Genomic DNA, 54,111 nt, shown 5'->3' with positions numbered 1-54,111 from the left:
CGATCTGTTTCAGCTGCACCAAGACGCTGATGGTGAAGCCGCCGTGCTCGACACGCTGGGACTCATCGCCCACCGATCCGGCGATCAGGCCAATGCGCTTAAGCACTATCACGCCGCATTGACTCTGTTCCGTCAGCTGGGAAACACCTACCTCGAAGCCGACACATTGGTGAACATCGCCTACGCCCACGCGGTACAAGGTGACACACAACATTCTCGCGACAGTGGGGAACGGGCCCTACAGCTATACCGGATCCAGGGTCGCCGCGACGAGGCGGCGCAGATACAGCGACACTTCTACCGACCTATCCGCCCCAGCGGTGACGAACCCGCCGAATCCGCAGCATTAAGTCCATCGTCGCGGTGCGAGGTGTTCCGCGAGAATGCTCGCGGCACAACCGGCGGTTCAGTCGGCGGAGCGGAGGTCTTTCGCGAACAAGTAGATGCAGATATCGTGCCGATCCAAACAGTGTGAAAACGGTTCATATTAGGCGGGTGGAATCTCGTTCGCGTGAACCAGGATCGGATCTCGCGTGATCGGCCATCATGTGGCATAGCGTCACGCAGGTTCAACACCTCGTGAAGGGCAAAGTATGAAGAAGATAGTCTGCACCGCCGCTGCCGCCGTGTTTCCCGCCATCGCAGCTCTGTCACTCATGGGCAGCGCCGTGAAATCCAGTGAAGCCGTCGACAGCGTCATCGCCACCTCTCCCCTTGAGGCGCTCAACGCCGAGGAGGTGGCCATCGCGGGAAGTGCGACGGTGGCGCTTATCGCTTAGCGTTCTCTCACGATGAACCTGTGCCTTCCGGCGCATATGCCCAGGGCGCAGCGTTCAGTATCGTCGGGAACAGGTGTCGATCCTGGGGCGTCAGTGGACGAGGATGGCCACCCTGGAGCCACAGCCGCTCCACAACGCCACCGCGAACCGGCGAACTGGTGCGGTCACTGTTCATACCCAGACAGTCCCGGTGCCGCCAGAACTGCGCGGTTAGTGAAACGGCTCCGGCGTGGTGCGTCGGCCAAGTTATGTGCCAGTGACCACGGAGACTATTTCTCCTCCACCCCTTGCTGCGCAACCAGGACCGGTCTGGCGTTGGACGAGTTCGGCGCCCAGCGCCACTAGCGGCGAATCACGACCGGCGTGCTGGCCACGATGTACTGGTGGATTCCATCGTCCATGATGAGCACCCGGAACATCGTCAGGAAGCCGTTCCTGGTCCGATGTTCCGGGTGCTGGGAAATTACGCCTTGGCGCAGGCGACGAGGACACCGATGGTCGCGGTGGCGGCTGTGGCGTGCGCGGCGGCGCTCGCCGCGGCGGCCGTGGCGGCAGCGGTGCTGAACGCGCCCAGGTTGGCGGCGGCGTCGTTGATCGCGGCGGGCGTCCCGGTGAGCACACCCTGGGCGAACGCCTTGGCCGCGGCCGCGGCGGCGGCTGAGTCGGCGACGTTGACCGCGGCGGCGGTGGCCGAGTTCGCGGTGTCGACCGCGGCGGCGATAGCGCTGGCACAGCTTGCGGGAGGGGCGTTCGCCGGTGCCAGATTCGTAGTGGACGCGGCGGCACTGGCCGGTGCCATGGTCAGCATCGTGAGGGCGCCGACGGCGAAGGACGAGGCCGCGATACGGCGAAGGTTCGTATTCATCAGCGGAACTCCTGAATCAGGAATGGAGAGCGAGTCCCGGCCGAGCCGGTGAAAAACCGAACCACCGGAACAAAGTCGGCTGAAAGTGAACCCGGCTCATACAAGAAGTGGAGCACCGAACGAATATCAAATACGAAAAGGCACCCGTACGTGTCCGCGTGGCGAGAATACTCGGCGCCGGTATTCACCGACCGAGCTGCCGTCTAGTGGCACGACGAGTTCAACTCGTCTCCGCGCTGGCGTCTCGAGTCGCATGAGCCCGGCGAACTGGCGAGGAAAGGATCACCGAGCTCGCTGGACAGGTTGCCGTTTCCCGGGAATTCCGTCGGGCCCGCTGGGGCGAACGCGAGGCCGTCGCCGAGAAGCTCCTGATGCTGGCCGCCTTGGGTGTCATCGGTGATCCGGAAAGTCCACGATCTGCTCGGGCTCCAAGCCGACACGTGTGCCGTGGCGCTGGAGGCCCGCAAAGACGACAACCGGGAATTCCCGTATAGCGCGGTCAGGCGCGTCCTCATGCCGATGTGCGGATGGTCTCCCGGCACCGGTTCAGACCACTGTCACACCGGATCCAGGTACCAGCGGCGGTGGACGACCGGCTCGACGGCCAGCACGCCGGTCGCGGCCGCGATCGCGACCGCCCACGCAAGCCAATCGCTCGATCCCGCCACCGACCACACCGTGGCGCCGAGCACGACCGTGGGCCGTATCAGGGTGAACGGCCCGAGACCGACCAGGATCACGAATGTGCTCTCCCGCATCGGCAACAGCCAGTACGCCGCCAGCGATGCCACCACGAGAGCCGCGAACGGCACCAGCACCTGGAGCATGCGTGTGCCCGCGCGGACCAGTTCGCCGTAACGAGCGGCTGGATCCGCCGAGCAGCCCAGAGTGGCCACGATCAGCAGTGCTACCAGCCCGAGACCGATCGCCCCGCCCACGAGTCCACGGCGTGCTGCCAGCAGATGGTAGGAGCGCTTGCGGATCAGGGCATTGCGGCCGACCGCGGCCCGAAATCCCGCGAAGCCCGCGTCGACGAGTGCGAGCAGGCCCAGCACGACCGGAACCACCGTCGCCATCAGCCCGCGACCAGCCCCCGTGCCCGGCGTCCCAGGGCACGGCGGAAATCGGCGATCAACGCAGGACGGATACCGACGACCGCCCTCATCGCCGCGCAGAACGGATTGGTATGCCTGAACGGTTCGAACAGGAACGTATTCATCCCCGCCGCCGCTGCGGCGGCGGACATCACCACCTCGTCGCCGTGAGCGCGCCGCGCGGACACGACACCGTCGTGGCGGCCCAGCGGCTCTCGCATTCTGGCGCGGTGGAACAGCCAAGCGCCCAGCGGGGCCAGCCGGGTCGCGGCGATGTCGTAGTGGATGAACGCCAATGTGCCCGCGCGGTCCTGGGCGCGGAAGAACTCGGGCAGCTTGTCTGCCGCGAAATGGTGCAGCACCCCACTCGACAGATAGACAGTGGCCTCTTCGGCCAGCGCGAACGCGTCCGCGCATACGAAGGTGCACGAGAGTCGCTCCGCCTCGGCCAGTCTGGTCGCTTCGGCCACCAGAGCGCGATTGAAGTCCACACCCACCAACTCGACATCCGGCCCCAGCACGCCGGAAGCGGCCAGGTTTCGCACCATGAACCCCAACCCGCATCCGACGTCCACCACCCGCAGGCGGCTCCCACTCGCCCGGACGGCGGTGAGCATCGGCACCAGCAACTCGGCGAACCGCTGCGCCATATGCAGTTCTTCGTTCAGCCGTTGTAATTCGGTGTGCACCCGGACCAGAAGCCGGTCCACCGCAACGGGCTCCAGGAACTCGCCCGTCACGGGCATCCGTCGCACCATCCGGGCGGCCCGCCGATCCCCTGCCGCGCGCAGACGGGCAACCACCTCCGCCCTGCGGACCGCAATGCGCTCGCCGGTGTGCGCATCCCACTCCACCACCAGATCAGAGATCTCCAACATGGCCATGGGTGGACTTTAGCGATCAAACTCGCGATGAGCCCACGTCACGCCCTCCTCGACGTCCGGCCGGAGCAGGGCCCCAGCCGATCATTGAACTGAATCACCGCGCAAGCCGTGACACAGTGGGCCCGTGCGAGGCGCCCGGAGGACGTGCCGTCGGCGGCAAGCGGTTAGGCTACGGCCAGTACGCGGTGCACCGTGGGCATGACTGCTGAACTCAGGCCTCGCCACGAGTATCGCGTGGATGACTTTCTTTTTGTAGCTGGGCCGCGCGTTGGCGGACGTCGGCGGCTTTGCGGGGGCGGCCTATGTTGTCGTAGAGGCTGGCGGGCAGTTGTCGCGGCACCACCCTGGGCGGCCCGGTGCCGGATCCCCCGACACCGGGCATCCCGCTGCCCACTGACACCGACTCGGGCGGGTATGGGTGGTCGGGAAGCGCGATCCAGCCGGTTGTGTCGGCCTCCTTCACGGCAATGGTGACCGGGCGCCACGTAGCGGGTGCCGCGGCGGGCATGTGGCGGACTACTTCGTCGAAGAGCCAGGCGGACGTGATCACCGCCAGCACTCCAGGCGAGGTGGCGAGCGCGGCCTTCAAGGGAGGCGCGTCGCAGAGCCGGAACGCCAGCGTCAGCGACGACGAGGTGACGCCGTGGTCGTCATACACGACCTCGCCGGCATGCAGCGCCACCCGTAGTCGGATGCGTTGCATCTCAGGGCGTGAGTCATTGTGTACCCGTAACCGCATCACTAGCGCCGGAAGTACGGCTTCGACGAACGCCGCCTTGTCCGTGTCCGGTGGTACCAGCACGAATACCGCGTCTCCGCGGTCTTCCTGATAGCAGTCTTCCCACGCCAGCCCGCCTGCGACGAACGCCGCGGCCATGACCTCGTACAAGCCCTCGCGTACCGCCTGCTGATGTGGTCCCGTCCGCCTCGGATCTCCGAACCCCTCCACGTCGGCCACTACGATCAGGTGATGTCTCGACCCTTGGCCCGCCACCATCCCCGCCCTCCCCGCCCTGCCCACTGACCGGCCAGCCTCCTCCAAAGTGTCGGCATCAGGTCACACGCCGCACCATCCTTCATGCGGGGAGCCGCCCGAGGAATTGCGCCCGGCAAGCACTTGCGCTCTCGCACACTACCAAGGCAACGGCGTGAATATCCTCATAATAGTAGTCTGCAAATCTTTGACGGATCATGATTCGAAATGGTCCGGCGTCAGTGCGACAACGTGGTCGACGTTCGTGCACCTGGTCGGTCAGATTGCTCTGAGAGATTCGGCAACCATCAAATTGTGTCATCTTCGCTCAGTTGTGTGCATTCTTCGTCAGGCATGCGCCTGGGGAGGCGAATCGGGTGTTGCAGTATCTTCGAGAATCCTTGGGTCGTGTCCGGGAACGGCCGAGCGCTGCCTAGCCTGGCCGGCCTCTCATGCCTCTGCCGCTCGGCCTCGCCACACCGGACCTGGAAGCCCGAGGTGGTAGCCGTGTTCGCTCTTTCAGCGGATGCGCTACAATTAGTGACGTATCGTGAGGTCGTTCAGGCTGTGTGGAACCTGTCGGAATGTGGCCTTGGGCGGGCCACCCGAGAATGAGGCGAGCCGAGCACCTGCCAGCGGGCATGACGGACCCCTCTGCGGGGGTAAATTGCTCCTGAGCTCGCCGGTGGCTGAATTTCGCCAACGCGGGTTGAGGAATTCGCTCGACGGGTGACTCCGATGTACGACACGGAACGCTGTTTTGTTGCCGCCCAGGCGGGGCCTGAGGTTGCAGGCCTCGTGGCGAGGGGTGATGACCTTGAGGCCATCTTGGCTCGCCTGCGCCGCGCGGCCGCGGACGGTCAGCATCTCGGCGCCACTGCTTCGCTGCGCATCGCCGTGCTTCTCGGCCTGGACGTCCTCACCATCGACCTGATCACCGCCGGTGCGGGGACCCTGGAACTGGTGTGGTGTGACCCCGCCGATGGGCTGGGGCCCGAGCTGGGCAATCTGCAGTACACGCTCGGTGACGGTCCCACCGTGGAAGCCGCCCAGGAGGGCTATACGGTGTCCGAACCCGATCTGGCCACCACCGATCAGGCCCGCTGGCCGCTGTTCTTGCCTGCCGCGATGCGGTTCCCGGCGCGAGCCGTCATCGCCGCTCCGCTACGAGTCCGCGGCGGTATTGTCGGAGTCCTCACCGGGTACCGGGCCACGCCCGGCGCCATGACCGCATCACAGTCTCGGGATTTCCGTCGTGTCCGGCACGGGCTTCTGCCCTTGCTGGTGCGGAGCGCGCACAGTTTGTCGACCAGCGGCTCCGGTCGCGGTGAAGGCCTCCGCTGTTACCGGGAAGAAGTCCAGCAAGCCGCCGGTTTCCTCGCCGTCACCCTCGCCATCCCGCCGGATCAGGCCCTCGCCCGGCTGCGCGCACACGCCTTCCACCACAACCGCTCGTTGACCGACCTCGCCCGCGACGCCCTCAATCGTCGCCTACGACTGGACGACCACACCTTGTAGGCAACTAGACAGGGGCGAGATGCGGCGGTAACCCTGACCTGACGGCTTATTCGGCGGCGCGGAGTTCGGTGTTCTGGCGTTGGGACTCGTGGAGCTGGTCTTCGAGGGAGACGATGCGGCAGGCGGCATCGACAGCCGTGCCTTGGTCGACCAGTTCCCGTACTCGTGCGGCGATGCGCAGCTGGTGCCGGGAGTAGCGGCGGTGCCCGCCTGCCGAGCGCTGCGGTGTGATCAGCCCCGCTTCGTCGAGGCTGCGCAGGAAGTTCTGGGTGGCGCCCAGCATGTCCGCGGCGCGGCCCATGGTGTAGGCGGGGTAGTGGTCGTCGTCGAACTTGTCGGCCCCGCTGGAAACGGGGGTGTCGCGTTGGTCAGGAATCATTCCACCTCCACATCACAAGGGACCCCGGGAGCCACTTGCGGCGCCCGGGGTCCCAGAGGTTGGGTTTCACCATTGTCAACCGGCCGTGAGGCCGATGTCTTGCATCCGCGGTGTCCGTCCGAGAGGCGGACGATGCGGAGATCGCTTATTCGTAACCGAGAACCACCTTCCAATCCGATGACCCTGCGGTACCCGCGCGGCACTACTGCCCAGCCGCTGCGGGCGATCCAATGATGTTCCCTTTCCCTTCTTTCCTGTGTTTCTCTCTTACTGAGTACTGCCTGTACTGCGATTTTCGCGGACGTCACCGGCTGGAACCCTTCCGCTGATCGGCCCCAGCACGCGTCACGCCTCTGGTCACTGCCCGGAGCCCCGTCGAAGATCGGCTCCGGCCACCTGACCAGTCCTGCACTTACTGACTTGCAACTTCGTACTGCTCTTGCAACTTCGTACTGCGTTTGCTGCTTACTGCACTGCTTCGCCGGGATCGGCCTTGCTGTTCACGTCTTCACTTCTCGATCCCGGTACTTCTCCGGCCACCAGCCGAAACCTGTTCCTTGATTGGCTTCGTCCTGCCTGACCGTCTTGTCTCACTTCGCGGGTAGTTCCGTCATCTCCCGCGCCTGCTTGACGTTGTCTCTCTCGGTACGAGGAGAACACTACACACACCCGAGGCTGAATGTCTACCCCAGCCACCATAGATTTCTTCCTGCGGCGGCGTGGAGGAACGTAGGCACCGCAGATCCGCAGGTCAACCCGGGTTCTGTGGCGGACGACATCACTCGAAAGGGCAGGCCGGATGACCGACTCGACCGCGCGGCAGGACCCGTTCGGCCTGACCGGGGTGCGCGACCACCACGAATACGCTCGCGTCCTCAGACGGCTACAGGAGCAGCCTTGTCCTGCTCAGTGAATCGTGTACGACGTCCTCGCCTGTCAGCGCTCTGACCGAGGAGGTCGGTTTGAGGCGTGGAGTGCGTCGTCGACGGTGTGGTAGAGCTTCAGCACGATGTCGAGGCCGGTGATTTCGATGGGCCGGATCACGGGGCTGTTGGAGTCCACGGCGATACGCAGCGATTTTCCGTGTGTTTCCGCGTAAGCGTCGGCGGTGATCAGGGTGGCGAGGCCCGCGGAGTCGAGGAAGTCCACTGTGGTCAGATCCAGAACGCAGGCACTGCCGGTGTCGTCGATCGCCGTGGTGACGACCGCGTGAAGTTTCGGCGCGGCCTCGGTGTCGACTTCACCGGTCACCGAGACCACGATGTTCCCGGTCACGACACGGCTGACGATGTCCAGGTCGGGTGGCGGTGGCTCGGCCTGGAACGGTTGGCTCACAAGGGTCGACGGTACCGGACCAGCGACACCCTGGATTGTGTCGCTGGTCCGGTACCCGCCTGTTCCGGTGCGGGACACGGCTAGTCCTCGCTGTGCCAGTCGCCGGCCGCGGCCAGATGCGGTGCGTGACCGCTGCTTCCCTCGCGGTCCAGCGCGAGTTCGACCCACACGGTCTTGTGATCGGCATGGTTCTGGATGCCCCAAGCGGAGGAGAGCCGGTCGATCAGCATCAATCCACGCCCGCCGGAACCATCCGGAGTCCGTCGCCGCGGTTGACGCGGCGAAGAGTCGTCGACCTCGATCCGAAGGTACCGGCCCTGATGCGTGACCCCCAGGCGGCAGGCGCGTGGCGCCTCGCCGTGCCGGTGGGCGTTGCTGATCAGTTCGTCGGCCACCAGGACCGCGTCGTCGACGGTGAGCCCCCGGTAGCGGCCCAGCATCTCGCGAACACCGTGCCGGACGTCCCTGGTGGCGGTCGCGTCCAGGTCGTAGGCCACGTCACCCGGATTCAGCTCGTCGCGCTCGGCAATCCCCGGCTGTGTCGACATCCGTCCCACCCGCCTCGCTTTAGACGCTTTCTGGAAACATCGCGCACTGAATCCAGTACCCCGCGCTGAACAAAAGCAAACTCCATGGTCGACGTTCAAGGTTCACCTCCAGGAGCAGTTGGGCGATAGTTCTTGCCTGCCAAAGGGTTTCGTTTGGGGTCACGGTCTGCGCCGGATCGCGATGACGACGGTGTCGTCGGCGTGCAGGACCACGTCGTGCATCTCGGCGGCGAGTGCGCTGGGGATCGTCGCTGTGGGTTCTCCGGCGTGGCGCGGTGCTGTGGCCAGTAGCCGGGCCTCGCCTTCCTGGTGGTTCTTGCGGCTCTCGGTCAAACCGTCGGTGTACAGGAGGATCAGATCGCCCGGCCCGAGAGTGCGGCGGACCAGGCTGCCGTTGCCGGGGTCCGGGAAGCCGACGCCTCTTCCGACGAGGGAGGGCACCAGGAGCTCGGTGTCGCCGGCGGAGGTGACGAGGACCGGACGGGGATGGCTGCCGTTGGCGATGGTGATGTCGCCGGTCGCCGGGTCGAGCCTGGCCAGCAGCACGGTCGCCATCAAGCCGGGCTCGATGGTCGCCAGTGCGGTGGCGGCGCGGGCGATCAGGTCGTGGAGGGCGTGGCCTTCGAGGGCGAGGGTTCGAATGGCGTGGGTGACGGTCAGGGCGTGCCGGGTCGAGGTGACACCGTGGCCGACGGCGTCGACGAGGGTGATGTGCACTTTCCCGTCGGGCAGCACGAACCAGTCGTAGAGATCGCCACCGGTCGGGGAGTCCGGTTCGCTGGGTGCGTAATGCACAGCCAGTTCGAAAGCGTCCACGTGTGGTGGTGGCGGCCGCAGCGCGTCTTCGAGTTCGCGGAAGATCACCGCGTGGGCTTGGCGGAGTTGCTCGTCTCGTTCCTCGAGTTCGACGAACATGGCGAGCACGCCGCTGTTGGTTTCGGCGAGTTCGTGTTTGAGTTCGCGCTGCTCCTGGGTCACCGTGTCGGCGCGGGCGATCAGGGCCAGCATTTCCTCGCGGGTGGCCAGTTCGTCGTCTACGGGAACGGGCGCCGTGTCGTGGACGGCGGGGAGGTACCAGGTCAGGGTCGCGCTGTCCCCGGCGTCGGGCAGCAGGGGCAGGGCGTTGCGTTGCCGTTGACCGACCGGATCGGGCAACCGGAGGGTGGCGGCCAGCCGGCCGTCGCCCGCGGAGATCGAGAGTTCGGGTGGCCTGCCTGTCTTGGACGCGGGTTCGGCGAGCAGGGTCACCGCGAGGACGAGCTTGGCGCGCTCGTCGGCGGCGACACCCGCGGCGGCGCAGGCCTCACGGAGGCGTCGGCGTAGCCGGTCGACGGGGGAGCGCGTCATGGCGTGCCCGTTCCGGATCCGACCACGAGCAGCGTGGCGTCGTCGAAGGGGTCGCGGTGCCGATGGGCGAGGTCGGCGGCGAGGAGTGCCGGGGCCGGAAGAGGGCCGAGGGGTGCGGCGCCGCGCCAGCCGTTGCCGATGCCGTCGGTGTGCAGCACGACGAGGTGGTGTTCCGGCAGGTTCACGGTCCGGACGTGCGCGTCCGGCAAGGTGAATCCGACGATGCCGGGCATGCTGAGCAGCGGCCGGGTTTCGCCGGGCATCAACACCAGGCCGCCGATGTTCCCGACACCGCAGAATTCGAGCAGGCCACCGGAGATCCGGGCCAGCGCGACGGCGGCGCCGCGGGTTTGCCGCAGCGTCCGGTGCATGGCGGTGAGGTGGTCGCGGAGCGGACGGCCGGGGTGGCGGCGGAAGACGTCGATCGCGGCCACCGCCGCGTCGCCTGCCGCGGGGCCGTGGCCGAGACCGTCCACGACGGCGATGGTCCGGACACCGGGCACGCAGGCCAGTGCCAGGCCGTCACCACACCGGTCTTCACCGTCGCGGGCCAGGTGGACGTGAGCAACGGCCGCGGCGTTCGTGCCGGTGACCAGTGTGCGTGCCGCCGCGATGGTGCCCGAGCCCTCCGCTGACCGGATCCGGAACTCGGTGGCCAGCCTGCAGACGGCGCCGAGACCCGTGCCGAGCGTCGCGGTGGTGCTGTGACCGTCGATGCGCCAGTAGTCCAGATCGGCCATGCCCGGCCCGGAATCCGCGGCGTAGATGTCCACGCCGGCCCCGGCGAGCGAGCGTTGGATGAAGACCTCGCCGTCGGTGGCGTGTTTGTCGATGTTGCCCGCCAGTTCCGAGGCGATGACGGCCGCGCGTTCGGCCAGCACCTCGGGCAGCCCCGCCTCCGCGGCGATCTCGCGAGCGACGCGCGCCGCCGTGTAGACCGCACTGACGTGGTCGATCCGGATCTGGCGGGTGGGTTCCGCGACGGTGACGGTCATGGTTTCCAGCGCACGATGGTGACCGCGGTGCCGCGGCCGGGAGTGGTGTCGATGGTGAACTCGTCGACGAGTCGCCGGGTTCCGCCGAGGCCGTGTCCGAGGCCGGCGCCGGTACTGAAGCCGTCGGTCATGGCCTGTTCGACGTCGGCGATTCCGGGGCCCTCGTCGCGCACGGTCAGTCCCAGGCCCACTCGTCCCCGCCCGTCTCGCGCGACGGTGATCGTCATCGTGCCGCCGCCACCGTGGATGTAGGCGTTGCGGACCAGTTCGCTGGCCGCGGTGACGATTTTGGTCTGGTCGACGATGGTGAAGCCCACGGCGACCGCACTGGCCCGCACGGCGTGGCGGGCGGTGAGGAGGTCTTCCTCGGCGCGGACGGCGTGTTCCCGTGCGGGGATGTCCTGCCCGGGGCCGGTGAGTTCGTCAGGAAGCATGAGGCGCCTCTTCGGCGGCCTCGGCGGGGCGGCGCCACCCCAGCAGTTCCATGGCTTGTTCTGCGTTGAGCGCGGTCTGGACGCCGGTGAGGCGCAGGCCGAGTTCGGACAGCGTGATCGCGACCGCCGGGCGCATGCCGGTGACGATCATCCGCGCCCCGAGCAGGCGCCCGGTGGCGGCCAGTTGCATCAGCACCCGTGCGACGAAGGAGTCGATGATCTCCAGCCGGGAGATGTCGAGGATGACCCCGCGGATTCCTTCGTCGGAGATCCGGGTGGTGAGCTCGTCGGTGAACCGCAACGCGGTCGTGTCGTCCAGGTCGGCCACCAGGCCGCTGATCAGGATGTCCCCGAGCCGCAGGATCGGCAGGCCCGTCTGTGTGGTCACCCGGTCACCGCGCCGGTGCGGTCGCCGAGCAGCTCCAGCGCGGCGGCGAGGGCGTCGGCCAGCGAGCCGCGGGTCACGATCTGGGAGAGATCGATGCCGAGCTGCGTGACGGTCTGCGCGATCGATGGTCGGACACCACTGATCAGGCATTCGGCGCCCATGAGCCGCACCGCACTGACCGTTTGCAGCAGATGATGCGCCACCGCGGTGTCCACAGTGGACACGCCGGCGATGTCGATGATCGCCACGCGGGCCTCGTGGGTCTGGATGGCCTCCAGGAGGCTGTTCATCACGACCTGGGTGCGGGCGCTGTCGAGGGTGCCGATCAGGGGCACGGCCAGTACCTGCCGCCACAGCCGTATCACCGGGGTGGACAGTTCCAGCATCTGCTGGTGCTGGCGGCGGATGATCTCCTCGCGCCCTTCGACGTAGACCGAGAAGGTGAGCAGGCCCGCGGCGTCCAGGAGTTGGTTGACCAGCAGCGACGCCTGATAGCGCACCGCCGGGTCCTCGCTCCGGCGTTCGAGCGCGGTCGTGGTCGTGCGTTTCAGCGCGAGGATCGCCGTGGCCGTGGCGGCAGGCGTGGCGCCCGCGCGAGCGCGCCGTTCGGAAAGCCCGCGCAGGGCGGAGCGGACCGCCTGGTCCCGCTCGATGATCCGGGTCAGCGGCGACCCGGTGTCGAGCGCGTCGCGGAGCGCGCCCAACAACTCGGTCGCCTCGCGGCGCAGCGCCGCCTCGTCGAGCAGGGCCGACGAGTCCGTCAACTGCCGGCGGACCCAGTCGTCGGCAAGCTCGTCTTGGTCTTCACCGAAGATCCGCGACAGCAAGTCCCGGACGGTGGAGTCGTCCGTCCTCAACACCGAGCGGCCTCCCGAGAGCTCCGGGCCGCCTCAGGCGATGAGCGAGTAGCGACCATTGTCATATGACAATAGTTAGCCTACTGGAGAGAGTCAGGTACGGCACACCGGATCTAGTCGCCGGCCGCCGCCTCACGGAATTCCTGCAGGCCAGTGGTGAGCGCGGCCCTGGTTTCGGGGGTGAGTTTCGCCAGCACCGCATGCAGGCTCTCGCGCCGACGGGCCCGCAGGTCCTGCAGGTATGCGCGGCCGCGGTCGCTGAGCCGCAACGTGATTTCCCGGCGGCTGGCCGAGCTGGGCAGCCGTTCGAGGAAGCCGACCGCCTCCAAGCGGTCGCACAGACGGCTCACCAGCGGCGGGGTCGAGCCGAGCACCTCGGCGAGGGCGCGCAGGTTCAGCCCGTCGTGGTGATCGAGAGCCACGACGGCGCGTACCTGGGACGTCGACAGCGGACGCGGTGACGCCTCGCGAGCCCGCTCGAACATGATCTCGAGCAGCTCGGCCGTCTCGGTCACGGCCGCCGCCACCGTGTCGGTGCCGTGCGGCTCGGAGGACCGATTCACAGACCCACTCTCGCATCCTTATGCTGAACTGTCAGCTCAGCTCACCGCGGCACGTCCTGCGACCGGTCCGACGGAGCGGTGCGGACTCATCCCGTGTGCTCGATCTGAGGCACCGGGTTCCGGTGGGCAGGAGACAAACGCGGTGGACAGATCCTTGGCAGTCGAACGGGTCCTGCGTGGCGTTCAGCCTCATGCGCTGCTCGACGGGCTGCGTGCGGCGTTGAGCGAACATTTCGGCGCCAGTGCCGTCGAGCTGCTGATGGCCGACTACAGCCTCACCGAACTGCGGCGAGTGACCATCCTGCCGTACACGACCGAGCCGATGCCGGTGGCCGACACCACGGCGGGCGAAGCGTTCATCACCCAGCTGGCGACGTTCGAGCCCGCCGGAGACGGCATCCGCGCCAACCTCCCGGTCACCGTGCGCGGCGATCGGCTCGGTGTCCTGGTCGTCACGCTGCCCGAAGAGCCGGAACCGCCGGTGTGGGCCGAACTCGGCCGGTTCGCCGAAGCTCTGGGGCATGAGGTCTTCGTCGCCGACCGCGATACCGATCTGTACGTGCAGGCCCGCCGGTCCTCACGGCTGACGCTCGCCGCGGAGATGCAGTGGCAGCTACTCCCCGGCCGCGCGTGCAGCCGTCCCGAATTCGCGCTCGGTGGCCAGCTGGAACCCGCGTACGCCATTTATGGCGACTGCTTCGACTGGTCGGCCTCCGCCCGCACCTTGACGGTCACGCTGGTCAACGGCATGGGCGAAGGCAGCAGCGCCGCCCTGCTGACGAACCTCGCCGTCAACGCGCTGCGCAACGCCCGGCGCGCCGGGATTCCCCTGGACGCACAGGCGGAACTCGCCGACCAGGCGATCTACGCGCAGCACCGCGGCCAAGAACACGTCGCCACGCTCCTGCTGGAATTCGACCTCGCCACCGGTGGGATCACCGCGGTCGACGCGGGATCACCCCGGCTGTGGCGTTTGCGCGACGGCAAAGCCGAACGTGTCCACTTCGACGAACAGCTTCCCCTCGGTACCTTCGAAGACACCCTCTACACCGCCGAAACCCTGCAGACCCTGCCTGGCGACCGGTTCGTCTTCGTCAGCGACGGCGTGTACAACGCGGCCGGACCGCACGGAGAACTCTACGGCGACAGCGAACTGACCCAGGCCATCCTCGCGACCACGGAACTGCCCGCGGCCCATGTCCCGAGCGCCGTTCTCGCCGAACTGCACGACCGCCGCAAGGGCGGCATGGCCGCCGACGACGCCATGGTCGTGTGCCTGGACTGGTTCGGCTCGAACCCCAGCATCGACCGGGAATCCGACATCGCCTCCACGGTCACCGACGCGTAGGACGTGGTCCAGATCCACTCCTCAAGTTGCCTGGCGCGACGCTGGAATCTGGACCACGAACCAGCGGTCTTCAGAGTTCCCTCGGTGCATATCGGCAATGGCTTGTGGAGGATGCTTCGAAGCGGCGCTGTGTGTTTTCAATCAGGGTGACGACCAGGTCGGCCATCCTCTTGGCGGCTTCTGGGTCATCAACGGGCCGCTGGAGTTGAGCGAGCGGGCCGACCTGGTCAAGCACGATGTCCGCCTTGGCGAGCACAAAGGCAAGGGCCAGGAGGGCCGAGCGGGCGTTGCCGTCCGCGAAGGGATGGAAGAAGCACACGTCCAGGTAGGCGCGGGCGGCGCGCGACGCGACAGGCAACGCAGGGTCCCGGCTGCCCGCGAGACAGACTTCGAGCCGTGCGGGGGTGTCCGTGTCGAGCCCGTAGCGCTCCCGGCCGCGCTTGGCGAATGCCGGGCCGCTACGGAACGGCGCTCGGGCCACGCCCAAGATGTTCCGTTGCCATCGTGCGAGCAGCTCGAAGTCAAGGGCCTTGTCCGCGGTGGCATCGGCGCGCATTTGCTCGTATGCAGCCAGAAGTCGTTGCGCCCGGAGAGGCTCGCGGCCGTGCTCGACGGTCGTGATCCGGTGGGTGACCCCATCGCGACGCGCTTGGACGGGGCTCCGCGGCCAGCCTCGGCCGTGACGGACATCGTGCCAGGGCACCTGTTCGCGGGTCTCGCACCAGCGACGCAGGTGGTCAGTCACGGGCCTGGTCCACCACGCAGGTCGTGGCGGCATGGGCGATTTGCCCGGCGATGTCGTCCACCACGGTCTCGGCAGGTTCGGCCCAACTGTCGAATCGGCCGCCAATCGCTTGGTCGACCAAGCGCTCGGCGGTGTCGCTAGCGACGCCCCAGCGGGCCAGGAACCAGGTCAGTACCTGCGCGCAGTGCCGGTACCAGGCGTCGCCCGCACCGGTGCGATCCGCTACATGGTGGACCAGTTGCACCGCGCCGCGTTCCCAAGCCTGGAACCGAATTGGATCCGAAAGCCCTGCCAGCGGATATTGGTCAAACCGCGCGGCCAGGTCTTCCAGCCAGCCACGCCACTCGACCAGCGCCTCAGCCACCCGGGCCACGGTCTCCTCGGCGCTGGTGATGGAGTCCCTCGGGCAGCACCAACTACCTACCGGGCCTCCACCGATATCGCCCTCGTCTCGCGCCCAGCGCCATCCGGAGGCCCAGCGTCCGTACTGCTCGATGAGTTCCAAGGTCATGGAATCCGCCCACGCCTCGCCCGTGTCATCCGCCCAGTCGATGACATGGCGTTCCCCAGCACTGCCCGACGGCGGTGTCGGCACAGTCGAAGCCGGGGCCAGCCCACGGATGATGTCTCGCGCTGAGGTGGTGTCGAACCGGTGACGGCTCGGATCCACCTCGTCCCAGGTCAGCACCCACGGTGCCAAGCGGTAGTCCACACGACGAGCATGCCACTGCGACGACACGGCCCCGCCGGATCACCGCCGCTGCGAGAAATTTCGCGAACGGCGAGGCAACGCGACCCGCTATATATCGTCTTCTGATATATGTGGACCCATGGCGGAGCGAAGCATGTCCGAGCAGACGTTCCTGGTGCTGATCGCGCTGGCGGACGAGCCGCGGCATGGCTATGGAGTGGTCCAGCGGGTGCAGGAGCTGTCCGAGGGACGGGTGCGCCTGCGGGTCGGGACCCTCTACGGCGTCCTGGACCGGCTGGTCGCCGACGGCTGGGCCGAGCACGACCGGGAGGAGATCCACCAGGGCAGGCTCCGGCGCTACTACCGGCTGACCGGGGCGGGCAGCACGGCACTGGTCGATCAGACCCGGCGGCTGGCCGCGAACGTCGATACCGCCAGCGCGGTGCTGCGGGCCCGCGGCCAATGGCCCCAGGCGGCGGAGATGTGGGCATGATCGGCGCCGAGACCCAGTACCGCGCCTTGGTGCGGGTGCTCCCGGTCTGGTATCGCGCCGAACGCGGCGACGAGATGGTCGGCACCCTGCTCGACCTGCACGGAGAACGGGCGCGCGCGGCACTGTGGACCGAACTGTGGGCCTTGCTGGCACTGGGTGTGCGCACCCGGCTCGCGGGCCGGGCGGCACCCGCCCACACGGTCGCACTGGGTGACCTGATGCGGGTGGGCGTACTCCTCGGCCTGCTCTGGGGCGTGCTCAAGGCCGGAAGCCGCGTCGGCGGCAAACTCTGGGTCATGATCGCGACTCCTGGCGAGGACATGCCTCCGCTCGCGCACGCCGCACTGAGGTCGGACCTGATCAGGGACCTCATCCTGCTGGCGGCCGCCCTGGTCCCGCTCGCACTGCTGGTGGACGGGTGGCGCCGCGCGGCGCGGATCGCCGCCGGGGCGATTCTGGCCGCCGGGGCGCTCTGGGGCCTGACCAGATACTCGCTCGGTCTCGCCCCGGATCTGGTCGTGAACTACGCCCCGCAGTGGCTTCCGCTGGTGCTGTTGCTGCTGGCCTTCCATGCCGACGCCCCGCTGCCGCCCTCGCGCCCGTGGTGGTGGGCCATCGGCGGAAGCCTGGTCGCCGCCGTGACATCCGGGTACCTCTTCGCGAGCGACCTCAGCGGGCTCGCCGGGCTGTCCCCGCTCGTCTGGCTCTGCACGATCGCCGGTGCCGGATACCTGCTTTTGCGGCGCCGCATCGAACAACGCGCGGCGCCGTGGACACTGGCGCTGGCCCTGTGCATCGCGCTGGCGGTGGCGCAGACCCTGGTGCTGAAGCGCTGGTTCGTCACTTTCGACGTGCTTGTGTTCGTCCAAATCAGCCTGGCCGGGCTGGTTGTGGTGGCCCTGACCGTCCTCGGAATCCGTGACTACCGCCGCACCGTCGTGAATCGCTGAATCTTCTCGATATCTTTTCTTTCCAGACAAGGACTTCTTCCTTATGGATACCATTCCTGTCGCGCCCTCGCGCGCCCTTTTGCGGTCGCTCGACGTGCCACGTTCGCGAGCGAGAATCCGCTGGAACGGCCTGCTCGCGCCGTCCGCCGCGGTGCTCATCGCGGTCCTGGGCTACCTGACCCGCTGGATCTGCGACGACGCGCTGATCTTCACCCGGATCGTCGAGCAGATCCTGTCCGGGAACGGCCCGGTCTATTCCCTGGGCGAACGCGCGGAAACCGCCACGAGCACGCTCTGGCAATGGCTGCTCGCCCTCGTCGGATTCGTTTCCGGGAACACCGACACCTCGGCGATCTCCTGGATGCTCGGGCTGGCGCTGACCGCGGGCGGATTCGCCATCGCGGTGGCCGCGACCCGGCGCCTGCACGACCGGCCCGGAACCTGGTTGCTGCCCGTCGGCGTCCTCGTTCTGCTCGCGCTGCACCCGGTCTGGCAGTACGCGACGTCGGGTCTGGAGACCGGGCTCAACACGTTCTGGATGGCCGCGTGCTGGTGGCTTCTGGTGCGGCTGCGGGGAAACACGTCGGGCAAGGCGATCGCCGGCGCGGCACTCGTCATCGGGCTCGGCCCGCTCGTCCGGCCGGAACAGGCGCTGGTCTCCGCGGTGTTCCTGGTCGCGCTGTGGCTGCTGGCGCGGCCGGGCCCACGGGTGACGCTCGTGGCGGCCGGGGCGGCGGCCGCGCTGCCGCTGGGTTACGAGATCTTCCGCATGGGCTACTACGGCATCCTCGTCCCGATGCCCGCTATCACGAAGAACGCCGACGCGTCGAGGTGGGCCCGCGGATTCACCTACCTGACCGACTTCGCGGACCCGTACCTGCTGTGGATCCCGTTGGTGCCGGTCACGATCATGATCGCGTGGCTCGTGCGGCGGGCACGCGCGGACCGGACCGGCCTGCTGCTGACGCTGACCCCGGTGGTGGCGGGCTTGCTGCTCCTGGTGTACGTGCTGAAGGTCGGCGGCGACTACATGCACGCGCGCATGCTGCTGCCGTCGCTGTTCCTCGTGCTGCTGCCGATCTTGGTGCTCCCGCGATCGCGGACCACGGGGATGCTCGCACTGGTCGTCGTGGTGTGGGCGCCGCTGTGCGCCGGGCTGGCCCGGTACCGGGAGACGCCCGCCGCGGTGCGCTCGATCGACGACGAACGCGCCTACTACCAAGCGTGGACCGGCCGCGAGCACCCGACGGATTCCTCGGACTTCACGCCGACACAGCGGAACCTCCAGGACGCGGTGGCCGACGCGGTGAACTCCGGCAGCCGGGTGCTGATCTACCAGGGAGCCCACGGCGAGATCATCACCGCCCCGTTGCGCGCGGACCTCCCGGGGAAGGCGGCGGTGCTCGGCGTGTACCTCGGCACGGTCGGCATGCTGGCACCCGTCGACGTCGGGATCGTCGACTTCTGGGGGCTGAGCAACCCGATCGGCGCCCGGCTCGCCTTCCCGGAGGGCAAACCCGGCCATTCGAAACCGTTGAGCAACGCTTGGCTCGTCGCCGACTACGCGGCCCCGGAGGCGCCGGTCTCGCCCGCGGGCAACTTCGCCTTCCGCGACCAGATCACCCCCGCGCAGGTGGGCGCCGCCCGGCGCGCACTCAACTGCGGCGACCTCGCGGAAATCCAACGTTCGACCCGAGAACCACTGACGTTCAAACGCTTCTGGGACAACCTGACCGGCGCGTGGCATCGGACCCAGGTCACCATTCCCCCGGATCCCTTCGAAGCCGAGCGAAAATTCTGTGGACGACCGTGAACCAGAGAACAGCTGTCCGGACAACCGGGGGAAGCTCACGAGGCGATGGCCGCCGAGCGTGAGCTGTGGATGATCAGTTGTTCGTGCAGCCGGGTGATCTGCAGCGGCCGCCAAACGGCGCGTGTGGTGGCGACCAGCCGGAAGTCGGTGTGCGGGGCGGCTTGCCGGTGGGCGGTGAGGAGGACCTCCAGCCCGGCGGAGTTCAGGAACTGGACGAGACTCAAGTCCACGATCAACCGTCGCGGCCGATGGCTCAACGCCGCCTCGATCGCCTGGCGTGCCGTGGGCGCGGTGTGCAGGTCCAGGTCGCCGTCCACGACGAGCACCAGTGTCCGGCCGAGTTGTTCCACCGTCACGGCCAAGGGGGCGGAACAGCGCGCCGGAGGCTCGTGTCCCTCGCTGACGAGGCCTGTCGTGGTTTGCGGGGCCGCGCCGAGCGTCGTGGGATCCTGTCGCGGGCGACGCGGCAGGCGAAGATCGAGCGTTATGAGTTTCACGATCCGGCTCCAGACTGGCCGGCCACCGCTGAATCTCGCCGCACGGGAAGGACAAGCGCACGGGCCAAGGGACAGATGCGACCGGTTGACGGGCGATCGTCGTGAGGGCGGTGTCTGGGCACTCCGGCGCTGTCCTCGGCAGTCTACCGCGCCGGCGGAGGGAAAGAGCCGTTTCCGGACCCGGCTTCTCGGCCGGAGGTACCGGTCTCGCATCGGCGTGCCGGGCACCGGGATCAAGGTCTACGCTGAGGGGTGTCACCCGATCGGCCGCCCGGAACCGGCGGAACGGATCGTGGTGTATCGGGTTTCGCCCAGGACCTTGGCGTCGCAGGCTCGAACCACATGCTCTGCCAAGGAGTCGCCATGGGCATTCTCGCCTGGATCGTGCTCGGCCTCGTCGCCAAGTCGTTGTCGGGTGGCCGAGCGAAGCACGGTCTCGTCGTCACGATTCTCGTCGGGGTCGCCGGGGCCGTCCTCAAGTCCAAGCCTCGCTGGCGGGTGCGCCGATGACCGGCCCAGTGGAGCAGACGGCGGACGGTGTCGGTCTCCTGCACCCTCACCAGAGTCCTTTGTGGACTGTTCGCGTCGGTGCTCGTGGCATGGAGCGCCGGTTCGCCCTGGCCCGGCCAGGGGAGTCTTACTGACCCGGCGTTCCGGGGTGCTGGGGACTATCGTCGAAGCAGTACGCGTGAGGCGGCGAGCCGTCCGCGGCATACGAGAGGCCTGCTCATGGCCGATCCCCGGCACGAGCCGAACGTTCCCGACGACGCCCGGTCCGCGGTGCCGCGCCTGGTGCGGGTGACCGCGGAGCTGGGGTGGCGGCTGCTCGTCATCGGCGCGACCCTGTATGTGCTCGGTCTGGTCGTCGGCTACCTGGCCGCGGTGGTCGTGCCGGTGGCGATCGCGCTGCTGCTGGCCGCGATGCTCGCTCCCGCGGTGACCTTCCTCGCCCGTCACCGGATGCCCCGCGGCCTCGCCGTCGCGGTGGTCCTGGTCGGCGGGCTCGCGGTGCTGGGCGGCCTGCTGACCTTCGTGGTGCTCACCTTCGTCAACGGGCTACCCGCCCTGCGGGTCCAGCTCACGAGGAGCGTCGACGCCGTCGCGAACTGGCTCACCACCGGACCGCTCCATCTCAGCGCCGCGCAACTCCGGGAGTCGGCCAACGACCTGGTGGCGACGTTGACCAATTCCCGGACCGGATTGGCCTCCGGCGCGCTGAGCACGGCGGCGACCGTCGGCGGAGTGCTGGCGCAGGCGCTGCTCGTGTTGTTCGTCTTGATCTTCCTGCTCGCTGACGGGCCCGGGATCTGGGCGTTCCTGCTGCGCGCGGTGCCCACCCGGACGCGGACCCGGGCCGACGTCGCCGGGAGGCGGAGCCTGGCCGCGCTCGTCAACTACGTGCGCGCGACGATCGCCGTGGCCACAGTGGACGCTGTCGGCATCGGTATCGGCATGGCCGTATTGGGTGTTCCACTGGCCGTCCCCCTGTCGGCGCTGGTGTTCCTCGGCGCGTTCGTGCCGATCATCGGCTCGGTGGTGGCGGGCACGGTCGCGGTCCTGATCGCGCTGGTCGCCAACGGGCTCGTCCCGGCACTGATCCTGCTCGGTGTCGTCCTCGTCGTCCAGCAACTGGAAAGCCATCTGCTGCAACCGTTCCTGCTCGGCCGGGCGGTGAAGCTCCATCCGCTCGCGGTGGTGCTCGCCATCGCGACCGGGCTCCTCGTCGGCGGCATCGCCGGGGCGTTGCTGGCCGTCCCCCTGCTGGCGGTGCTCAACTCCGGCATCCGGTCCTTGCGCAGCGAGGCCGACGAACACGTCGCCCCGGCCGACGTCCACACGAGCAGACCCGCGGAGTCCGGCCCTCCCGAACCCGGCCTCGACCGGGAACCCGAACTACGGCAAGGAGATGCTCCATGACGGAACTCATCGGTGAGGAGCTGGATTCGCTGCGCCGGCGGGTGGTGGCGGATCTCGGCGCGGACGACGCCGACTGCAGCCGCCGGGTCGGCTCGGTCGTCCGCAAGATCTTCAGCCTCGCGTTGCCATGACCGAACGGCTGCTCGCACTTCTCGGTGATGCCGACGGTGGCCTCGACCTGGTCCGGCGCATCTGCGAACTGTGCGTCACCGAACTGGCCGTCTCCGGGGCAGGAATGAGCGTGATGGCCGGGGCCTTGGCCGATGGCACCCAGATCCTGGTGCACTCCACCGGAGAGGCGGGGAAGCAGCTGGAAGATCTGCAGCTGACGGTGGGGGAGGGACCGAGTGTGGACGCGTTCGTTTCGGGCGGGGCGGTGCTGGCACCGGATCTCGACGCCGAGCACGAACGGTGGCCCGCCTACGCTCCGGGTGCCGCGGGACTCGGTGTGGCGGCGGTGTTCTCGTTCCCGTTACAGGTCGGCGCCGCGCGCCTGGGTGTGCTGGACCTGTACCGCACCACACCGGGCCCGCTCAGCGGGCCACAGCTTTCCGGTGCCTTGGTGCTGGCGGAGGCGGGCATGGTGGCCTTGCTGGACGATGCCGAGGCGGCACAGGGTGAGAGGCTGCTGGGACAAGGCGAGCTGCACAGCGCGGTGCATCAGGCCACCGGCATCGTGACCGTTCAACTCGATGTGAGTCTTCAAGAAGCCCTCATCAGGATCCGCGCATACGCCTATGCCCATCACCTGTCACTGAACGAGGTGGGCAGGCGGATCGTAGGGTACGAACTGGTTCTCGAGACGGGAGAATGAAATCATGACAGGAAAACCGCAAGAACTCGCGCATGGTGACACCTCGGAGGCCGTGGCACGGGAAAGGCTGCTCGCGCGCACCTTCGTCGAACTCGCGGACACCCTCGTGGACGACTTCGACGTCGCGGACTTCCTGCGCACGCTCGTCGAACAGTGCGTCCGGCTGATGGAGGCCTCCGCCGCCGGGGTCGTACTGGCCGATGCCCAGGGCAAGCTCCGGATGGCCGCTGCCTCCTCCGAACGGGCCGGGCTGCTGGAAACCTTGGCGGTACAGGCCGAAGACGGGCCGTGCATCGACTGCCTCCGCGATGGCCGCCCGATGCGCAGCGCCGACCTCCGTGATGACGCCGCCCGGTGGCCCCAGTTCACGGCCGCGGCGGCCGCGGCCGGATTCCGCGCCGCGGAAGCCGTCCCGATGCGGTTGCGCCGGATGGTCATCGGCAGTCTCACCCTGCTCCACACCGAACCCGTACGGGAAGACGCCGATCGCACCGCGCTCAGCCAGGCCCTCGCCGACGTCGCCACCATCGGACTCCTGCAACAACGCGCCATCATCCGTGGTGAGGTCCTCACCGAGCAACTGCAGACCGCACTGAACAGCCGGGTGATCATCGAACAGGCGAAAGGCGTCCTGTCCGCACGCAGCCATGATCCGGACATGGAAAACGCCTTCATCGCCCTGCGCGGCTACGCTCGCGGCCACAACCTGCGCTTGGCGGAGCTGTCCCGCGAGGTCGCCGACGGCACCGCGGACATCGACGCCATCCTCGCCCACGCCTCGCGGTCACACCCCTGACGTGGGCGGCACCGCGGTGTGCCGCAGCGCGCGGTTGTGCCGCGGTTCGGTGCGGGTCTTCGCGTGGTCCACCTGGCGGATCATGTCGGTGCGGACCTCGTTGAGCGCGACCGGCAGGTCCGGTGCCGAAGAACCGGCCACCAGATGCGGGCCGGGAAAGCGATGCAGACGGCATTCGAGAGTGAGCGCTGAAGGAACGCAGCCTGGAACCGAGCGCGGCCAGTCGTTCGGCGATCCCATCGCGTTCGGCGGCGGAGAACCCGGTGCCGAGACGGAGCCGTTCGGCGATCAGACCCAGGTCTTTCCGATCGGCGGTCATGTCGTCTTCTTCCCATGGTCCCCAATGGACAGTCCTTAATGGACCATTCCTCGCTCGTTCTCGCGCAAGCGGCGGGCGGGGCCCACTGTACGCCGATTTCCGCACCGGAATCGGGTGCAGGTGAATTATTGCCGCGTTACCACGCGGTTTTCTCTGTACAATAAAGAGTACTGAGAGTATTTCGCGCGTCGGAGAGCGGTTGCGCCGACGACGCCTGGTGGCCCCGATCCCGCCCTCGCCCGTGGGGAATCCGTGATTTCCGGCTGTCACCGCCCGGCAGGCCCCTCGTTGAACGAAGCCTTCGGACAGCGAGGCTGAAGCAAGAACTCGGCTAGACAGAGCATTGAGGAGCGAAAATGCCGGTTGGCACGGAGAGGTCCATCGTCACTGGGATCGACGGGTCACGGTCCGCCAGGACCGCCGCGATATGGGCGGCGGACGAGGCCGCGAAACGCGGGCTGCCCTTGCGGCTCGTCCACGTGTTCACGATCCCGGTTGTGAAGATGCCGGGGGTGATCCCTTCGTTCGAAGGGGTTCGTGAGGGTTTCGAGGGCCGTGGTCGAGCGTGGATTTCCGAGGTGAAGGAAGCGGTACTGGCCAGGCATGCGGATCTCGTCATCGAGACCGCGGTCCGCGAGTGGAACCCGGCGGCCGCCCTGATCCAGGAGTCGGCGAGGGCGACGGCGGTCGTGCTCGGGTCGCGAGGACTCGGCGGTTTCACCGGGATGCTGGTGGGCTCCACCGCGGTCGCACTCGCCCACCACGGACATTGCCCGATCGTCGTGGCCAGAGGTCGGCAACCGGACGGTGCCGCACCGGAAGCGGGGCCGGTCGTCGTGGGCACGGACGGTTCAGTGGTCAGCGAGGCGGCCCTAGGGTTCGCGTTCGACGAAGCGAGATTGTGGAACGCCGACCTGACCGTCGTCCGGACCTGGTCGGAACTGGTCGACCACGGCGCGATCCGGCCTCATTTCCTCTCCGTCGATCCGGCCGAGATCGAGGCCGCCGACAGGAAGTCGACCGAGGAGCAGGTGGCTCCTTGGCGGGAGAAGTACCCGGACGTTCGGGTCGAGATCGTCGTCCGCAAGGGAAGGCCTGTCCGCACTTTGCTCGAATGCGGTGCGGGGGCGCGACTTCTCGTCGTCGGCAGCCGGGGGCGCGGTGGATTCGAGGGCATGCTCCTCGGGTCGACCAGCCAGGCGCTGATCGCCCACGCCGTGTGTCCCGTCGCCGTCATCCGGGGAGAGCACCTCAACGCGGAACTGTGAACCGGCAAGCCGCCGGAATCCTGACCGGACACGGCTTCACCGCGTTGCCGCCTCGCGGTTGCTGCATCGGTGGGAGACCTGGCCACGTACGGGTGACCGGCCATCGTTTCCCTTGCCAGGCCTGGTGAAAGGGCGAAAGGTCGGTCATGTCGAGGGTGTTGGTGGATCCGGTGCCCTCAGGTACGCGGCACCGGGCAGTGACCCCAGACCCCCGGTCATCACACCACCTCGCAGGTCCGTGGCAGCAGTCCCGGACCCCTTTCACAGGTGGAAGGTTGATCATGAGATCGACAGCACGTATCAGTACGGCGGGGCGGGTCGGCCGGGTCCTGATCGGTGTGGGCACCGCGGCGGGGTTCGCTCTCGCGGTTCCCTCGCAGGCGTGGGCGCTCCCGCCGGGGTGCAGCCAAAGCGGCGCCAACTTCACTTGCACCGCCGGGATCCCCGCCGGTCAGGTGCTGAACGGCACTTCGGGGAACAACATCATCACCATCACCGGCGGTGCCGTGAACGGCACGGTGAACGGTCTTGCCGGTAACGACACGATCAGGGTCACCGGCGTCGCCGGTGTCGCGGGTACCAACGGCCCTCCGGGAGCCAACGGCAACGCGGGTACTCCTGCGGGCAACGCGGGAGGCAACGGCGGAGCGGGGAACGTCGGCGGTGCCGGCGTGGGGTCGACCGGCGTCATCGACGGCGGCGCCGGCACCGACAGCATCACCGTCACCGGTGGTGCCGGAGGTAACGGAGGAAGTGGCGGCCAGGGCGGGACGGGATTCGCCAGCGGCGCGGGCGGTGCCGGTGGTAACGGCGGCGTCGGCGGGATCGGTGGTGCCGGCAACGCCGGGAGCGTCACCGGTGGCGCGGGCAGCGACACAGCGACCTTCACCGCGGGCAGGGGCGGAAACGGCGGTCTCGGCGGTCTGGGTGGCAACAGCGGCCTCGTGGCCGGTGGCGCGGGTGCCGGAGGTATCGGTGGCGCGGGTGCGGCCGGTGGCGTCGGGAACTCCGGAACGTTCACCGGCGACCTCGGCGATCCCGGTCTCGACACTGTCACCGCCAACGGTGGTGCCGGTGGTACCGGAGCGGCCGGTGGCGTCGGCGGTTGCGGTCACGGCGGCGGCGCTGGTGGCGTCGGCGGTGCCGGTGGCGCGGGTGGTGTCGGGAATTCCGGGACCATCAGCGGCGGTGCCGGTGTCGACACGCTGAAGGCCAATGGCGGTCTCGGCGGTAACGGTGGTGTCGGTGGCAAGGGCGGCAATGGTTTCGCAGCCGTCCAGCCTGGCGGTGCCGGTGGTGTCGGCGGCGCGGGTGGTGCCGGCGGGATCGGGAACTCCGGAACTCTCACCGGCGGAACCGGTGTCGACAACATCACCGCGACCGGCGGCAAGGGTGGCAACGGTGCCGGCGGCGGTAACGGCGGCACGGGCTGCAGTGGCCCCGGCGGTCCTGGTGGCATCGGCGGTGCCGCGGGTGCCGGCGGTCTCGGGAACTCAGGAACCATCAACGACGGGGCGGACACCATCGCCACGCCGTCCGGCGCCAGCGGCCTCGCGGGCGGCAACGGCATCGCCGGAGTGAACAACGGCGGCATCTGCACCTGCTGACCAGCGGTACCGACGTGTGGCGGCGCCATCTCCGGGTAGGACCAGGAGGTGGTGCCGTCACAGATCCCGCTGGTGCGCGTCGATCTCGGAGGTGGCTTTCCGGTCAGCGAGGGACAACTCGGCGATCGTCCGGTTGAGATAGGCGGCCGGATCGCGTAGATCGACCTCGGTCGAGATCGTGGTCAGCAGTTGCTCGACCACCCGCTGCTCCAGGACCCGAGGATCGGTTCGGACTCGATGAGGCGGTGAGCACAAGGACTCCCCGGCTCGGCGCATCGAGCAGGTCCCCACCGATCGCCACGGGCACCTGTTCCGAACAAAACGTTTGCCGCCATTCCTTTGCCGCCAATAGGCTGACTTCGGGAATACGCGAAATTCTGGGGAGACCACGTGATTCTTGTGACTGGTGCGACCGGAACCGTCGGACGTCACGTGGTTCGACAGCTTGTCCAGGCAGGCCGGCGAGTACGTGCACTGACCAGGAATCCAGCGGCGGCGAACCTGCCAGCCGGGGTGGAGGTGCTGGCGGGCGACCTCGCCGTACCGGAGACCGTCGCTCCGGCGTTGGCCGGCGTAACCGCCGTGCATCTCATCTCGTTCGCGGGTGAGGGTTACGCGCCGCTGGAAACGGCGCCGGAAATCGTTGATCTGGCCGTGAAAGCCGGTGTGCGCAAAGTGACCGTGCTGACCGGGTATCAAGAAGGCCCGGTGGAGCGGGCCGTGGAAGCCGGTGGTTTCGAGTGGACTCATGTGCAGCCGGTGGAGTTCATGGCGAACGCACTCGGCTGGGCGGAGTCCATCCGCACCGAGAGGGTGGTTCGGGAGGGCTTCCCGAACCAGCCGAGCGCCAAGGTCCATGAAGCCGACATCGCCGCCGTGGTGGTGGCCGCGCTGCTCCAGGACGGACATGCGGGTAGAAGCTATCCCGTGACAGGCCCCGAGGCACTGACCGTGACCGACACGGTCCGCACGATCGGTGCGGCGATCGGCCGGGATCTCCGGTTGATCGAGCTCACCGAAGACCAAGTGCGCGATCAGCTCCGTGCGGCGGGGCAGCCGGACGAGGTCATCGAACCCCTCATCGGATTCGGCACGAACCCGCCTCCCGAGGTGTACACGGTCCTGCCGACCGTCGAGGAGGTCACCGGGCGTCCGGCACGCACCTTCACTCAATGGGCCACCGAACATGCCGGGGCCTTCCGCTGACCCGGAAACCGAACCCGCACTCACCGGCTCGCACCGTTTCGGTGCGTGCGCGTTCGGCCACCTGATCGTGTCAGGGGCGTACCTGGATGGTCCTGCCATCGATCGGGGAGTTTGAGCAAGGGTCGAGGTATGCGCATTCGATCTTCGCGGGGCGTTGTCGCCCTTGCTGTCGCCGGATTGTTGGCAGGTAGTGGTGTCGCCGCCGCCGAGGTGCCCGCTTCGGCGGCAACGGTCGCCGCCCAAGCGTGGTCCCAGGTGCGTTTTCTGGGTGAGCGCACCATTCCGCAGTATTCGGAGTTCCAGGGCACCACGGTCGGCGGGTTGTCCGGGATCGACCGCGACAAACGAACCGGCCAGTGGGTGATGATCAGCGACGACCGTTCGGATCGTCAGGCCGCCCGGTTCTACACCGCCGAGATCGATGTCGACGGCGGAGGCGTGCACGACGTGCGTTTCACCGGCACGAAACCGTTCCTGCGTCCGGATGGGCAGGCGTATCCGCCGTCATCGGCCGGGGACGGCACGACGGTCGATCCAGAGGACATCCGGGTGGATCCGTGGACCGGGAAGTACTGGTGGAGCCAGGAAGGCAATCGGCCGCGCAGCACACCTACGCCGACGGATCCGGTGATCCAGCCGTCACTTCAACGAGCGGGCCGGGATGGCGCCTATGCGGGTGAGTTGTCGTTGCCGCGCAACTACAAGATCACCACCGGTGAGACGGGGCCGCGGCGCAATCTGGTGCTGGAGGCGATCACCTTCACCGCCGGTGGCGCGTTGCTGACCAGCGCGGTGGAGTCACCGCTGCTGCAGGACGGGCCGGTGCCCACACCGGAACGTGGCGGACTGTCCAGGGTCACGGTGCACACGCGCGCCGGTACGCCGCTGGCTCAGTACGCCTATCCCCAGGAGCCGTTGTTCGCGGTGCCGAACCCTTCCGGTTCGTTCGCCGACTCCGGGATCCCGGAGATTCTGGCGCACCCGACCGATCCGACCCGGTATCTGGTGATCGAACGTGGCTTTGTCACCGGACACGGTTACAACGTGAAGCTGTTCGAGATGAGCACGCGAGGTGCCACCGACGTCAAGAACGTCGACTCACTGGCAGGCACCACCGTCACGCCGGCAGGCAAGAAGTTGCTGCTGGACTTCCGCGACCTGCCATTGCCGCTGATCGACAACTACGAGGGAATGTCCTGGGGACCGACCCTGCCCACGGGTGAACGCACCCTTCTCGTGGTCAGCGACGACAACTTCTGGCCCGGTGAGAACACCCGTTTCGTCGCACTCGCCATCCGCTGACGCGTCGGAGGTGGAGGGCTCGGCCGCTGTCATCGCCGCTTCCTCGAACACACCGCGCGGCGCGGACACCGACGTCGAGGCAAAGATCGGCGGCCTGCTGCTTTGTTCTTTCGGCATCACGGTGCTGTTCTTCGGAATTGCTCTGTTGGGGGGTAAGGCAAATGTGGCGCGTTCGGGCGAGACGGTGACCTGGGTGACGCGGCACCGCACTCGCGTGCTCAGAGACGGATCTCGTGTGATCGGACGCCGTACACCCGAGTGCGGCATCCAGGCACGCGAGTCACGTGAAAGCGATCCGCTCGGTGCCCATGGAGGCAATCTAGCCGGACGACCGCGCCGGCGAGTCCCGCACGCGCAGGATCAGGCGACTACCACGGACGCGGTAGTCCCTGGATTTCCGCGGCGACGGCGGTAGTACGGACTGTCCGCGTCCGCACGACGACCGCGGTGGGACGGGCGGACATGCTGAGGCGACATCCCAGTAGTGGAAAAGGAGTACCTCATGTTCGTCACTCATCTGCTCGCCCAGCCTGCAGCCGTCGACGCCTACGCATTCACCACCGGGCGGCTCGCGGGCAGCGTGGCCGGGTTGGCCGGGTTGGCGGGCGTGGTCATCGGCGGGTGGGCACTGGCCCGCGCCGCCGGTCGACGCGGCGGCAGGCGCGGCGCCATCGTGGCCCTGGTCGCCGGGCCGGTCGGCCTGGTCCTCGGAGGGGTGGTTGGTGGCCACCGCCGACGGTGGCCCGGGCACCGGCGGCGGAATCGTCGGTGGCTTCGCGGCGTTGGCGTTCGGGCTGGTCGCCACAGTTCTCGGCTGGCAGGCGCGGGCGCGCTCCCGACGCGCCGCCTGATCCCGGCTCAGCCCTGTTTCCCGCGCGCCCAGCCGCACATCACGTGTCGCGAAAGCCACTTTCGCGACATCTGACGTCCCGAAAGTGGCTTTCGCGACGCATCAGGCCCGGCGCGCACGACGCTAGTCGTGTGCCGGATGGCGGCTGCGGAGTTCGTCCGTGGCTTTTCCTTCGGTCAGTTGGAGGAGGTAGGCGTCCACGGGCGCGTCGGCGCTGAGTTCCTCGAAGTGCCGGTGGACGATCGCCTGGACTTCGTCGTGCTCCGCGGGGAACCGTTCGGTCAGGGCGTCGACCAGCTTCTCGAGGTTTTCGTCGGTGGGCGGGATGTGCGGCAGGTCTTCGGTGATGGCAACTCCACGTGTTCGGGAGACGGCACGGAGACACGGTAACGGGCGACGGGCGCCGCCGTCTAGGTATATCAACCTGGATTGATGTATTGTCCGGGCCGTGTCCACCGTCGAGACGTCCGGGCCGCCGCCATTCGTGCGGCTGGCCAGTGATCCGCTGCGCTGGCGGCTGATGCGCGAGCTGGCGCACGGCGATCGCCGGGTACGAGAGCTGGTGGACGTCGTCGGGCAGCCGCAGAACCTGGTGTCCTACCACCTGCGGAAACTGCGGTCCGCGGAGCTGGTCACCGCGCGGCGGAGCAGCTTCGACGGACGCGACACCTATTACCACCTTGATCTGCGCCAGTGCGCGGATGCGCTCGCCTTCGCCGGAAACGCGCTTCATCCCGGTCTTGCGTCGACCATTGTGGACGGTCGACGATCCGTTTCTCCGGTCAAGGTGCTGTTCGTGTGTACCGGCAACAGTGGCCGGTCGCCGATGGCGGAGGCGTTGCTGCGGCACCGGGCCGGCCCGGCGGTCGAGGTGTTCAGCGCGGGCAGTCGGCCGAAACCGTTGCACCCCAACGCGGTGCGCGCCCTGGCCGAGCGCGGGATCACGCTCAGCCATGAACCGGTCCATGTGGATGGTCTTCGCCGGAGACGCTTCCATTGGGTGATCAGCCTGTGCGACCGGGTCCGCGAGGTCTGCCCCGAATTCCCTGGGCACCCACGGGTGATCCATTGGAGCCTGCCCGATCCGGCGCGGGAAGCCGACGACACGGGGGAGACCTACCCGGCGTTCCGGCGCCTCGCCGGCGAGCTGGACAGCCGGATCGAGTACCTGACCGCCAGTTTCGGCGTGCCGATCGATACGGGCAATTCTCAAGATGAGGTGACACGAGCATGACGACGGACTTGGTCGACGACGTCGAGGCGGCCGTCGAGTTCTGCAACCGGCATCTGGACTTCGCCGTGCGCGGCAACCTCCGGCTGCTCCTCAGCGGCCCCGCCGGGTGCCCGATGCCCGACGGCACGACACCCGCACCGGGCGGCTGGCACCGCATCCACCCGGTCGAACTGTTCCAGTCCGCCGCCCGATGACCCAGGAGTCCACACAGGACAGAACCGGTGCGCCGAGTCTGGGAACCGTGCTGCGGGAATGGGGCCGGATAGGCTGCATCGGTTTCGGCGGCCCGCCAACGCATATCGCTCTGCTGCGGGCGTTGTGTGTACAGCGCCGGCGATGGCTGTCGGACCAGGAGTTCGAGGACGCGATCACCGCGTGCAACCTGCTGCCGGGCCCGGCGTCGACCCAGCTGGCCGTCTTCACCGCGTGGCGGGTCCGCGGACGCGCGGGAGCACTCGTCGGCGGGGCGGCGTTCATCGTGCCCGGCTTGATCATGATCCTGGCACTGGCCGCCCTGTTCCTCACTGGATCCCCGCCCAACTGGGTGCGCGGAGCAGGAGCGGGAGCGGGTGCCGCCGTCGCGGCCGTCGCGGTGCACGCGGGGGCCGCGCTCGTGCTCCCAGGATGGCGACGCGTGGCAGGCCCCGGCCGGGTGCGCTGGATCCTTTACGTCATCGCGGGTATCGCCTCCGCCGCACTCCTCGGCCCGTGGCTGGTCCTGGTGCTCCTCGGCTGTGGACTGGTCGAACTGACCGCGCACCGCGCCCGCCGCGGCGATGCGGGCACGGCGTTGTTCGCCCTTCCCGCGCAGACCTTGCTCACCGCGACCGCGGGCGCCGGCGTGTTCGCGTCGATCGCCTGGGTGGCGCTCAAAGTCGGGATGCTGTCCTACGGCGGCGGTTTCGTGATCATCCCGCTCATGCAGGACGATGCGGTGAACACCTACCACTGGATGACCGCCGGACAATTCCTCAACGCCGTCGCACTCGGCCAAGTCACCCCGGGCCCGGTGGTGCAGACCGTCGCCGTCGTCGGCTACGCGGCAGCCGGGCTCGCCGGTGGAATCCTGGCTTCCGTGGTCGCCTTCGCGCCGTCGATCCTGTTCGTCCTGCTCGGCGCCAAGCACTTCGACCGGCTGCGCGGCAACACCGGCGTGCGCGCGTTCCTCGACGGCGCGGGCCCGGCCGCCATCGGCGCGATCCTCGGCTCGGCGATCCCGCTCGCACTGAGCCTGACCCAGCTATGGCAGTACGCGGTGCTCGCCGGAGCCTTGATCCTGCTTCTCGTACTGAGGCGCGGCGTCGTGACCACCCTTCTCGCCGCGGCGGGAGTCGGAACCGCGCTCGCCCTGATGGGTGTGTTCGTCCCGGGCTGATCGCGGAGCCCTGGCGCGATGCCCCAACGCAGGTCAGCAGGCCTTGACGATGGCCGATTGTGCCCTGCCGCCGAGGTCGAGGATCTTCACGTTCCGGTTACCGGCGGGCACACGAACCTGATAGGTGCCGAAGTCGACCGGGTAGCCGAAGTAGCTGCCCGCCGGAGCGGCCCCGGTGCCCGCGATCATCGAGCCGTTGGTGCGGTGGATCGTGGTGGAGACCGCTTTGCCGCAGTTGTTGGAGATGTAGATGTTGCCCTTGGTCGCGGCCGAGGCGGAACCCGCGCCGAGGACCGAGATGGCCAGACCTGCGGTGGCCAGAACGGTGAGAACGCGCCGGGTGGTCGTCATGATGCTCCTCAAGATGTCGTGGGGGTCGGCCACAAGATATCCGCAGGCGCGTCCGCGCACTGTCAGTCGAACACACCACACGGCTGGTCTGTCAGTGCGCTCGCGAGTGACTTTCTTCCAGTGAGAGGCCGCGCTGTCGCCCTTCGATGATCGCCCAGAATCGGGAGCATTTCAGGGGATCGCTGGCCGGGCATTTCCGGCCGTGGTCGAGTGCGGTGCGGGCTACTTCGATCCGGAGTTGCTGTTCGGTCAGTTCGGCCAGTTTGTGATCGATCATTTCCCGTCGGCCTTGGCGCTCGCCCGTGAGGAAGCGCCCGATCTCCGCCAGCGAGAATCCGATCTCGCGGAAGAAGAGGATCGCGCTGACGTCCCTGACCGCCGACTCGGCGTAGCGCCGTCGGCCCGCTTCCCGTGCCGTCGGCCGCACCAAGCCGAGTTCGTCGTAGTACCGCAGCGCGCTCGTCGGCACGCCGGTCCGTTCGGACAGTTCGCCAATGGACAACGACGCCGGGGTGCGCTCGGTAGCAGACATTGACTTCAAGCGTACTCGAAGTGCTTGGCTCACCTCATGAAGATCAAGGAGAGGGTGCTGGGCCGCATCCTGCGATGGTGGGGTCCTCGCGGCGGGCTGGCGCAGTTCCGCCGGCCGACCGGAGTCGTCGGGCACGTCGTCGGCTGGATCATGGGCGGGCGCTCGTCGAACGTGGCGCGCAACCGCTGGGCGGTACGGCTTCTCGACGTCCAGCCGACCGACCGCGTCATCGAACTCGGCTGCGGTCCGGGCGTGGCCATCGCCGCCCTCGCCACCCGAGCGTCCCGGGGCTTGGTCGTCGGCGTCGACCACTCGCAGGTCATGATCCGCCAGGCCGGCCGCCGCAACAGGACCGCCATCAGGACCGGACGAGTACGCCTGGTGCACACGTCGGTCGAGAGCCTGTCGATCAGCGACGGGCCATTCGACGCCGCGCTCGCGGTCAACACAGCAGGTATGTGGCCCGACCCGGCAGCCCGGCTACGCGAACTCGCCCGGCTATTGCGGCCCGGCGGCCGCATCGCTCTGGTATCCCAGCCCCGTTGTCCCGGTGCCACCGCGGCCACTTCGGCGGTGGCCGCCCACGAGCTGGCAAGCCAGCTTGCCGAGGCCGGGTTCGAGCGTCTCCGGACCGAGATGCTCGACCTCGACCCGCCGGTGGCGTGCGTCATCGGGCACGTGGCACCCGCCGCCGAGCCCGGCACTCGTCCAGCAGCGCGGCTATGAGCAGCGCAGGGACACGTCCTTGTTGTGAGGTAAGGACAACAGCTTCTTTACATACCCTACGGGGGTAATGTTACCGTGGTGGCGTGAACGAGTTTTTCGAACCGAAGGGTGAGAGCTGATGGGCACCACCGTGTACACGGTCAAGGGCATGACCTGCTCGGGCTGCATGAACAAGGTGACGACGGCGGTGAACGGCGTCGCCGGGGTCAGCGACGTCGACGCGGACATCGCGACCGGTGAAGTGACCGTCGTGAGCGAGGGGCTGGTCGACGCGCGGCTGGTGCGATCCGCGGTCGAAGAAGCGGGCTACGAGGTGGTCGGCTGACGTCGATGGCCGAGGAGAACGGAGCTGAACCGGCCGTCGTCATCAAGGTCGTGGACAACGGGCCGTATCAGGTGAAGGGGCCTGTCCGGCTGGTCGACCACGACGGCGAAGAATACGAACTGACCGGACGTACTCAGGTGCTGTGCCGGTGCGGAAACTCGGCGAAAAAGCCGTTCTGCGACGGTGCCCATGTGCGGACCGGGTTCACGGCGACCAGGGCGGTCGTCGAGGCGGAATAAGAAGCGGGCGGGTGACGTGAAAAGGTCACCCGCCCGCTCGTCGTGCCGCAGAAGTCAGGAGCGCACCAGGCGCGCGATCGCTTCGGAGGCTTCCCGGATCTTCCGGCTCGCCTCGGGGCCGCCTTTCGCGGCGGCTTCGACGACGCAGCCGGCCATGTGCCGCTCGAGGAGTTCGAGGGAGAACGACTGCAAGGCGCGGGTCGCCGCGGAGACCTGGGTGAGGACGTCGATGCAGTACTTGTCCTCCTCGACCATCTTCTGCAGGCCCCGGATCTGCCCCTCAACGCGTCGCAGGCGTTTGAGCTGGCTCGCCTTGTCGTCGCCGTGATCGGCCACGCTCACTCCTCGAGTCGGGATTCCGCGTACGGCTCAATCATGCCCGTCGAGGGGCGGTGCGTCGAAAGCGGCTGCCGCGGAAGCGGACGGTGACATACGTCATGGGGGTATGCCTGTTGCCCTACCCCCCTAGGGTATGTAAAGTCGGTTCCAGGAGGACGAGAGATGCACGGATACACGCAAGGCAAAGACGAATACCTGACCCGGCTGCGGCGGATCGAAGGACAGATCCGGGGTCTGCAGCGGATGGTCGAAGAGGACAAGTACTGCATCGACATCCTCACGCAGGTGTCCGCGGCCACCAAGGCGTTGCAGTCGGTGTCGCTGGGGTTGATGGACGAACACCTCCGGCACTGCGTGTCCGACGCCATCGCCAAGGGCGGCGCCGAAGCCGACGAGAAGATCCAGGAAGCGAGCGACGTCATCGCCCGCCTTGTCCGTTCCTGAAGCAGCGCAACGAAACTGGAGGAGACCCACGATGAGCGAGACCACCTACACCGTCACCGGCATGACCTGCGACCACTGCGTCCGTTCCGTCACCGAAGAGGTCGGCAAGATCGACGGCGTCACCGGCGTCCGCGTGGATCTGCCCACCGGAGCGGTGACCGTGACCAGCTCCCAGGAACCCGAGGTCGCGGATGTCCGTGCGGCCGTCGAAGAAGCCGGATACGAGCTGACCGCCTGATCCGCGGTCCGCTCCCGATCGCGGGGACCACCCCGCACTAAGGACTTCACGATGAACACAACAGCGAAGCTCTCCGCCTACGGTGTGGCGCTTGCCCTGGTCGCCGGTGGCGCCTGGGTCGCAGGCACCGCTGTCGGTCCTTTCGCCGGCGCTGCCGGCCTGCCCGGTGGCGAGGACGCCGGGCACGGGGACGCTCACAGCGGCACCGTCGCGGAGGCGGCGCCGACCGACGAGCCCGGCGGGCTCGCGTCGTCCAGGGGCGGCTACACCCTCACGCCCACCACCACGACGCTCACCGCGGGGACGAACCAGCCCTTCTCCTTCAAGGTTCTCGGGCCTGACGGCGCGCCGGTCACCGGTTACGACGTCGAACACGAGAAGCGGATGCACCTGATCGTCGTCCGCCGCGACACGGCGGGTTTCCAGCACATACATCCCGAACTGGGGGCGGACGGCCTCTGGACGGTGCCGCTCGCGCTGCCGCAGGCGGGCTCGTACCGCGTCTTCGCGGACTTCAAGCCGACCGGCGGAAGCGCCACGACCTTGGGCGTCGACGTCGCCGCGGCGGGGGAGTTCAAGCCCGTCGAGCACCAGCCGTCGCGGGTCGCGAACGTCGACGGTTACCAGGTCCGCCTGGACGGGGAGCTGACGCCGGGCCGGGCGTCGAAGGTGACCTTGACGGTGACCAAGGACGGCCGTGACGTGACAGATCTCCAGCCGTACCTGGGTGCCTACGGACATCTGGTGGCGCTGCGCGGCGGCGACCTCGCCTACCTGCACGTCCACCCGGACGGCGAGCCCGGTGACGGCCGCACGAAGCCCGGCCCCACGGTGACCTTCTTCGCCGAAGTCCCGTCGAATGACACTTACCGGCTGTTCCTGGACTTCCAGCATCAGGGCAAGGTCCGCACCGCGGAGTTCACTGTCCCCACCACAGGCACACCGGCCTTTTCGGCCACGCAGAACCAAACCCCACCCCCGCCGGCCGATGACGGCCACGGCGGACACGGCTGACCGCGAGCCGGAGAGGAGTGACCACGATGACTTCCGATCTGGACCAGGCCACCACGGCCGAGGTCGAACTCGCGATCACCGGGATGACCTGCGCGTCGTGCGCGATGCGTATCGAGAAGAAGCTGAACAAGCTGGACGGCGTCACCGCCACGGTGAATTACGCCACGGAGAAGGCGAAGGTCACCTACAGCGGGGACATCGAACCCCAGCGGCTGATCGAGCAGGTGGAGGCGGCCGGATACTCGGCCGCCGTGCCCGCACCGGAGAAGACGACCGGCCCGGACGAACCTCGTGAGGAGGCCGATCCGATCGCTCCGTTGCGGCAGCGGCTGATCGGTTCCGCGGTGCTGTCGGTGCCGGTGATCCTGCTGGCGATGGTGCCCGCGTTGCAGTTCACCTACTGGCAGTGGATCTCCCTGACGCTGGCGGCGCCGGTGCTGGTCTGGGCGGCGTGGCCGTTCCACAAGGCGGCGTGGGCGAATCTGCGCCACGGCGCGGCCACCATGGACACGCTGATCTCGATGGGCACGCTGGCCGCGTTCCTGTGGTCGTTGTACGCCTTGCTGTTCGGCAGCGCGGGAACGCCGGGGATGACGCACGCCTTCGAGCTGACCGTGGAGCGGATGGCCGGTGACGGCAACATCTATCTCGAAGTCGCGGCCGGGGTGACGACGTTCATCCTCGCCGGACGCTACTTCGAGGCGCGGTCCAAGCGCCGGGCCGGTGCCGCGCTGCGGGCGCTGCTGGAGCTGGGCGCGAAGGACGTCGCGGTTCTCCGGAACGGCAAGGAAGTGCGTATCCCGGTCGACCAGCTCGTCGTGGGCGACCAGTTCGTGGTCCGGCCGGGCGAGAAGATCGCCACCGACGGTGTCATCACCGAAGGCAGTTCCGCCGTCGACGCGAGCATGCTGACCGGCGAGAGCGTCCCCGTCGAGGTCGGACCCGGCGACGCCGTGGTCGGCGCGACGGTCAACGCGGGCGGACGGCTCGCCGTCCGTGCGACGAGGGTCGGCGCGGACACGCAGCTGGCGCAGATGGCGAAGCTCGTCGAAGACGCCCAGACCGGGAAGGCCCAGGTCCAGCGGCTGGCCGACAGGGTGTCGGGCGTCTTCGTGCCGATCGTGATCGCGCTCGCCGTCGGCACCCTGGCCTTCTGGCTGGGTGCGGGTGGCACGGTGGCGGCGGCGTTCACCGCGGCGGTCGCCGTGCTGATCATCGCCTGCCCGTGCGCCTTGGGGCTGGCGACGCCGACCGCGTTGCTCGTGGGCACCGGGCGTGGTGCGCAGCTCGGGATCCTGATCAAGGGTCCGGAGGTGCTGGAGTCCACCCGGTCGGTCGACACGGTCGTCCTCGACAAGACCGGCACCGTGACCACGGGGCAGATGTCGCTGGTGGCCGTCCACGTCGCCGACGGTGTCGACGAGGAGACGACACTGCGGCTGGCCGGGGCGCTGGAGAACGCTTCGGAGCACCCGATCGCGCAGGCCATCGCCCGTGCGGCACGCGAGCGAGTGGGTGAGCTGCCCGCTGTCGAGGAGTTCACCAACGTCGAAGGCCTTGGTGTACAAGGGATCGTCGACGGCAAGGCGGTACTGGCCGGACGCAGTGCGTTGCTGGAGGACTGGGCGCATCACCTGCCGGAGGACCTCGTCGAGGCGAAGGCCGCCGAGGAGAAGGACGGCCGTACCGCGATCGTCGTCGGCTGGGACGGGAAGGCCCAAGCTGTTCTCGTCGTCGCCGACACGGTAAAGCCGACCTCCGCGGAGGCCATCACGCAGTTGCGGGCGCTCGGGCTGACGCCGGTCCTGCTCACCGGGGACAACGAGGCCGTGGCCCGCGCGGTGGCGGCGGAGGTGGGGATCACCGAGGTGATCGCGGAGGTCTTGCCCAAGGACAAGGTCGACGTGGTCAAGCGGTTGCAGGCCGAGGGCAAGGTGGTCGCGATGGTGGGCGACGGCGTCAACGACGCGGCCGCGCTGGCACAGGCCGACCTCGGCCTGGCGATGGGCACCGGCACCGACGTCGCGATCGAGGCGTCGGACCTGACCCTGGTCCGCGGTGACCTGCGGGCGGCGGTGGACGCGATCCGGCTGTCCCGGCGGACCCTGCGCACCATCAAGGGCAACCTGTTCTGGGCCTTCGCCTACAACGTCGCGGCGCTGCCACTGGCCGCGGCGGGGCTGCTCAACCCGATGATCGCCGGCGCCGCGATGGCGTTCAGCTCGGTCTTCGTGGTCACGAACAGCCTGCGGCTCAAGGGATTCCGCAGCACGGCGAGCTGACCCTCGCTCGATACGGGCGCTCGCGCGGCACTTTCGGTGCCGCACGAGCGCCTCTTCGCCGTGACAGTCCTGTCCTCAGTGGACGGTCCTGGCCACGCAGCTGGAGCATGTCGCGAAAGCCACTTTCGCGACATCTGACGTCCCGAAAGTGGCTTTCGCGACACGGCGGAGCCACCAGATCATCTAGGCCGTGTCTCTCGATTCACTGACCGCCGCGTTGCCGCGCCTGGTCCTCACCGCGTCTCATGTGGTGAAGGACGACGCGCTGCGGGCCTGATGTCCCCAATGCCTCATCGGGGACACTGAGCGTCTCAAATGCGACATTGGGAACATCGTGCTCGGCGAGGAACCGGCGAATGGCGGGCGCGAACGCGTCGGCGAGATCTGCGGCGGTGCGCAATGTGTCCGACAGGGAAACGGGCGCGAGACGGCCGTTGGGCATGACACGGGCGGCGTTCTCCGCCAGCGCGATCGGATGCCGCTGGTCCATGCCGGGGAAGATCAGGGTGGGCGTGGTGATCGCGGCGAGTTCGTCGACGGAGCGGAATGAGCGATCGTGGCCGATGGCGGCCGCGGCGGCGATGCTCGCGGGGTCGGAGCGCGGGATGGCGTCTCGCACCAGCGCGCCGACGACCGGTGCGAGGTCGGGCAGGACCGGCGCCCATGCCGCTTCGATGCCGTCGGTCCGGACACGCTGAGCGAACGCGTCCATGAACGCGACCTCGGCTTGCTTCGCCTCGTCGTCTTCGATGTCCTCGACGCTGATGAGGAGGGCGGCGCGGACGCGGCCGGGATGCTCGAGGCAGGTGCGCTGGGTGACGGTGGCGCCGAGCCCGGTTCCGCCGACTGCGGCGCGCTGGAAACCGAGATGGTCGAGAAGCGCGGCGACGTCGGCGGCGTAACGGCTCCAGGTGTGACTGGCGGGGCCGGTGCAGACCGATCGGCCGTAGCCGCGCACGTCCGGGAGGATGACCGTGTGCCGGTCCGTCAGCCGCTCGGCCAGCGGGACGAGGCTGTGATGATCCGGGCCGCCCCCGTGTAGAAGCACGAGGGGCGGCCCGGATCCGAGGGAGATCGCGTAGAGCGGACAGCCGTCACTGCCGTGGTACGTGAAGGTCTCCATGCCGAAATTGTCAGTGGTGGTAGGCGTGCACGACCGCGTGTCCGGAACCGCGGCCGATGAGCCACTTGTTCACCGGCGTCGTGAGCACGAAGGCCACGGCGAGCGCGAAGGCGAGCGCGCCCCAGAACAGCCAGCTTCCGAGTCCGGCTTCCATCGCGCCGGGGACGACGAGCATCACCCCGTTGTCGACGATCTCCATGACGAGGATCGACACGGTGTCCGCGGCGAGGGCGACCTTGAGCGCCTGCTTGAAGCCGACACCCGCCCGCAGGACACCGCGCATGGTCAGCGCGTAACCGAAGACGAACGCCAGTGCGACGGCGAGCACGATGGTGGCGACGTTGCCCCAGCCCAGTGCGGTGCCGATCACCATGCCGAGCACCTCGCCGATGGCGCAGCCGGTGAGGCAGTGCAGGGTCGCCGACGCCGCCATGCCCCAGGACGCCTTGGCAGGCTGGTGCTGCTCATGGCCTCCGTGATCACCGTGGTGCTGGTGTTCGTGATGCGAGTGGTCGTGCTCAACCGGCATGGTCGTGTTTCTCCTTTGTGGACTGCTCGGCAGGCACGGGTTCGAGTCCTGCGCCGAGAGTGAACGAACCGGTCAGCAGGTTGAGTGCCACCGGTCCCACCGTGTCGGCGACGATCTGATCGCTCCAGCCGTGTTCCCGCAACTCGGCGACGTCCTCGTCGCCGGTGGAGGTGCCCTGCCGGGCCGGAGCGTCGGCTGGATCAAGCGACTGAAGACGCTGCACGGCTCCTCCTCATTCTGGCGGGTGACGGCGGGAACTTTATACCCGTATGGGGTACCTGTCCAGCGCCGATGGTTCGCGATCGCCTGTCGAGGTCTCGATGTTCTACGTGACGACTCTTTGTCGCGCAACGGGTTTTGCGATGAAAACGGCTCCTGTGACGATTGCTACATCGATACCCCCACAGGGTACTTGTGCGGCGATGTGAATCGGTCTACCTTCAACTCCGCAATACCCCCTAGGGGTAATTAGTTCTCGAAAGGACGGTCGTCATGGCGGAGACAACCCCGGACCCGCGACGGTGGTGGGCGCTGGGACTCATCGCGTTGGCCCAGTTCATGGTCATCATGGACACCTCGATCATCGGCGTCGCTCTCCCCGCGATGCAGCACGACCTCGGGTTCTCCCCGGAGGACCTGTCGTGGGTGTTCAACGCCTACGTCATCGCGCTCGCCGGTCTGCTGCTGCTCGGCGGACGCCTCTCGGACCTGTTCGGCGCGCGGAAGATGTTCACCGCCGGATGGGTCGTCACCCTCGGCGGTTCGGTGGTCGCCGCGATGGCGGGCACCGCGTGGGTCGAACTGCTCGGCCGGGTCCTGCAAGGCGCGGGAGCGGCACTGATCGCGCCGTCGGCGCTGACGCTGTTGATGATGTTGTTCGGTGCGCGTCCGCGTGAGCTGACGAAGGCGCTCGCGCTCTATGGCGCGGCCGCTCCCGCCGGCGGTACCGCCGGGGTGTTCCTCGGCGGCGTGATCACCGAATGGCTGTCGTGGCCGTGGATCTTCTGGCTCTACGTCCCGATTTCGCTCGTCGCGATCGTGGCGACCGGCAAGCTGATGCCGTCCGCGCCTGCCCGGCGTGGTTCGGTCGACCTCGCCGGCGCTGTCGCGGCGACCGCGGGCCTCGGCCTGACCGTGTACGGCGTCGTCCGCGCGCCGGAAGCGGGCTGGGACTCGGCTGGCACCTTGGGCGCGCTCGCGGGCGGTGTCGCCTTGCTCGCGGTGTTCGTGGTGATCCAGCGGATGCGCGCGGTGCCGTTGGTGCGGCTGGGTATTTTCCGGACGCCGAACCTCGGTGGCGCGAACCTCGCACAGTTCCTGCTCGGCGCGGCGTGGATCCCGATGTGGTATTTCCTCAACCTGTACCTGCAGCAGGTCCTGGGTTACGGGGCCTTCGCCAGTGGTGCGGCGTTGCTGCCGATGACGGTGCTGATCGTCGTGCTGATGGTCGCCGTCGCACCCCGGCTCATCGGCCGGTTCGGGCCGAAGAAGATGATCATCGGTGGTCTGTGGGCGCTCGCCGCGGGGCTGGTGTGGCTGTCGTTCGTCAGCCCCACGGGCAACTTCGTCGTCGACGTCCTGCCTGCCTCGCTGGGCGCGGCACTCGGTCAGGCGCTGGCGTTCATCCCGTCGCTCGGTACCGCCATCTCCAGTGCGAAACCGGAGGAAGGCGGACTCGCGTCGGGAATCGTGAACACCTCGTACCAGATCGGGTCGGCGCTCGGTCTGGCCGCGATGACCGCGGTCGGCGTGTCCTTCGGCGCGGGGCGGATCGGTGATCCGGTCGCGCTGACCGGCGGGTACTCGGCCGCGTTCCTCGGTGCCGCGGGGATCGCGATCGCCGGCGGCTTCCTGACCATGGCCCTCCTGCGCATCCCCAAGGCCCAGTCGAGCGAAGTCGCCGGAGGTGACCCGGCGGTGCTGCGATGACCGGCTGTAGCACCGTGTGGAGGGCGAGACCGTTCCAGGTCCGTCCTCCACGCGGCGTCGCACCAGACAACACCGCACTCGCCGCCGCCCGCTCCCTACCTGACCGACCGCCTTGACAGGCCTCCGGCTGCTTCCCAAAGTGCTCGCGCGCACCTATCCAGACCAATGCGGATGATATGCCTGCAAATGGACGAGCCGGTTCCGGTCAATGGTCCATATTTGATTTCTCGATGAACAGGAGCTTTGTGCCACGCGGGTGATCGGGCGGTATTGGGACGCCAAGACTGCATGGTGGGATTCGTTCCCGATTCGGGGTGGTGTCAGCGGAATCGGTGCGATCTCCCAGCCTTGAACGCCTTTATCGGCGGTAGAAGAATGATCGAACTGCCAGCGGCGCAGGCTGAACCTTTGAAATTTGCCCGAAAGGGCGCTAGAGTGGAAAGTCTTGCGCCCCCCGTGGTTCTCGGTCATAGTCTTTGGGCAACTGGCGATGGGGGAAGCTCGATGATGAATCATGCCCGGTCAAGCTGGGTGCCGAAGGCGATGCGGAATGTCCGAAGTGGATTCATAGTCGGTATCGGCTTGGCATTGGGAGTCGCGCTCGTACCCGCGACGGCTGAGGCCACGACCGAGGTGATCGTGCGCGACGGAAAGACCCAGCCCGTCTTTTCGTACGCCGACGCGGTACGCGAGACGGTGTACGTCGAAACGCCGGTGGACAGTGACGCCGACGGCCGGAAAGATCGTGTCGCCGCCTATGTGACCCGGCCAAGGGAAACGCGGCAGGGTCTCAAGGTCGCGTCGATCGTGGAGGCAAGCCCCTATTTCGGCGGGCTTGTCGACGCGCCGTACCACCCGGCGGACGTCACCGACGTACCCCGCTTGTCCCCATGGTCGCCGCCGTCCGGGCCATGGCCCGGGGTCGATTACGCCCGCACCAACTACGACAACTATTTCGTCTCTCGCGGCTACGCGGTCCTTTCCGTGAGCGGCTTGGGAACCGGCGAGTCGGACGGTTGCCCGGGTGTCGTCGGCACTGACGAGAAACTCGCCGTGAAATCGGTGATCGACTGGCTGACCGGCCGTGCCCGGGCGTTCTCGGCCGAAGGTACACCGATCGGCGCGGACTGGTCCACGAAGAACGTCGCGATGGCGGGCGGTGCCTACAACGCTTCGCTCGCACTGGCCGTCGCCGGAACCGGTGTGGCCGGTCTGAAAACCGTTGTGGCCACTGGGTCGGTGTCCAGCTGGTACGAGTACTACCGGGCTAACGGCGGCGTGGTCGCACCGGGCGGGTATGGCGGTGAGGACGCGGATCTGCACGCCAAGGTGGTCCTCACCCGCAAGAACCCCGAAGTCTGCGAAAAGGCCGTTCACCGAATCGAACGCGAGATGGACAGGGTCAGCGGGGACTACAACGCCTTCTGGCACGACCGTAATTTCGTCAAGGACGTCCCGCGGTTCAAGGCCAGTGTGTTCCAGGTGGGCAGTGTCGGCGACTGGAACGTCAAACCCAAACAGTTCGCCGAGTTGTGGAAAGCGCTGGAGCGCAGCGATGTCCCGCGGCGGTTGTGGCTGGCCCGCACGCCGCACGTGGACATTCTCCACGCCCGGCAGCAGGTGTGGACCGACGCCATCCACCAGTGGTTCGACCACTGGCTCTACGGAGTGCGCAACGGTGCCCTCGGCGAACCGAGGGTCCAGGTGGAAACCGAGCCCACGATCTGGCAGGGGTACCGGAACTGGCCCGATCCGACCGCGCGCCCGGTGACCTTCCGCTTCGGGGCGGGGGATTCCCAGGCGCAGCCGGGCAGTCTGGCGCAGCGGCCCACCGGTTTCGGGCATCGCCAGGAGTTCGTCGACGCGCCCGAGCGGACCGCCGACGAGCTGGTCGCCGATACCGGTACCGCCGACCCCAATCGGCTCGTGTACCTGACCGGACCATTGCAGAAGGATCTGCGCCTTTCCGGGGTTCCCGAGGTGACTTTGCGGGCTTCGGTGACCGGCCCGTCGCCCTACCTGACCGCGCTCCTGGTCGACTACGGCACCGATACCCGTCCGACCGGATTCGGGCCCACCGACCAATCCTGGTGTTTCGGCGACAGTATCCCCGGCAACTCCGGCTGCCGGGCGATCTACCGGTACACCACCGCGCAGACGCCGTACCAAGTGGTCAGTCGCGGCTGGCTCGACGTGCGCAACAGGCATTCGACGAGCGTCACCGAACCACCGCGGCCGGACCGGACCTACACGTTGCGGTGGGATATGCAGCCGCAGGAGTACCGGTTCAAGGCGGGGCACCGGCTGGGAGTCGTCCTGATCTCCACCGATCGCGATTTCACCTTGCGCTATCCGGCGGGAACCCGGATTTCCGCGCAGCTCGGCTTCAGCGAGATCACTTTGCCGGTAGCCGGCTGACCTCGGCTCGGCTTCTCACACACGTATCTATCGAACAACCAGGGGACAAGCATGCCTACGATATCCGCGACCCGAAGTACCGAGTCCACTTTGGACATACTCAAGGCGAAGGTCGAAGACCTGAAACTGAGCGGTCTTTACCGGCACTACATCCCGTGCAGCTACCTGGCAGCCGAGCAGGGGCACGCGCTGCACGCCGGCCGGAAGATCCAGGTCTGGTGCACCAACGACTACCTCGGCATGAGCCAGCATCCGGACGTGATCCAGGCGCAGATCGACTCCGCGGAACTCCACGGTGTCGGCAACGGCGGCTCGCGCAACATCGCGGGAACCAGTGAAGCGCACGTCCAGCTGGAAGCCGAACTCGCCACCTGGCACGGGAAAGAGCGCGCACTGGTCTTCACGAGCGGCTACGTCGCCAACTTCGAGACGCTCACGACTTTGGCATCGGGAATTCCGGATCTGGTGATCTTCTCGGACTCGCTCAATCACCGCTCGCTCATCGAGGGGATCCGGCGCTCAGGTAGCCGCAAGCACATCTTCCCGCACAACGACCTGGCGGCGCTCGAACGGGCGCTGGGCGAGTACGAACCCGGGCATCCGAAGCTCATCGTGTTCGAGTCCGTGTACTCGATGGACGGTGACACCGCCCCGGTGACGGCCATCTGCGATCTGGCCGAGAAGTACAACGCGCTGACCTTCATCGACGAGACGCATGCCATCGGACCCAACGGGCCGACGGGCGCGGGTATCTGTGAAGAGGTCGGTGAACACCGTGCGACGTTCATCCAGGGGGTCTTCGGCAAGGCAGTCGGCACCACCGGCGGCTATGTGGCCGGCCCCGACAGCGCCCTCGACTACGTCCGTTCCCACGCGCCGGGGTTCATCTTCACCACCACCATCCCCAGGGCCGTGCTGGACGGCACGCTCAAGAGCCTCGAAGTCATCCGGCGTGACGAGAGCCTGCGGCGTGACCTGCGGGCGAACGTCACCTACCTGAAGAAGGCCCTCAGCGCCGCGGGCATCGAGTTCCTGGACGCCGAGAGCCACTTGGTACCGGTGCTCGTGCCGGGCAGCGATCGGGTCAAGAAGGTGTCGAAGCGGTTGCTCGACGGGCACGGCATCTATGTGCAGCCGGTCAACTTCCCCTCCGTTCCCAAGGGAAGTGAGCGATTCCGGATCACCGTCGCTCCCTATCGCACGCACGAGCAGATCGATGCCTTCGTCGGCGCACTCCGGCATTGTCTGTCCATTGAGGACGAAACCACCACCACTGGCTGATCGAACACAGTTCAGGAGAAGAAATGCGGATCAACGAACTCACTTCTTTCATCGGCTCCGAGATGCTGGACCTCACCTATGAGGAACTGGCCACGGACGAGGTGTTCGGCAAGTTCACCGAGATCCTGCACCAGCGGGAACTCGTCGTCGTCCGCGGTCTCGCGCTGAAACCGCGACAGCAGCTGGAACTGGCTCAGCGGCTCGGCAAGCCGGTGCCGTTCCTGATGGCCAAGTACCGTCATCCCGAGATCCAGGAGATCATGATCTCCTCGAACGAGGTGAAGAACGACAAGCCGATCGGGGTCGCGCGGGTCGGGAACTTCTGGCACCAGGACTCGTCCTACGTCGGCACCCCCGCGCCGTACACGATGCTCCACGGGGTCAACGTCCCGCGGACCAGCGGCCACACCCTCTACGCCAACGCGGCGGACGTCCACGACCGCCTGCCCGCGGAGTGGAAGGCCAAGATCGCCGGGCGTACGGCGCTGCACACGGTGAACAAGCGGTTCCGGGTCCGCGCCGAAGACGTCGGCCTGTCCATCGCCGAGCTGAGGGCGAAGGTCGACCTTGAACACCCGAAGGTCGAACACCCGCTGGTCCGGGTGGATCCGGACACCGGACGCGAGTACCTCTACGGCGCGCCGGAGTACATGGATTCGGTGAACGGGTTCGACGCCAACGAAAACGAGGCCTTCTTCGCGCTGCTGGACCAGCTGATCCAGGACGAAGCCCACGTCTACACCCACCGGTGGACACCGAACGACCTCGTGGTGTGGAAGACCGCGACGACGTACCACGCGGCGACCGCCGTCGAGCCCGGCGTTTCCCGCACGGTGCACCGGATCAGTATCGAATCGAACGAACGGTGAGCGGAATCCTCGACTTCGAGGTGGTCTTTCCCCGGGCCAGCGCGAAAGTCCAGGACATGCACACCGCGTCCGGTGTCGACATCGCGGAGATCTTGGCGATCACGCACTGCGAGGAGTTCCCCGTGCTGGGCGAAGGGGAACAAGCGTGGGAACTCGCGCTCGCCGCGGCGACCGCGGTGCTCGGACGCACCCGGGTGCCGCGGTCGTCCATCGGGCAGGTGATCTACGCGGGCTCGGGCGAATGGGATATCCCGTTCTGGTCACCCGCGGCCAAGGTGGCGCACGAACTGGGTGTCGATGAGGCGCATTGCTTCGAAGTGGTGAACTTCTGCAACGCGCTGATGGCGGCCGTCCAGGTCGCCTGTGCCGAACTCGCCCTCGGCCGCAGCGAGTACATCCTGGTGCTCACCGGAGACCGGCTGAGTCACCTTGTCGACTACAGCGACCCGGATTCCAAGGCACTGTTCAACTTCGGGGACGCGGGCGCCGCGGTGCTGCTCGGCCGCGGCGCGCCGACGTTCGAGGTGCTGCACTCGGCCATGAGCACCGATCCCGGCTGGTCCGACTACTACGCCGGCGAGCGAGGGCCGGACCGGGTCACCATCCGGCGGCAAAGCCATCGCGAAGGACTCGCGGAGGCCTACGTCGAGAACTTCACTTCTCTGGTGGCGAAAACGCTGTCGGCGCTGGGCAGGGGACTGGAGGACATCGCCTACTTCCTGATCAACCAAGGCGACCGGAGCATGCACGAGAAGTTGCTCCGCGCCATCGGCATCCCCGCGGACAAGAGCGTCTTCAACTATGACCGGCTCGGCCACATGGGCTGCGCCGACCCGCTGATCGCCTTGCGGGGGCTGATGGGGAAGGGAAGGCTGCGCCGCGGTGACCTGATCTTGCTCGCGACCAGCGCGATGGGCTTCAGCTGGGGGATCACGGCCTTGGAGTGTCAGTAATGAAGATCTTGGTCATCCACCAGGTACCCGACGCCAAAATCGACTACCGCAATTCCCTCGACCACCAAAGCCACGAGGTGACCTACATCGGCTTTCCGCGCCGGATGGCGGATCTGCCGGAAGATCTCCGCTGCGTCCGCGTCGAACTCGAAGACGGCCAGGACCTGGTGGAGGGGATCACGTCCCGTGTCTCACGCGCGGATGGTTTCGAAAAGGTGCTCTCGCTCTCGGAGTTCGGGCAACTGGAGGCCTGGCATGTGCGGAACCACTTGGGACTGCACGGCACTTCGCTGCCTCGACTGGAACGGATCCGGGACAAGGTGAGTATGAAGGAGGCACTCGCCGAATCAGGACTGCGGTATCCCCGGTTCGTCGCGGCTCCGATGAGTTGCCGTCCCTTGCCATGGCGGGGCAAGACCGTCCTCAAGCCACGTCGAGGCGCCTCGAGCGAGGACGTCCACGTCTACGAGACCGCGATGGACGCCCTGGGTGCCTACTGGAAGCTGGACAAGCGACACGACTACCAGCTCGAGGAGTACGTCGAAGGGGAGATCCTGCACGCCGACGGCCTGGTGAGCGACGGCGCGCTGGTCGACCTCGCGGTCAGCCGTTACGTCAACAAGCCCATCGACTTCGTGGATGGCCTGCCGCTCGGGTCGCACCAGATCCCGTACGACCCCCGGCATCGGGCGTTCGCGGAGCAGGTGGTCAAAGCGTTGGAGATCGAGGAAGGCTCTCTGCATCTCGAGATGTTCGAGACGCCGCAAAGGGATCTGATCTTCCTGGAGGTCGCCAACCGGGTCGGTGGCGCCGGGGTGATCACCGCGCACCTACGACATCGCGGCGTGCACCTGCCCGCACACGAGATCGCGATCCGGCTCGGCCTGGACCGGCCGGAGCCCGCCGCGGCCAGCGGCCGATACCACGGTTGGCTCGTGTTTCCGGGGCATCATCTGGAAAGGGGGCGCGGGCATACGATCACGATCCCCGATCGCCTGCGCACACATTCCTGTGTGGACAAGGTCTACCAGCTGGCGCCCACGGATCCGTTGCCCGACCACATCACGTACCACGAGTGGCTGGAACCGGTCTTCATCGAGGCGTCCCATCGCGACGCCGGCGTACTGAGGGATTTCCTCACGGAGTGCGCGCGATCCATTTCGGTCGACGCGGGAGGAGCGGAATGAGGCATTACCCGACCGACCTGGTGCTGGCGGTCGACCATGCGGCGGCCGCACTGTCCGACGACCCGGACGGCGAGCTGAGCACGCTCCTGGCGGAAGCGGGCCTGTCCCAGCTGACGGCCATCTTCGCCGGCGGACTGGCCGGAGCGCTCGACGAGCTTTTCGGCGGTTTGGATCAGTACCCCTGGCGACTGCTGGTCGACACCAACGACGTCGAGGAGTTCCGGCCGATCGGCACCCTGGTCCTGGAGGATCGGCGGGCGGGCAACACGGTACGGGGGCTCCTGCTCGGCTGGGCGGCAGGCGACACCGTGGTCATCCGCACCGCGAGGCGGCCGTTCTGGGAGGGATTGATCAAACTGCTGCGGCAGCCCGGCTTCCCGTTGCCGGACGCACGAGTGGCCGACGAGCGCGAGGTCGTCCCGGAAGGCGTGGTCGTCCACGTCCCGGACCTGGTCCCGATCCGGCCGGGCGGTCCGTCGGCCGAGTACGGCGACGAGGAGTTGTTCGGCGCGGACGAGCAGGCGAGGTCGTGGGACATCCGGATCCACGTCGACCCAGGGAGACCCGGCGAGGCGGCGAGGGCCGCCGCTTCGGCACTGGAACTGGACTGCCGATCGCACTGGGTCCGGCGGCTGTTCCACCGGGACTACCGGATGGGCACCCGGCTTTCGGTCGTCCGCAGCCTCGATGACGCACAGGGGACCGGACGGTTGGACGCCAAACTCCGGTACGTTGTCGGACGGGCCCGGCGCACCGCCTTCTACCGTGACCTTCCGGCCGTCGACGGGCTGGCGGACCTGTCACGGCTGCCCGTGCTGGAGAAGACCGATCTGGACGCGCATTCGCTGCCCGCAGGCCGGGACATGCTGACCGACGACCCGCCCAGCGGCGAGGTGCTGCGCAGCGGGGGCTCATCCGGGCAGCCGCGCTATGTCGTGTATTCGCGCACCGATTGGGAGAACATGGTGCGCGAGGCCGTGCCGCTCTTCTACGAACTCGGCTTGCGCGCGGGCGACCGCTTGATCAACACCCTCTACGGCGGCAAGCTGTACGGCGGGCTCACCACCACACTCAGCGAGTTCGCCAAGATGCCGGTGGAGTGCTACACGATGGGCCAGGCCATCTCGGTCGAGGATCTGGTGACGGTGACCGACATCTTCGCCCCCAACGTGCTCGTCGGGCAGCCCGCGCTGATCATGCCCCTGCTGCGCGAGGCGAAGGCACGCCGCCCCGGACTACGCCTTCAGAAGGTCATCTACGGTGGCCTGCCGATGAGCGAGACCGACAAGGTCTGGCTGCGGGAGAACCTCGGCACGGAGACCATCTCCAGCATCCTGGCCGCGAACGACGGAGCCCAGCTCGGCTACCAATGCGGGGAGCTGAGCGGGACGACACACCACCTTTGTGAGGACTACAACCTCATCGAGGTGGTCGGGGAGAACGGCGATCCGGTGCCGGACGGTGAACCCGGCGATCTGCTGATCACGAGCCTGCAGAAGTTCGAGGGGCCACTGATCCGGTACCGGATCGGGGACAGCGGCCGCGTCTACCACCACGAGTGCGGCTGCGGGGTTTCGGGCAAGGTGCTCGAGTATCTCGGCCGTTCCGACGGGCTGATCAAGATCATGGCGAGCCGGAGCAGACTGGACTACCGGGATGTGATGGCCGCGCTGGCGAAGTTCCAGGTTTCCCAGCTCCAGGTCGAAATCTTCTCGGACGGCGGCAAGGAAACCCTGATCGCGCGGATCGAATCGCCGTTGTCGCCGGATCCCGCGGAAGTACGCGGCCACCTGCTTGAGTGGTTCGAACTCGACGAGGATCTCGAAGACTTCGACGACACCATGGACGTCTTCGACCTCATCGTCGAGTGCCGTGCCGAGGGCACCCTCGACCGTGATCCGGTGAGCGGCAAGATCAAGCCGATCATCGACCGCCGCGTGGGGCAGCGATGATCTGGCGGGATCCCAAGTCACGCACGGTCCTCGGTTCGATCCTGTTGTCGAGTGTGGGGGTGGGGATCTACGTCCTCGCTCTGGGACAGTTGCTGTTCACCATCACCGGTACGCCGCTGGCGTTCGCGGTGGTCGTCACCGCACAGGGGATCGGCGCGATCGTCGTGCTGCCGTTCGCCGGCCCGCTGGTCGACGGCCTCAAGTCCCAGCGGGTGTACGCGATCTGCAGCTTCTCGCGAGCGATCGTGGTGCTGTCGATCGCCCTGCTGGGCGCGGGGGCGGCCTCGCACGCGGTCCCGTTGATCACGATCGCCGCGATGCTGCTGGCGATGCTCGACAACGTCCAGCGAACGGCCTTGTTCAAATTCATCGCACATCATGTGAGCGAGGAGAACAAGATCAAGGTCAACGGCCTGAGCGGCGCCGCGATCCAGGTCGGTGTCCTTGGCGGGATGGCACTCCTCGGCCTGATGCTGACCGTGGGCACCGCCGCCCACGCGTTGCTGCTGACCGCGGTGGCGTCGGCGAGCGCCGCGTTGTGGATGTCCACGGTGAAGCTGGACAAGGACGAAGGCCGAGGCGCGCTTTCGTCGGTGCCGCTCCGCGCGGCCCTGCCCGCGGCCGTCCGTGACTGGCGGCAGATGCTTCGTCAGTACCGTGGAGAACTGGTGGTCTTCGCCATGCTCGTGATGTGCGCGGCGGATTTCGTCGCCGCGCACAGCTTGAGCACGCTGGTCGTGCCACTCGTCGCCGACTACTACGGCGGCCAAAGCTGGTTCATCGCGGCACTGGAGGCGACGTTCGGCATCGGAATGCTCGCCGCGAGTCTCGTCACCCGCTACACGGTCACCCAGCGGTTGCTGCCCGTGTGGGCGGGCGTGCAGGCCGCGATGGCCTTGCTCTTGTCGGTGTCGAGTCAGCCTGCGCTGCATTTCCTGGGTTATTTCGTCGTCGGCTTCGCCAATTTCAACAGCCTTACCTGGCTGATCACCACCCTGCAGCAGCACGCGGGCGACACGGACAAGGCGAAAATGGCTTCGTTACGCCTGTTGGCGATCGGCTTGGGCACGGCGTTGCTGATGCCGCTGATCGGCCGGGCTTCGGAGATCTCGCTGGGTTCCGCCTTTGTCGGTCTCGCGGCGATTCTGGCGGCTTTCACCCTGTGCGGATTGTGGGTGGCGCTCGGGTTCCGGCCTCGGGTGCCGGTGACGCGATGAGACGAGGGAGAAACGATGGCTGACCGGTCCTGGACCGTGCATCAGGTGAGGCGACCACGAGGGTTGCCGGTCCCGGAGGACTTCACCTTCGTGGAAGGGCCCGTTCCCAAGCCGGCGGACGGCATGGCGCTGGTGGAGAACGTCTATCTCTCCGTCGACCCGTACATGCGCGAATCCATGGACGAGATCTGGGAGCTGAACGTCCCGCTGGAAGGCAGGTCGATCGGCCGGGTCGTCGAGTCGCACGCCGACGGGCTGGCCGAGGGAGATCTGGTGTTCCACCGGCAAGCCTGGCGTACGCACGCTTTGGTGGAGAGTGGCGGCGCACGAGTGCTGCCGTCGGTGCCGGGTGTGCCGGCCAGTGCCTACCTGGGCATCCTCGGCGGAACCGGGCTCAGTGCCTACGTCGGGCTGACCAAGATCGCGCGGTTGCGCGAGGGGGAGTCCGTGTTCATCTCCGCGGCGGCCGGTGGCGTCGGAAGCTCGGCGGGGCAGCTCGCCCGCCTGCTCGGCGCCGCGAGGGTGATCGGAAGCACCGGTTCCGCGGCCAAGGTCAAGCATCTTGTCGACGACCTCGGGTTCGACTGCGCCTTCGACTACCACGACGGGCCGGTCCGCGACCAGCTGGCGGCGGCCGCCCCCGACGGCATCGACGTGTACTTCGACAACGTCGGCGGGGATCAGCTCGAAGCGGCCATCGGTGCCCTGCGCGACCGCGGCCGGATCGCGTGGTGCGGTGCGATCAGCCAGTACAACAGTGCCGAGCCCCCGCCGGGACCGCGCAATCTCTTCGACATAGTCGACAAAAGCCTGCGGCTGGAAGGGTTCCTGGTCCGCGATCACCGGCATCGCCAAGGCGAGCTGGAGGAATTCCTTGTCCCGCACCTGCAAAGCGGTGAAGTCAAAGTGGACGAGACCATCGTCGGCGGTTTCGACCACGTCGTGGATGCCTTCATCGGCATGCTCTGTGGGGAGAACATGGGGAAGATGATCGTCCAGGTATGAGGGGCGCGAATAGGGACGCTCAACCTCAAGTCGCCGAAAAACGGCGACGTCTTATCGTGGTCGCGTGGTCTGAAACTGTCGGTGGCCGGTTGTAGGTTCCTTTGTGCGGACATTCACAAAGCCGCGCCTGTGGCGCTACTCGAAGACACAACCGATCCGAAGGTCTTGGAGGAAGTCAATGCGTCGTTGATGTTGTTGGATGACGGGGATTCTGTTGCTGTGGCGGTTGCGGCTTCGGAGGGGATCGCGCGTCTGGAAGCGGTCCGGTTCCGCGCCTTGGCGCAGCTGAACCGGCATCGTGAGGGCGCGCGAAGTGTCACGCAGGAGGTCGCGTTCGCGTTGTCTCTTGTGGACAGTCATGCGGGTGAGATGGTCGCTGCCGCCGACGCGTTGACCACCCGCCTGCCCCGCACCCTGAACCTGATGGATCAGGGGAAGGTGAGTGAGTTCGGGGCGATGAAAGTCGCCGCCGCGACCGCGTGGCTGTCGGACGAGGACGCCCTCGCCGCTGATGCCCTGTTGGAGGAACGGTTGCCGGGGAAGAATTCCGAGCAGATCCGGAAAGCGGCGAGTTATGCGGCGTCCACGGTCGACCGCGAAGGCGCCGACAAACGTTCCGAGCAGCATCGTGGCGGTCGTCGGTTGGCGGTGCGGCAGGGTGAGACCGGGGTGGCGTCGATCGAGGTCGAAGATGGCCCCGTCGAGAAGGTGAACGCCGCCTACAGTCGGATCGATCGTCAAGCCAGGGCGCTCAAAACCGGGGGCGAGACCCGCACCCTCGACCAGTTGCGTGCCGACGTCGCTCTCGATCTCCTGCTCGGCGGCCAGGGCGGGGTGAGTGAACGTGCGGAGGTGTTCCTGTATATGGATTTGTTCACTTATCTCGGGTTGAATGATGATCCGGCGGAGCTGGCCGGGCACGGTCACCTTCCGGCGTCGCTGGCCCGGCATATCGCGACCGGGCCGAACACGGT

The 54,111-nt window shown here is 67.6% G+C and carries 62 protein-coding genes and 1 pseudogene; 38 read left to right on the top strand and 25 right to left on the bottom strand.

The window, feature by feature from the left end; all coding sequences use genetic code 11:
* Positions 1–43: 43 nt before the first annotated feature.
* Both ACLARN_RS39340 and ACLARN_RS39335 read left to right on the top strand, forming a co-directional pair.
* A complete protein-coding gene (locus tag ACLARN_RS39340) occupies positions 44–475 on the top strand; it encodes a tetratricopeptide repeat protein (protein WP_409496569.1) in 432 nt (143 codons plus the stop codon).
* Positions 476–593: 118 nt separating this feature from the next.
* Complete coding sequence (locus ACLARN_RS39335; RefSeq protein WP_409496568.1) at positions 594–779, top strand: hypothetical protein; 186 nt, start codon at positions 594–596, stop codon at positions 777–779.
* A gap of 463 nt (positions 780–1,242) precedes the next feature.
* On the opposite strand, the gene ACLARN_RS39330 is transcribed toward ACLARN_RS39335, so the two are convergent.
* From ACLARN_RS39330 to ACLARN_RS39315, 4 genes are all read right to left on the bottom strand, one after another.
* Positions 1,243–1,644: a hypothetical protein gene (locus ACLARN_RS39330; RefSeq protein ID WP_409496567.1), complete on the bottom strand. Its 402-nt coding sequence runs from the start codon at positions 1,642–1,644 to the stop codon at positions 1,243–1,245.
* A 557-nt stretch (positions 1,645–2,201) separates the two neighbouring features.
* Positions 2,202–2,720, bottom strand: coding sequence for an oxidoreductase (locus ACLARN_RS39325; RefSeq protein WP_409496566.1), 519 nt, complete (start codon positions 2,718–2,720; stop codon positions 2,202–2,204).
* Complete coding sequence (locus tag ACLARN_RS39320; RefSeq protein ID WP_409496565.1) at positions 2,720–3,622, bottom strand: class I SAM-dependent methyltransferase; 903 nt, start codon at positions 3,620–3,622, stop codon at positions 2,720–2,722. The genes ACLARN_RS39325 and ACLARN_RS39320 overlap by 1 nt, the downstream gene beginning before the upstream one ends.
* 211 nt (positions 3,623–3,833) lie before the next feature.
* Positions 3,834–4,580, bottom strand: coding sequence for a hypothetical protein (locus tag ACLARN_RS39315; protein ID WP_409496564.1), 747 nt, complete (start codon positions 4,578–4,580; stop codon positions 3,834–3,836).
* Between the two features lie 813 nt (positions 4,581–5,393).
* Here ACLARN_RS39315 and ACLARN_RS39310 point away from each other — a divergent pair.
* Positions 5,394–6,113 carry a GAF and ANTAR domain-containing protein gene (locus ACLARN_RS39310; RefSeq protein ID WP_409496563.1) on the top strand — a complete coding sequence of 240 codons (720 nt, stop codon included), beginning with the start codon at positions 5,394–5,396 and terminating at the stop codon, positions 6,111–6,113.
* 46 nt (positions 6,114–6,159) lie between these two features.
* Here the strand turns inward: ACLARN_RS39310 and ACLARN_RS39305 are convergent, their stop codons facing one another.
* The 9 genes from ACLARN_RS39305 to ACLARN_RS39265 all read right to left on the bottom strand — a co-directional run bounded on the left by ACLARN_RS39305 (position 6,160) and on the right by ACLARN_RS39265 (position 12,959).
* Positions 6,160–6,492: a MerR family transcriptional regulator gene (locus ACLARN_RS39305; protein ID WP_409496562.1), complete on the bottom strand. Its 333-nt coding sequence runs from the start codon at positions 6,490–6,492 to the stop codon at positions 6,160–6,162.
* Positions 6,493–7,428: 936 nt separating this feature from the next.
* Positions 7,429–7,827 (bottom strand): STAS domain-containing protein, encoded by a 399-nt coding sequence (locus tag ACLARN_RS39300; RefSeq protein WP_409496561.1) that lies wholly within the window; start codon positions 7,825–7,827, stop codon positions 7,429–7,431.
* A gap of 80 nt (positions 7,828–7,907) precedes the next feature.
* Positions 7,908–8,375, bottom strand: coding sequence for an ATP-binding protein (locus ACLARN_RS39295; protein WP_409496560.1), 468 nt, complete (start codon positions 8,373–8,375; stop codon positions 7,908–7,910).
* Positions 8,376–8,534: 159 nt separating this feature from the next.
* Positions 8,535–9,722 (bottom strand): PP2C family protein-serine/threonine phosphatase, encoded by a 1,188-nt coding sequence (locus tag ACLARN_RS39290; protein WP_409496559.1) that lies wholly within the window; start codon positions 9,720–9,722, stop codon positions 8,535–8,537.
* Positions 9,719–10,717 carry an ATP-binding protein gene (locus ACLARN_RS39285; RefSeq protein WP_409496558.1) on the bottom strand — a complete coding sequence of 333 codons (999 nt, stop codon included), beginning with the start codon at positions 10,715–10,717 and terminating at the stop codon, positions 9,719–9,721. The genes ACLARN_RS39290 and ACLARN_RS39285 overlap by 4 nt, the downstream gene beginning before the upstream one ends.
* Complete coding sequence (locus ACLARN_RS39280) at positions 10,714–11,151, bottom strand: ATP-binding protein (protein ID WP_409496557.1); 438 nt, start codon at positions 11,149–11,151, stop codon at positions 10,714–10,716. Before ACLARN_RS39280 ends, ACLARN_RS39285 begins: the two co-directional genes overlap by 4 nt.
* The gene (locus ACLARN_RS39275; protein WP_409496556.1) at positions 11,141–11,539 is read right to left on the bottom strand and encodes an STAS domain-containing protein; all 399 of its coding nucleotides are present in this window, start codon (positions 11,537–11,539) and stop codon (positions 11,141–11,143) included. The genes ACLARN_RS39280 and ACLARN_RS39275 overlap by 11 nt, the downstream gene beginning before the upstream one ends.
* Complete coding sequence (locus tag ACLARN_RS39270; RefSeq protein ID WP_409496555.1) at positions 11,536–12,399, bottom strand: STAS domain-containing protein; 864 nt, start codon at positions 12,397–12,399, stop codon at positions 11,536–11,538. Before ACLARN_RS39270 ends, ACLARN_RS39275 begins: the two co-directional genes overlap by 4 nt.
* Positions 12,400–12,509: 110 nt before the next feature.
* On the bottom strand, positions 12,510–12,959 hold the full coding sequence (locus ACLARN_RS39265) for a MarR family transcriptional regulator (RefSeq protein ID WP_409496554.1): 450 nt from the start codon (positions 12,957–12,959) through the stop codon (positions 12,510–12,512).
* 142 nt (positions 12,960–13,101) lie between these two features.
* On the opposite strand from ACLARN_RS39265, the gene ACLARN_RS39260 reads away from it, so the two are divergent.
* Complete coding sequence (locus ACLARN_RS39260) at positions 13,102–14,307, top strand: PP2C family protein-serine/threonine phosphatase (protein ID WP_409496553.1); 1,206 nt, start codon at positions 13,102–13,104, stop codon at positions 14,305–14,307.
* A 70-nt stretch (positions 14,308–14,377) separates the two neighbouring features.
* Here the strand turns inward: ACLARN_RS39260 and ACLARN_RS39255 are convergent, their stop codons facing one another.
* Positions 14,378–15,052 carry a Fic family protein gene (locus ACLARN_RS39255; protein ID WP_409496552.1) on the bottom strand — a complete coding sequence of 225 codons (675 nt, stop codon included), beginning with the start codon at positions 15,050–15,052 and terminating at the stop codon, positions 14,378–14,380.
* Positions 15,045–15,764 (bottom strand): hypothetical protein, encoded by a 720-nt coding sequence (locus ACLARN_RS39250; protein ID WP_409496551.1) that lies wholly within the window; start codon positions 15,762–15,764, stop codon positions 15,045–15,047. The genes ACLARN_RS39255 and ACLARN_RS39250 overlap by 8 nt, the downstream gene beginning before the upstream one ends.
* Positions 15,765–15,897: 133 nt before the next feature.
* On the opposite strand from ACLARN_RS39250, the gene ACLARN_RS39245 reads away from it, so the two are divergent.
* Genes ACLARN_RS39245 through ACLARN_RS39235 form a run of 3 tightly spaced genes read left to right on the top strand, consistent with a single transcriptional unit; the run spans position 15,898 to position 18,999 of the window.
* Positions 15,898–16,236, top strand: coding sequence for a PadR family transcriptional regulator (locus ACLARN_RS39245; protein WP_409496550.1), 339 nt, complete (start codon positions 15,898–15,900; stop codon positions 16,234–16,236).
* Positions 16,233–17,186, top strand: coding sequence for a hypothetical protein (locus ACLARN_RS39240; RefSeq protein WP_409496549.1), 954 nt, complete (start codon positions 16,233–16,235; stop codon positions 17,184–17,186). The genes ACLARN_RS39245 and ACLARN_RS39240 overlap by 4 nt, the downstream gene beginning before the upstream one ends.
* A 43-nt stretch (positions 17,187–17,229) precedes the next feature.
* Positions 17,230–18,999, top strand: coding sequence for a hypothetical protein (locus tag ACLARN_RS39235; protein WP_409496548.1), 1,770 nt, complete (start codon positions 17,230–17,232; stop codon positions 18,997–18,999).
* Between the two features lie 35 nt (positions 19,000–19,034).
* Here ACLARN_RS39235 and ACLARN_RS39230 read toward each other — a convergent pair whose 3' ends face one another.
* Positions 19,035–19,496, bottom strand: a complete 462-nt coding sequence (locus ACLARN_RS39230) for an STAS domain-containing protein (RefSeq protein ID WP_409496547.1) — start codon at positions 19,494–19,496, stop codon at positions 19,035–19,037.
* A 363-nt stretch (positions 19,497–19,859) separates the two neighbouring features.
* Here ACLARN_RS39230 and ACLARN_RS39225 point away from each other — a divergent pair, with 363 nt between their 5' ends.
* From ACLARN_RS39225 to ACLARN_RS39205, 5 genes are all read left to right on the top strand, one after another.
* Complete coding sequence (locus ACLARN_RS39225; protein WP_409496546.1) at positions 19,860–20,006, top strand: GlsB/YeaQ/YmgE family stress response membrane protein; 147 nt, start codon at positions 19,860–19,862, stop codon at positions 20,004–20,006.
* Between the two features lie 219 nt (positions 20,007–20,225).
* Positions 20,226–21,413, top strand: coding sequence for an AI-2E family transporter (locus tag ACLARN_RS39220; RefSeq protein WP_409496545.1), 1,188 nt, complete (start codon positions 20,226–20,228; stop codon positions 21,411–21,413).
* The gene (locus ACLARN_RS39215; protein ID WP_409496544.1) at positions 21,410–21,544 is read left to right on the top strand and encodes a hypothetical protein; all 135 of its coding nucleotides are present in this window, start codon (positions 21,410–21,412) and stop codon (positions 21,542–21,544) included. Before ACLARN_RS39220 ends, ACLARN_RS39215 begins: the two co-directional genes overlap by 4 nt.
* Positions 21,541–22,227, top strand: coding sequence for a GAF and ANTAR domain-containing protein (locus ACLARN_RS39210; protein WP_409496543.1), 687 nt, complete (start codon positions 21,541–21,543; stop codon positions 22,225–22,227). Before ACLARN_RS39215 ends, ACLARN_RS39210 begins: the two co-directional genes overlap by 4 nt.
* Before the next feature lie 4 nt (positions 22,228–22,231).
* On the top strand, positions 22,232–23,023 hold the full coding sequence (locus ACLARN_RS39205) for a GAF and ANTAR domain-containing protein (protein ID WP_409496542.1): 792 nt from the start codon (positions 22,232–22,234) through the stop codon (positions 23,021–23,023).
* Here the strand turns inward: ACLARN_RS39205 and ACLARN_RS39200 are convergent.
* The gene (locus ACLARN_RS39200; protein WP_409496541.1) at positions 23,012–23,263 is read right to left on the bottom strand and encodes a hypothetical protein; all 252 of its coding nucleotides are present in this window, start codon (positions 23,261–23,263) and stop codon (positions 23,012–23,014) included. The two genes, ACLARN_RS39205 and ACLARN_RS39200, sit on opposite strands and share 12 nt — an antisense overlap.
* 435 nt (positions 23,264–23,698) lie before the next feature.
* Here ACLARN_RS39200 and ACLARN_RS39195 point away from each other — a divergent pair, with 435 nt between their 5' ends.
* On the top strand, positions 23,699–24,610 hold the full coding sequence (locus ACLARN_RS39195) for a universal stress protein (protein ID WP_409496540.1): 912 nt from the start codon (positions 23,699–23,701) through the stop codon (positions 24,608–24,610).
* A gap of 281 nt (positions 24,611–24,891) precedes the next feature.
* Positions 24,892–26,217 (top strand): hypothetical protein, encoded by a 1,326-nt coding sequence (locus tag ACLARN_RS39190; RefSeq protein ID WP_409496539.1) that lies wholly within the window; start codon positions 24,892–24,894, stop codon positions 26,215–26,217.
* Between the two features lie 57 nt (positions 26,218–26,274).
* Here ACLARN_RS39190 and ACLARN_RS39185 read toward each other — a convergent pair whose 3' ends face one another.
* Positions 26,275–26,418: a hypothetical protein gene (locus ACLARN_RS39185; RefSeq protein WP_409496538.1), complete on the bottom strand. Its 144-nt coding sequence runs from the start codon at positions 26,416–26,418 to the stop codon at positions 26,275–26,277.
* A gap of 189 nt (positions 26,419–26,607) precedes the next feature.
* On the opposite strand from ACLARN_RS39185, the gene ACLARN_RS39180 reads away from it, so the two are divergent.
* The 4 genes and pseudogenes from ACLARN_RS39180 (at position 26,608) to ACLARN_RS39165 (ending at position 29,576) form a co-directional block, all read left to right on the top strand.
* A complete protein-coding gene (locus ACLARN_RS39180; protein ID WP_409496537.1) occupies positions 26,608–27,423 on the top strand; it encodes an SDR family oxidoreductase in 816 nt (271 codons plus the stop codon).
* 129 nt (positions 27,424–27,552) lie between these two features.
* Positions 27,553–28,725, top strand: coding sequence for an esterase-like activity of phytase family protein (locus ACLARN_RS39175; protein WP_409496536.1), 1,173 nt, complete (start codon positions 27,553–27,555; stop codon positions 28,723–28,725).
* Positions 28,726–29,227: 502 nt separating this feature from the next.
* Positions 29,228–29,389 (top strand): annotated as a pseudogene (locus ACLARN_RS39170) (hypothetical protein); the annotation flags it as partial.
* Positions 29,390–29,447: 58 nt separating this feature from the next.
* A complete protein-coding gene (locus ACLARN_RS39165; protein WP_409496581.1) occupies positions 29,448–29,576 on the top strand; it encodes a DUF6223 family protein in 129 nt (42 codons plus the stop codon).
* A 122-nt stretch (positions 29,577–29,698) separates the two neighbouring features.
* Here the strand turns inward: ACLARN_RS39165 and ACLARN_RS39160 are convergent, their stop codons facing one another.
* Entirely contained in the window at positions 29,699–29,998 is a 300-nt protein-coding gene (locus tag ACLARN_RS39160; RefSeq protein ID WP_409496535.1) for a three-helix bundle dimerization domain-containing protein, read from the bottom strand.
* 25 nt (positions 29,999–30,023) lie between these two features.
* On the opposite strand from ACLARN_RS39160, the gene ACLARN_RS39155 reads away from it, so the two are divergent.
* The 3 genes from ACLARN_RS39155 to chrA are packed head-to-tail and all read left to right on the top strand — an operon-like array spanning position 30,024 to position 32,184.
* Entirely contained in the window at positions 30,024–30,809 is a 786-nt protein-coding gene (locus ACLARN_RS39155) for an ArsR family transcriptional regulator (protein ID WP_409496534.1), read from the top strand.
* Entirely contained in the window at positions 30,806–31,003 is a 198-nt protein-coding gene (locus tag ACLARN_RS39150; RefSeq protein WP_409496533.1) for a hypothetical protein, read from the top strand. Before ACLARN_RS39155 ends, ACLARN_RS39150 begins: the two co-directional genes overlap by 4 nt.
* The gene (chrA, locus tag ACLARN_RS39145) at positions 31,000–32,184 is read left to right on the top strand and encodes a chromate efflux transporter (RefSeq protein WP_409496532.1); all 1,185 of its coding nucleotides are present in this window, start codon (positions 31,000–31,002) and stop codon (positions 32,182–32,184) included. The genes ACLARN_RS39150 and chrA overlap by 4 nt, the downstream gene beginning before the upstream one ends.
* A gap of 33 nt (positions 32,185–32,217) precedes the next feature.
* Here chrA and ACLARN_RS39140 read toward each other — a convergent pair whose 3' ends face one another.
* Positions 32,218–32,535, bottom strand: a complete 318-nt coding sequence (locus tag ACLARN_RS39140) for a hypothetical protein (protein WP_409496531.1) — start codon at positions 32,533–32,535, stop codon at positions 32,218–32,220.
* A 91-nt stretch (positions 32,536–32,626) separates the two neighbouring features.
* The gene (locus ACLARN_RS39135) at positions 32,627–33,067 is read right to left on the bottom strand and encodes a MerR family transcriptional regulator (RefSeq protein ID WP_409496530.1); all 441 of its coding nucleotides are present in this window, start codon (positions 33,065–33,067) and stop codon (positions 32,627–32,629) included.
* Positions 33,068–33,103: 36 nt separating this feature from the next.
* Here ACLARN_RS39135 and ACLARN_RS39130 point away from each other — a divergent pair, with 36 nt between their 5' ends.
* From ACLARN_RS39130 to ACLARN_RS39120, 3 genes are all read left to right on the top strand, one after another.
* Positions 33,104–33,793, top strand: coding sequence for a class I SAM-dependent methyltransferase (locus ACLARN_RS39130; RefSeq protein ID WP_409496529.1), 690 nt, complete (start codon positions 33,104–33,106; stop codon positions 33,791–33,793).
* Positions 33,794–33,911: 118 nt separating this feature from the next.
* Positions 33,912–34,118 (top strand): heavy-metal-associated domain-containing protein, encoded by a 207-nt coding sequence (locus ACLARN_RS39125; protein WP_409496528.1) that lies wholly within the window; start codon positions 33,912–33,914, stop codon positions 34,116–34,118.
* 5 nt (positions 34,119–34,123) lie between these two features.
* Positions 34,124–34,357 (top strand): CDGSH iron-sulfur domain-containing protein, encoded by a 234-nt coding sequence (locus ACLARN_RS39120; RefSeq protein WP_409496527.1) that lies wholly within the window; start codon positions 34,124–34,126, stop codon positions 34,355–34,357.
* Positions 34,358–34,411: 54 nt separating this feature from the next.
* Here the strand turns inward: ACLARN_RS39120 and ACLARN_RS39115 are convergent, their stop codons facing one another.
* Positions 34,412–34,693: a metal-sensitive transcriptional regulator gene (locus ACLARN_RS39115; RefSeq protein ID WP_409496526.1), complete on the bottom strand. Its 282-nt coding sequence runs from the start codon at positions 34,691–34,693 to the stop codon at positions 34,412–34,414.
* Positions 34,694–34,858: 165 nt separating this feature from the next.
* On the opposite strand from ACLARN_RS39115, the gene ACLARN_RS39110 reads away from it, so the two are divergent.
* From ACLARN_RS39110 to ACLARN_RS39095, 4 genes are read left to right on the top strand one after another with little or no spacing between them, the layout of a single operon-like run.
* Positions 34,859–35,140, top strand: a complete 282-nt coding sequence (locus ACLARN_RS39110; protein ID WP_125792463.1) for a metal-sensitive transcriptional regulator — start codon at positions 34,859–34,861, stop codon at positions 35,138–35,140.
* A gap of 31 nt (positions 35,141–35,171) precedes the next feature.
* On the top strand, positions 35,172–35,378 hold the full coding sequence (locus tag ACLARN_RS39105; protein ID WP_038520511.1) for a heavy-metal-associated domain-containing protein: 207 nt from the start codon (positions 35,172–35,174) through the stop codon (positions 35,376–35,378).
* A 51-nt stretch (positions 35,379–35,429) separates the two neighbouring features.
* Positions 35,430–36,392 carry a hypothetical protein gene (locus ACLARN_RS39100; RefSeq protein WP_409496525.1) on the top strand — a complete coding sequence of 321 codons (963 nt, stop codon included), beginning with the start codon at positions 35,430–35,432 and terminating at the stop codon, positions 36,390–36,392.
* Between the two features lie 26 nt (positions 36,393–36,418).
* Positions 36,419–38,674, top strand: coding sequence for a heavy metal translocating P-type ATPase (locus tag ACLARN_RS39095; protein ID WP_409496524.1), 2,256 nt, complete (start codon positions 36,419–36,421; stop codon positions 38,672–38,674).
* Positions 38,675–38,876: 202 nt separating this feature from the next.
* On the opposite strand, the gene ACLARN_RS39090 is transcribed toward ACLARN_RS39095, so the two are convergent.
* The 3 genes from ACLARN_RS39090 to ACLARN_RS39080 are packed head-to-tail and all read right to left on the bottom strand — an operon-like array spanning position 38,877 to position 40,549.
* Positions 38,877–39,797, bottom strand: coding sequence for an alpha/beta fold hydrolase (locus tag ACLARN_RS39090; protein ID WP_409496523.1), 921 nt, complete (start codon positions 39,795–39,797; stop codon positions 38,877–38,879).
* 10 nt (positions 39,798–39,807) lie between these two features.
* Entirely contained in the window at positions 39,808–40,326 is a 519-nt protein-coding gene (locus ACLARN_RS39085; RefSeq protein WP_409496522.1) for a DUF4396 domain-containing protein, read from the bottom strand.
* Positions 40,316–40,549, bottom strand: a complete 234-nt coding sequence (locus ACLARN_RS39080; protein ID WP_409496521.1) for a hypothetical protein — start codon at positions 40,547–40,549, stop codon at positions 40,316–40,318. The genes ACLARN_RS39085 and ACLARN_RS39080 overlap by 11 nt, the downstream gene beginning before the upstream one ends.
* Before the next feature lie 269 nt (positions 40,550–40,818).
* Between ACLARN_RS39080 and ACLARN_RS39075 the strand changes: the two genes are divergently transcribed.
* The 10 genes from ACLARN_RS39075 to ACLARN_RS39030 all read left to right on the top strand — a co-directional run.
* Positions 40,819–42,255, top strand: a complete 1,437-nt coding sequence (locus tag ACLARN_RS39075; RefSeq protein WP_409496520.1) for an MFS transporter — start codon at positions 40,819–40,821, stop codon at positions 42,253–42,255.
* A 582-nt stretch (positions 42,256–42,837) separates the two neighbouring features.
* Entirely contained in the window at positions 42,838–44,673 is a 1,836-nt protein-coding gene (locus ACLARN_RS39070; protein ID WP_409496519.1) for a Xaa-Pro dipeptidyl-peptidase, read from the top strand.
* Between the two features lie 51 nt (positions 44,674–44,724).
* Positions 44,725–45,954, top strand: a complete 1,230-nt coding sequence (gene hemA, locus ACLARN_RS39065) for a 5-aminolevulinate synthase (RefSeq protein WP_409496518.1) — start codon at positions 44,725–44,727, stop codon at positions 45,952–45,954.
* A gap of 23 nt (positions 45,955–45,977) precedes the next feature.
* Entirely contained in the window at positions 45,978–46,823 is an 846-nt protein-coding gene (locus ACLARN_RS39060) for a TauD/TfdA dioxygenase family protein (RefSeq protein WP_409496517.1), read from the top strand.
* Positions 46,820–47,776, top strand: coding sequence for a 3-oxoacyl-ACP synthase III family protein (locus ACLARN_RS39055; RefSeq protein ID WP_409496516.1), 957 nt, complete (start codon positions 46,820–46,822; stop codon positions 47,774–47,776). Before ACLARN_RS39060 ends, ACLARN_RS39055 begins: the two co-directional genes overlap by 4 nt.
* The gene (locus ACLARN_RS39050) at positions 47,776–48,963 is read left to right on the top strand and encodes an acetyl-CoA carboxylase biotin carboxylase subunit family protein (RefSeq protein WP_409496515.1); all 1,188 of its coding nucleotides are present in this window, start codon (positions 47,776–47,778) and stop codon (positions 48,961–48,963) included. Before ACLARN_RS39055 ends, ACLARN_RS39050 begins: the two co-directional genes overlap by 1 nt.
* Positions 48,960–50,915 (top strand): phenylacetate--CoA ligase family protein, encoded by a 1,956-nt coding sequence (locus tag ACLARN_RS39045; RefSeq protein WP_409496514.1) that lies wholly within the window; start codon positions 48,960–48,962, stop codon positions 50,913–50,915. Before ACLARN_RS39050 ends, ACLARN_RS39045 begins: the two co-directional genes overlap by 4 nt.
* On the top strand, positions 50,912–52,132 hold the full coding sequence (locus tag ACLARN_RS39040; RefSeq protein WP_409496513.1) for an MFS transporter: 1,221 nt from the start codon (positions 50,912–50,914) through the stop codon (positions 52,130–52,132). The genes ACLARN_RS39045 and ACLARN_RS39040 overlap by 4 nt, the downstream gene beginning before the upstream one ends.
* 15 nt (positions 52,133–52,147) lie before the next feature.
* Positions 52,148–53,137 carry an NADP-dependent oxidoreductase gene (locus tag ACLARN_RS39035; RefSeq protein ID WP_409496512.1) on the top strand — a complete coding sequence of 330 codons (990 nt, stop codon included), beginning with the start codon at positions 52,148–52,150 and terminating at the stop codon, positions 53,135–53,137.
* Between the two features lie 129 nt (positions 53,138–53,266).
* On the top strand, positions 53,267–54,111 hold an 845-nt coding region (locus tag ACLARN_RS39030; protein ID WP_409496511.1), incomplete at its 3' end, for a DUF222 domain-containing protein.

This window comes from Amycolatopsis sp. cmx-11-12, assembly GCF_046269425.1.
Lineage (GTDB): Bacteria > Actinomycetota > Actinomycetes > Mycobacteriales > Pseudonocardiaceae > Amycolatopsis.
The sequence above is the reverse complement of the archived record's forward strand: the minus strand, read 5'-3'. Positions and strand labels throughout refer to the sequence as shown.

Excerpts from the sequence above, each read along its gene's own strand:
- ACLARN_RS39335 (WP_409496568.1), top strand. The coding sequence starts at position 594 with ATGAAGAAGATAGTCTGCACCGCCGCTGCCGCCGTGTTTCCCGCCATC.
- ACLARN_RS39330 (WP_409496567.1), bottom strand. The coding sequence starts at position 1,644 with ATGAATACGAACCTTCGCCGTATCGCGGCCTCGTCCTTCGCCGTCGGC.
- ACLARN_RS39325 (WP_409496566.1), bottom strand. The coding sequence starts at position 2,720 with ATGGCGACGGTGGTTCCGGTCGTGCTGGGCCTGCTCGCACTCGTCGAC.
- ACLARN_RS39320 (WP_409496565.1), bottom strand. The coding sequence starts at position 3,622 with ATGGCCATGTTGGAGATCTCTGATCTGGTGGTGGAGTGGGATGCGCAC.
- ACLARN_RS39305 (WP_409496562.1), bottom strand. The coding sequence starts at position 6,492 with ATGATTCCTGACCAACGCGACACCCCCGTTTCCAGCGGGGCCGACAAG.
- ACLARN_RS39295 (WP_409496560.1), bottom strand. The coding sequence starts at position 8,375 with ATGTCGACACAGCCGGGGATTGCCGAGCGCGACGAGCTGAATCCGGGT.
- ACLARN_RS39290 (WP_409496559.1), bottom strand. The coding sequence starts at position 9,722 with ATGACGCGCTCCCCCGTCGACCGGCTACGCCGACGCCTCCGTGAGGCC.
- ACLARN_RS39285 (WP_409496558.1), bottom strand. The coding sequence starts at position 10,717 with ATGACCGTCACCGTCGCGGAACCCACCCGCCAGATCCGGATCGACCAC.
- ACLARN_RS39280 (WP_409496557.1), bottom strand. The coding sequence starts at position 11,151 with ATGCTTCCTGACGAACTCACCGGCCCCGGGCAGGACATCCCCGCACGG.
- ACLARN_RS39245 (WP_409496550.1), top strand. The coding sequence starts at position 15,898 with ATGTCCGAGCAGACGTTCCTGGTGCTGATCGCGCTGGCGGACGAGCCG.
- ACLARN_RS39240 (WP_409496549.1), top strand. The coding sequence starts at position 16,233 with ATGATCGGCGCCGAGACCCAGTACCGCGCCTTGGTGCGGGTGCTCCCG.
- ACLARN_RS39235 (WP_409496548.1), top strand. The coding sequence starts at position 17,230 with ATGGATACCATTCCTGTCGCGCCCTCGCGCGCCCTTTTGCGGTCGCTC.
- ACLARN_RS39225 (WP_409496546.1), top strand. The coding sequence starts at position 19,860 with ATGGGCATTCTCGCCTGGATCGTGCTCGGCCTCGTCGCCAAGTCGTTG.
- ACLARN_RS39220 (WP_409496545.1), top strand. The coding sequence starts at position 20,226 with ATGGCCGATCCCCGGCACGAGCCGAACGTTCCCGACGACGCCCGGTCC.
- ACLARN_RS39215 (WP_409496544.1), top strand. The coding sequence starts at position 21,410 with ATGACGGAACTCATCGGTGAGGAGCTGGATTCGCTGCGCCGGCGGGTG.
- ACLARN_RS39210 (WP_409496543.1), top strand. The coding sequence starts at position 21,541 with ATGACCGAACGGCTGCTCGCACTTCTCGGTGATGCCGACGGTGGCCTC.
- ACLARN_RS39205 (WP_409496542.1), top strand. The coding sequence starts at position 22,232 with ATGACAGGAAAACCGCAAGAACTCGCGCATGGTGACACCTCGGAGGCC.
- ACLARN_RS39200 (WP_409496541.1), bottom strand. The coding sequence starts at position 23,263 with ATGGGATCGCCGAACGACTGGCCGCGCTCGGTTCCAGGCTGCGTTCCT.
- ACLARN_RS39195 (WP_409496540.1), top strand. The coding sequence starts at position 23,699 with ATGCCGGTTGGCACGGAGAGGTCCATCGTCACTGGGATCGACGGGTCA.
- ACLARN_RS39190 (WP_409496539.1), top strand. The coding sequence starts at position 24,892 with ATGAGATCGACAGCACGTATCAGTACGGCGGGGCGGGTCGGCCGGGTC.
- ACLARN_RS39175 (WP_409496536.1), top strand. The coding sequence starts at position 27,553 with ATGCGCATTCGATCTTCGCGGGGCGTTGTCGCCCTTGCTGTCGCCGGA.
- ACLARN_RS39150 (WP_409496533.1), top strand. The coding sequence starts at position 30,806 with ATGACGACGGACTTGGTCGACGACGTCGAGGCGGCCGTCGAGTTCTGC.
- chrA (WP_409496532.1), top strand. The coding sequence starts at position 31,000 with ATGACCCAGGAGTCCACACAGGACAGAACCGGTGCGCCGAGTCTGGGA.
- ACLARN_RS39140 (WP_409496531.1), bottom strand. The coding sequence starts at position 32,535 with ATGACGACCACCCGGCGCGTTCTCACCGTTCTGGCCACCGCAGGTCTG.
- ACLARN_RS39135 (WP_409496530.1), bottom strand. The coding sequence starts at position 33,067 with ATGTCTGCTACCGAGCGCACCCCGGCGTCGTTGTCCATTGGCGAACTG.
- ACLARN_RS39130 (WP_409496529.1), top strand. The coding sequence starts at position 33,104 with ATGAAGATCAAGGAGAGGGTGCTGGGCCGCATCCTGCGATGGTGGGGT.
- ACLARN_RS39125 (WP_409496528.1), top strand. The coding sequence starts at position 33,912 with ATGGGCACCACCGTGTACACGGTCAAGGGCATGACCTGCTCGGGCTGC.
- ACLARN_RS39120 (WP_409496527.1), top strand. The coding sequence starts at position 34,124 with ATGGCCGAGGAGAACGGAGCTGAACCGGCCGTCGTCATCAAGGTCGTG.
- ACLARN_RS39110 (WP_125792463.1), top strand. The coding sequence starts at position 34,859 with ATGCACGGATACACGCAAGGCAAAGACGAATACCTGACCCGGCTGCGG.
- ACLARN_RS39105 (WP_038520511.1), top strand. The coding sequence starts at position 35,172 with ATGAGCGAGACCACCTACACCGTCACCGGCATGACCTGCGACCACTGC.
- ACLARN_RS39100 (WP_409496525.1), top strand. The coding sequence starts at position 35,430 with ATGAACACAACAGCGAAGCTCTCCGCCTACGGTGTGGCGCTTGCCCTG.
- ACLARN_RS39095 (WP_409496524.1), top strand. The coding sequence starts at position 36,419 with ATGACTTCCGATCTGGACCAGGCCACCACGGCCGAGGTCGAACTCGCG.
- ACLARN_RS39090 (WP_409496523.1), bottom strand. The coding sequence starts at position 39,797 with ATGGAGACCTTCACGTACCACGGCAGTGACGGCTGTCCGCTCTACGCG.
- ACLARN_RS39085 (WP_409496522.1), bottom strand. The coding sequence starts at position 40,326 with ATGCCGGTTGAGCACGACCACTCGCATCACGAACACCAGCACCACGGT.
- ACLARN_RS39075 (WP_409496520.1), top strand. The coding sequence starts at position 40,819 with ATGGCGGAGACAACCCCGGACCCGCGACGGTGGTGGGCGCTGGGACTC.
- hemA (WP_409496518.1), top strand. The coding sequence starts at position 44,725 with ATGCCTACGATATCCGCGACCCGAAGTACCGAGTCCACTTTGGACATA.
- ACLARN_RS39060 (WP_409496517.1), top strand. The coding sequence starts at position 45,978 with ATGCGGATCAACGAACTCACTTCTTTCATCGGCTCCGAGATGCTGGAC.
- ACLARN_RS39050 (WP_409496515.1), top strand. The coding sequence starts at position 47,776 with ATGAAGATCTTGGTCATCCACCAGGTACCCGACGCCAAAATCGACTAC.
- ACLARN_RS39045 (WP_409496514.1), top strand. The coding sequence starts at position 48,960 with ATGAGGCATTACCCGACCGACCTGGTGCTGGCGGTCGACCATGCGGCG.
- ACLARN_RS39040 (WP_409496513.1), top strand. The coding sequence starts at position 50,912 with ATGATCTGGCGGGATCCCAAGTCACGCACGGTCCTCGGTTCGATCCTG.
- ACLARN_RS39035 (WP_409496512.1), top strand. The coding sequence starts at position 52,148 with ATGGCTGACCGGTCCTGGACCGTGCATCAGGTGAGGCGACCACGAGGG.